Annotated in this window: 49 protein-coding genes, 1 pseudogene and 1 riboswitch (2 of these 51 cut by a window edge); of the genes and pseudogenes, 18 read left to right on the top strand and 32 right to left on the bottom strand. The window is 73.4% G+C overall.

From position 1 onward, the window contains the following. Positions 1-186: the final stretch of a guanitoxin biosynthesis heme-dependent pre-guanitoxin N-hydroxylase GntA gene (gntA, locus tag ABZ370_RS09890; protein ID WP_358618680.1), read on the top strand. 558 nt of this gene lie to the left of the window's left edge; 186 of the gene's 744 nt are visible here — the last part of the coding sequence; the start codon falls outside the window, past its left edge; the stop codon is at positions 184-186. A 78-nt stretch (positions 187-264) separates the two neighbouring features. Here the strand turns inward: gntA and ABZ370_RS09895 are convergent, their stop codons facing one another. Next, entirely contained in the window at positions 265-1281 is a 1017-nt protein-coding gene (locus ABZ370_RS09895) for a cation diffusion facilitator family transporter (protein WP_358618682.1), read from the bottom strand. 293 nt (positions 1282-1574) lie between these two features. On the opposite strand from ABZ370_RS09895, the gene ABZ370_RS09900 reads away from it, so the two are divergent. Next, complete coding sequence (locus ABZ370_RS09900; protein WP_358618683.1) at positions 1575-1829, top strand: hypothetical protein; 255 nt, start codon at positions 1575-1577, stop codon at positions 1827-1829. 52 nt (positions 1830-1881) lie between these two features. On the opposite strand, the gene cobN is transcribed toward ABZ370_RS09900, so the two are convergent. Further along, entirely contained in the window at positions 1882-5511 is a 3630-nt protein-coding gene (gene cobN, locus ABZ370_RS09905; protein WP_358618685.1) for a cobaltochelatase subunit CobN, read from the bottom strand. A 32-nt stretch (positions 5512-5543) separates the two neighbouring features. After that, positions 5544-5695, bottom strand: a riboswitch (cobalamin riboswitch). Positions 5696-5754: 59 nt separating this feature from the next. On the opposite strand from cobN, the gene cobG reads away from it, so the two are divergent. Genes cobG through ABZ370_RS09920 form a run of 3 tightly spaced genes read left to right on the top strand, consistent with a single transcriptional unit; the run spans position 5755 to position 9385 of the window. Then, positions 5755-7176 (top strand): precorrin-3B synthase, encoded by a 1422-nt coding sequence (gene cobG / locus ABZ370_RS09910; protein ID WP_358618686.1) that lies wholly within the window; start codon positions 5755-5757, stop codon positions 7174-7176. Beyond that, positions 7173-7826 (top strand): precorrin-8X methylmutase, encoded by a 654-nt coding sequence (locus tag ABZ370_RS09915; protein ID WP_358618688.1) that lies wholly within the window; start codon positions 7173-7175, stop codon positions 7824-7826. Before cobG ends, ABZ370_RS09915 begins: the two co-directional genes overlap by 4 nt. Continuing rightward, positions 7823-9385 (top strand): precorrin-2 C(20)-methyltransferase, encoded by a 1563-nt coding sequence (locus ABZ370_RS09920; protein ID WP_358618690.1) that lies wholly within the window; start codon positions 7823-7825, stop codon positions 9383-9385. Before ABZ370_RS09915 ends, ABZ370_RS09920 begins: the two co-directional genes overlap by 4 nt. Position 9386: 1 nt before the next feature. Here the strand turns inward: ABZ370_RS09920 and ABZ370_RS09925 are convergent, their stop codons facing one another. Further along, positions 9387-10148: a cobalt-precorrin-6A reductase gene (locus ABZ370_RS09925; RefSeq protein ID WP_358618691.1), complete on the bottom strand. Its 762-nt coding sequence runs from the start codon at positions 10146-10148 to the stop codon at positions 9387-9389. A gap of 53 nt (positions 10149-10201) precedes the next feature. On the opposite strand from ABZ370_RS09925, the gene ABZ370_RS09930 reads away from it, so the two are divergent. After that, the gene (locus tag ABZ370_RS09930) at positions 10202-11344 is read left to right on the top strand and encodes a cobalt-precorrin-5B (C(1))-methyltransferase (RefSeq protein ID WP_358618693.1); all 1143 of its coding nucleotides are present in this window, start codon (positions 10202-10204) and stop codon (positions 11342-11344) included. Positions 11345-12268: 924 nt separating this feature from the next. On the opposite strand, the gene cobM is transcribed toward ABZ370_RS09930, so the two are convergent. The 17 genes and pseudogenes from cobM to ABZ370_RS10015 all read right to left on the bottom strand — a co-directional run bounded on the left by cobM (position 12269) and on the right by ABZ370_RS10015 (position 32592). Next, entirely contained in the window at positions 12269-13018 is a 750-nt protein-coding gene (gene cobM / locus ABZ370_RS09935) for a precorrin-4 C(11)-methyltransferase (RefSeq protein WP_358618695.1), read from the bottom strand. Further along, the gene (cbiE, locus tag ABZ370_RS09940; protein ID WP_358618697.1) at positions 13015-14247 is read right to left on the bottom strand and encodes a precorrin-6y C5,15-methyltransferase (decarboxylating) subunit CbiE; all 1233 of its coding nucleotides are present in this window, start codon (positions 14245-14247) and stop codon (positions 13015-13017) included. Before cbiE ends, cobM begins: the two co-directional genes overlap by 4 nt. Positions 14248-14308: 61 nt before the next feature. Beyond that, a complete protein-coding gene (locus ABZ370_RS09945) occupies positions 14309-15070 on the bottom strand; it encodes an acyltransferase (RefSeq protein WP_358618699.1) in 762 nt (253 codons plus the stop codon). Between the two features lie 59 nt (positions 15071-15129). Further along, a complete protein-coding gene (locus ABZ370_RS09950; protein WP_358618701.1) occupies positions 15130-15870 on the bottom strand; it encodes a (2Fe-2S)-binding protein in 741 nt (246 codons plus the stop codon). After that, the gene (gene meaB / locus ABZ370_RS09955) at positions 15871-16866 is read right to left on the bottom strand and encodes a methylmalonyl Co-A mutase-associated GTPase MeaB (RefSeq protein WP_358618703.1); all 996 of its coding nucleotides are present in this window, start codon (positions 16864-16866) and stop codon (positions 15871-15873) included. Continuing rightward, entirely contained in the window at positions 16866-19109 is a 2244-nt protein-coding gene (scpA, locus tag ABZ370_RS09960; RefSeq protein WP_358618704.1) for a methylmalonyl-CoA mutase, read from the bottom strand. Before scpA ends, meaB begins: the two co-directional genes overlap by 1 nt. After that, complete coding sequence (locus tag ABZ370_RS09965; protein ID WP_358618706.1) at positions 19109-21013, bottom strand: methylmalonyl-CoA mutase family protein; 1905 nt, start codon at positions 21011-21013, stop codon at positions 19109-19111. The genes scpA and ABZ370_RS09965 overlap by 1 nt, the downstream gene beginning before the upstream one ends. Before the next feature lie 287 nt (positions 21014-21300). Further along, a pseudogene (locus ABZ370_RS09970) lies at positions 21301-21606 on the bottom strand (cytochrome P450); the annotation flags it as partial. Between the two features lie 470 nt (positions 21607-22076). Then, complete coding sequence (locus ABZ370_RS09975) at positions 22077-22931, bottom strand: endo alpha-1,4 polygalactosaminidase (RefSeq protein WP_358618708.1); 855 nt, start codon at positions 22929-22931, stop codon at positions 22077-22079. Beyond that, positions 22928-23602, bottom strand: a complete 675-nt coding sequence (locus ABZ370_RS09980) for a spherulation-specific family 4 protein (protein ID WP_358618710.1) — start codon at positions 23600-23602, stop codon at positions 22928-22930. Before ABZ370_RS09980 ends, ABZ370_RS09975 begins: the two co-directional genes overlap by 4 nt. After that, positions 23599-24615, bottom strand: coding sequence for an NAD(P)-dependent oxidoreductase (locus tag ABZ370_RS09985; RefSeq protein ID WP_358618801.1), 1017 nt, complete (start codon positions 24613-24615; stop codon positions 23599-23601). Before ABZ370_RS09985 ends, ABZ370_RS09980 begins: the two co-directional genes overlap by 4 nt. A gap of 8 nt (positions 24616-24623) precedes the next feature. Further along, entirely contained in the window at positions 24624-25337 is a 714-nt protein-coding gene (locus ABZ370_RS09990) for a sugar phosphate nucleotidyltransferase (protein ID WP_358618712.1), read from the bottom strand. Positions 25338-25376: 39 nt separating this feature from the next. After that, positions 25377-26423 (bottom strand): GDP-mannose 4,6-dehydratase, encoded by a 1047-nt coding sequence (locus ABZ370_RS09995; protein WP_358618714.1) that lies wholly within the window; start codon positions 26421-26423, stop codon positions 25377-25379. A 62-nt stretch (positions 26424-26485) separates the two neighbouring features. Beyond that, positions 26486-28081, bottom strand: a complete 1596-nt coding sequence (locus tag ABZ370_RS10000) for a hypothetical protein (protein WP_358618716.1) — start codon at positions 28079-28081, stop codon at positions 26486-26488. Further along, on the bottom strand, positions 28078-29577 hold the full coding sequence (pelF, locus tag ABZ370_RS10005; RefSeq protein ID WP_358618718.1) for a GT4 family glycosyltransferase PelF: 1500 nt from the start codon (positions 29575-29577) through the stop codon (positions 28078-28080). Before pelF ends, ABZ370_RS10000 begins: the two co-directional genes overlap by 4 nt. A gap of 131 nt (positions 29578-29708) precedes the next feature. Beyond that, on the bottom strand, positions 29709-31868 hold the full coding sequence (locus tag ABZ370_RS10010; RefSeq protein ID WP_358618719.1) for a hypothetical protein: 2160 nt from the start codon (positions 31866-31868) through the stop codon (positions 29709-29711). Positions 31869-32421: 553 nt separating this feature from the next. Beyond that, positions 32422-32592, bottom strand: coding sequence for a hypothetical protein (locus tag ABZ370_RS10015; protein WP_358618721.1), 171 nt, complete (start codon positions 32590-32592; stop codon positions 32422-32424). A 288-nt stretch (positions 32593-32880) separates the two neighbouring features. Between ABZ370_RS10015 and ABZ370_RS10020 the strand changes: the two genes are divergently transcribed. Next, entirely contained in the window at positions 32881-33783 is a 903-nt protein-coding gene (locus ABZ370_RS10020; protein WP_358618803.1) for a DUF3048 domain-containing protein, read from the top strand. A 6-nt stretch (positions 33784-33789) separates the two neighbouring features. On the opposite strand, the gene ABZ370_RS10025 is transcribed toward ABZ370_RS10020, so the two are convergent. Next, entirely contained in the window at positions 33790-35259 is a 1470-nt protein-coding gene (locus ABZ370_RS10025) for an FAD-dependent monooxygenase (RefSeq protein ID WP_358618723.1), read from the bottom strand. Between the two features lie 95 nt (positions 35260-35354). Here ABZ370_RS10025 and ABZ370_RS10030 point away from each other — a divergent pair, with 95 nt between their 5' ends. From ABZ370_RS10030 to ABZ370_RS10045, 4 genes are all read left to right on the top strand, one after another. Continuing rightward, positions 35355-35951, top strand: a complete 597-nt coding sequence (locus ABZ370_RS10030; protein WP_358618724.1) for a TetR/AcrR family transcriptional regulator C-terminal domain-containing protein — start codon at positions 35355-35357, stop codon at positions 35949-35951. A gap of 318 nt (positions 35952-36269) precedes the next feature. Then, on the top strand, positions 36270-38426 hold the full coding sequence (locus ABZ370_RS10035; RefSeq protein ID WP_358618805.1) for a glycoside hydrolase family 95-like protein: 2157 nt from the start codon (positions 36270-36272) through the stop codon (positions 38424-38426). An 80-nt stretch (positions 38427-38506) separates the two neighbouring features. Next, positions 38507-40072 carry a phosphatase PAP2 family protein gene (locus tag ABZ370_RS10040; RefSeq protein WP_358618726.1) on the top strand — a complete coding sequence of 522 codons (1566 nt, stop codon included), beginning with the start codon at positions 38507-38509 and terminating at the stop codon, positions 40070-40072. A gap of 97 nt (positions 40073-40169) precedes the next feature. Further along, positions 40170-41168 carry a DMT family transporter gene (locus ABZ370_RS10045; protein ID WP_358618728.1) on the top strand — a complete coding sequence of 333 codons (999 nt, stop codon included), beginning with the start codon at positions 40170-40172 and terminating at the stop codon, positions 41166-41168. Positions 41169-41195: 27 nt separating this feature from the next. Here ABZ370_RS10045 and ABZ370_RS10050 read toward each other — a convergent pair whose 3' ends face one another. Beyond that, the gene (locus ABZ370_RS10050) at positions 41196-42038 is read right to left on the bottom strand and encodes a family 16 glycosylhydrolase (RefSeq protein ID WP_358618730.1); all 843 of its coding nucleotides are present in this window, start codon (positions 42036-42038) and stop codon (positions 41196-41198) included. 252 nt (positions 42039-42290) lie between these two features. Between ABZ370_RS10050 and ABZ370_RS10055 the strand changes: the two genes are divergently transcribed. From ABZ370_RS10055 to ABZ370_RS10065, 3 genes are read left to right on the top strand one after another with little or no spacing between them, the layout of a single operon-like run. Continuing rightward, a complete protein-coding gene (locus tag ABZ370_RS10055) occupies positions 42291-43631 on the top strand; it encodes an MFS transporter (RefSeq protein ID WP_358618732.1) in 1341 nt (446 codons plus the stop codon). 30 nt (positions 43632-43661) lie between these two features. Then, positions 43662-44333 carry a response regulator transcription factor gene (locus ABZ370_RS10060; protein WP_358618733.1) on the top strand — a complete coding sequence of 224 codons (672 nt, stop codon included), beginning with the start codon at positions 43662-43664 and terminating at the stop codon, positions 44331-44333. Further along, entirely contained in the window at positions 44324-45664 is a 1341-nt protein-coding gene (locus ABZ370_RS10065) for a HAMP domain-containing sensor histidine kinase (protein WP_358618735.1), read from the top strand. Before ABZ370_RS10060 ends, ABZ370_RS10065 begins: the two co-directional genes overlap by 10 nt. Positions 45665-45832: 168 nt before the next feature. Here the strand turns inward: ABZ370_RS10065 and ABZ370_RS10070 are convergent, their stop codons facing one another. Beyond that, positions 45833-46768, bottom strand: coding sequence for a TAXI family TRAP transporter solute-binding subunit (locus tag ABZ370_RS10070; RefSeq protein ID WP_358618737.1), 936 nt, complete (start codon positions 46766-46768; stop codon positions 45833-45835). Between the two features lie 47 nt (positions 46769-46815). Next, positions 46816-47280, bottom strand: a complete 465-nt coding sequence (locus ABZ370_RS10075; RefSeq protein WP_358618739.1) for an ATP-binding protein — start codon at positions 47278-47280, stop codon at positions 46816-46818. A 225-nt stretch (positions 47281-47505) separates the two neighbouring features. Here ABZ370_RS10075 and ABZ370_RS10080 point away from each other — a divergent pair, with 225 nt between their 5' ends. Genes ABZ370_RS10080 through ABZ370_RS10090 form a run of 3 tightly spaced genes read left to right on the top strand, consistent with a single transcriptional unit; the run spans position 47506 to position 49483 of the window. Continuing rightward, a complete protein-coding gene (locus ABZ370_RS10080; RefSeq protein WP_358618741.1) occupies positions 47506-48363 on the top strand; it encodes a helix-turn-helix transcriptional regulator in 858 nt (285 codons plus the stop codon). A 2-nt stretch (positions 48364-48365) separates the two neighbouring features. Beyond that, positions 48366-48665: a DUF397 domain-containing protein gene (locus ABZ370_RS10085; protein WP_358618743.1), complete on the top strand. Its 300-nt coding sequence runs from the start codon at positions 48366-48368 to the stop codon at positions 48663-48665. Then, on the top strand, positions 48662-49483 hold the full coding sequence (locus tag ABZ370_RS10090) for an SAM-dependent methyltransferase (protein ID WP_358618744.1): 822 nt from the start codon (positions 48662-48664) through the stop codon (positions 49481-49483). The genes ABZ370_RS10085 and ABZ370_RS10090 overlap by 4 nt, the downstream gene beginning before the upstream one ends. 100 nt (positions 49484-49583) lie before the next feature. Here the strand turns inward: ABZ370_RS10090 and ABZ370_RS10095 are convergent, their stop codons facing one another. Continuing rightward, the gene (locus tag ABZ370_RS10095) at positions 49584-50984 is read right to left on the bottom strand and encodes a HAMP domain-containing sensor histidine kinase (RefSeq protein WP_358618745.1); all 1401 of its coding nucleotides are present in this window, start codon (positions 50982-50984) and stop codon (positions 49584-49586) included. A gap of 3 nt (positions 50985-50987) precedes the next feature. Further along, positions 50988-51713, bottom strand: coding sequence for a response regulator transcription factor (locus tag ABZ370_RS10100; protein WP_358618747.1), 726 nt, complete (start codon positions 51711-51713; stop codon positions 50988-50990). 172 nt (positions 51714-51885) lie between these two features. Here ABZ370_RS10100 and ABZ370_RS10105 point away from each other — a divergent pair, with 172 nt between their 5' ends. Further along, the gene (locus tag ABZ370_RS10105) at positions 51886-53151 is read left to right on the top strand and encodes a glycosyltransferase family 4 protein (protein ID WP_358618749.1); all 1266 of its coding nucleotides are present in this window, start codon (positions 51886-51888) and stop codon (positions 53149-53151) included. Positions 53152-53187: 36 nt separating this feature from the next. Here ABZ370_RS10105 and ABZ370_RS10110 read toward each other — a convergent pair whose 3' ends face one another. From ABZ370_RS10110 to ABZ370_RS10135, 6 genes are all read right to left on the bottom strand, one after another. After that, positions 53188-54660, bottom strand: a complete 1473-nt coding sequence (locus ABZ370_RS10110) for an SDR family NAD(P)-dependent oxidoreductase (RefSeq protein ID WP_358618750.1) — start codon at positions 54658-54660, stop codon at positions 53188-53190. An 87-nt stretch (positions 54661-54747) separates the two neighbouring features. After that, positions 54748-55887 (bottom strand): pyrroloquinoline quinone biosynthesis protein PqqE, encoded by a 1140-nt coding sequence (gene pqqE / locus ABZ370_RS10115; protein WP_358618806.1) that lies wholly within the window; start codon positions 55885-55887, stop codon positions 54748-54750. 23 nt (positions 55888-55910) lie between these two features. Next, positions 55911-56177: a pyrroloquinoline quinone biosynthesis peptide chaperone PqqD gene (gene pqqD / locus ABZ370_RS10120; RefSeq protein WP_358618752.1), complete on the bottom strand. Its 267-nt coding sequence runs from the start codon at positions 56175-56177 to the stop codon at positions 55911-55913. Then, on the bottom strand, positions 56174-56872 hold the full coding sequence (gene pqqC / locus ABZ370_RS10125; RefSeq protein ID WP_358618754.1) for a pyrroloquinoline-quinone synthase PqqC: 699 nt from the start codon (positions 56870-56872) through the stop codon (positions 56174-56176). The genes pqqD and pqqC overlap by 4 nt, the downstream gene beginning before the upstream one ends. A gap of 95 nt (positions 56873-56967) precedes the next feature. Further along, positions 56968-57108, bottom strand: coding sequence for a pyrroloquinoline quinone precursor peptide PqqA (gene pqqA / locus ABZ370_RS10130; protein WP_358618756.1), 141 nt, complete (start codon positions 57106-57108; stop codon positions 56968-56970). A gap of 49 nt (positions 57109-57157) precedes the next feature. Further along, positions 57158-57443, bottom strand: partial view of a glycosyl hydrolase family 28 protein gene (locus ABZ370_RS10135; protein ID WP_358618758.1) — the final stretch only. 1232 nt of this gene lie beyond the right edge of the window; only the last 286 of its 1518 coding nucleotides appear in the window; its start codon lies off the right edge, out of view — the gene reads right to left on this strand; the stop codon is at positions 57158-57160.

Raw genomic sequence — 57443 nt, forward strand, 5'->3', positions numbered from 1 at the left:
CAGGGGGACATCAACCCCAACCTGTACGAGTACGAGGAGCTGTCCGAGACCCGCCGGTACTCGGGGCGGCCCAAGCCTGCCGACTGGCAGTGCCCCTTCGCCGCCCGGGCGGCCGAGCGGGAGCACGCGGAGCGGGAGCTGACCGTCTCGGCGGCGGCCGCGTCCGTCACCGGCAGCGGCGGCTGAGGTTCCGCGGGCGGCGATGACGCCACTGGGCCCGGGTGCGGCATCCGCACCCGGGCCCCTCGCGTGGCGGCGCCCCGATCAGTGCTCGTGCGCGGCCGCCCGGTGGACCGGCCCGTGGGCGGTCAGACAGTGCTCGACCAGCGGTTCGTCCGCGCGGCGGTGCTCGTCCCCGTCCGCCCGGGGCCGGGGCGGCAGGTCGCCGAGGTGGTCCACCTGGAGCGTGGTGTGGGTGATGCCGTACTTCTCGCGCAGCACCGCCTCCAGCCCCTCCCGGACCGCGTGGCAGTCGCCCTTCTCGGCGACCAGGACATGGGCGGACAGCGAGACCTCGCCCGAGGTGATCTGCCAGACATGCAGATCGTGCACCTCGGCCACCTCGGCGTGGGAGGCCAGCAGGCTGCCGATCTCGTCGGGCTCGACCCCGGCGGGCGCCGCCTCCAGCAGGACGCGCCCGGAGGCCCGCAGCAGTTCCACACCCGCCTTGATCATGAGGGCGACCACGACGAGACCGGCGATCGCATCGGCCCGGGCGAAGCCGGTGGTCACCACGACCAGTCCGGCGATCGCGGTGGCGATGAAGGCGTAGAGGTCGTTCAGCACATGCTGGAAGGCGCCTTCGATGTTCAGCGAGGCGCGGTTCGCCTTCGACATGCACCACGCCGCCGCGATGTTCACCACGATCCCGGCGAGCGCGACGGTCAGCACCAGACCACCGGTCACCTCGGGCGGGTCGAACAGCCGCGCCACCGATTCAAAGCCGAGGTATGCGCCGAGCAGCAGCAGAGAAAGCCCATTGGCCTGCGCGGAAAGGATTTCCGACCGCTTGAGCCCATAGGTATAGCCGCCGCGGGCGGGCCGGGCCGAAAGCCGGATCGCGATGAGCGCGAGGACGATCGAGGCGGCGTCGGTGAGCATGTGTGCCGCGTCGGAAAGCAGCGCCACCGAACGCGCGATCACCCCGACCACGACCTCCACCAGCATAAAACCGGTGATCAGCGCAAGAGCGATGGACAGCCATCGGCGGTCGGCATTCTCCGCCACCCCGTGCGCGTGCCCGCCATGACCCCCGTCATGTCCGTGCGTATGGGCTCCCACCCGTTCCTCCTCGCATCGCCTGAGGGACAGCGGTAATTGAACAGCACTTCGGGAAATTCTCCAAAGGCTGCAATGGACACGGTTATCAAGTGGCATTGCCTTATGAATTCGGCAACGCTTTTCATTGCCAGGCCGGGGGAAAATGCGCAGCGCACCGGGCTCCGGGGCGGGCGTCACCCGGGCGGGCGCTCACGGGTCGCTGATGCGTACGAGGCAACACCGGTGCGGGTGAGGTCGGCGCGGAGAAGGTGACCCCGCGGGGCGCGGCGCGTTGGCCGAACATGACGACGACGATGCGACGCCGTTCTCTCTCGCAGCCGAGCAGAGCGCTGGACCGGAGCACCGAAGGCGGCGGAACGGTTCACCAGACGCTTCACCAGTCGAGCTGCGTACCGATCTACGCGGCGCTGGTCGAGCGCTGGTCGTCCGCGGGGCGGGCGGTACCCGGTGCGTACGACCGTGAGTGGACCGAACTGGTCAACTGTCCGCCCTGGCCGGACCGTATCCGGGCGGCGGCCCGGCCGGCGGCACAGCCCTCCACGGGCTGAGCCGCCGCCCGGCCGATCATCCGGGGAATCGCTCGGGGGATCAGCCAGGGGATCAGTCGTCCCCGCCCTCCAGGCCGCCCTCGGTCTCCAGGAACAGCTCCCGGACCCGCTCCAGCACCTCCTGGTCCGGCTCCTCCCACAGACCGCGGCTCTCCGCCTCCAGCAGCCGCTCGGCCATGCCGTGCAGCGCCCAGGGGTTGGCCTCCTCCAGGAACGCGCGGTTCTCCGGGTCGAGCAGATACGTCTGGGCCAGCTTGTCGTACATCCAGTCGGCGACCACGCCCGTGGTGGCGTCGTAGCCGAACAGGTAGTCGACGGTGGCGGCGAGTTCGAAGGCGCCCTTGTAGCCGTGGCGGCGCATCGCCTCGATCCAGCGCGGGTTGACCACCCGGGCCCGGAAGACCCGCGAGGTCTCCTCGTGCAGCGTGCGGGTGCGCACCGTCTCGGGGCGGGTGGAGTCGCCGATGTACGCGGCCGGGGCGGTGCCCTTCAGCGCGCGCACGGTGGCGACCATTCCGCCGTGGTACTGGTAGTAGTCGTCCGAGTCGGCGATGTCGTGCTCGCGCGTGTCGGTGTTCTTCGCCGCGACCGCGATCCTGCGGTACGCGGTCTCCATCTCCTCGCGCGCCGGGCGGCCCTCCAGACCGCGACCGTAGGCGTAGCCGCCCCACACCGAGTAGACCTCGGCGAGGTCGGCGTCGGTGCGCCAGTCGCGGCTGTCGATGAGCTGGAGCAGCCCCGCGCCGTACGTTCCCGGGCGGGAGCCGAAGATACGGGTGGTGGCGCGGCGCTCGTCGCCGTGCTCGGCGAGGTCGGCGCGGGTGTGGGCCCGTACGTAGTTGACGTCGTCGGCCTCCTCCAGGGAGGCGGCGAGCCGTACGGCGTCGTCCAGCAGCCCGACGACATGCGGGAAGGCGTCGCGGAAGAAGCCGCTGATGCGCAGGGTGACATCGACGCGCGGGCGGCCGAGCTGGTCCTGAGTAACGGGTTCAAGTCCCGTTACGCGCCGCGAGGCGTCGTCCCACACCGGGCGGATGCCCATCAGCGCCAGCGCCTCGGCCACATCGTCGCCGGAGGTGCGCATCGCGCTCGTCCCCCACAGCGACAGGCCGACCGACCGCGGGTAATCGCCGTCGTTGTCGGCGCGGTAGCGCTCCAGCAGCGAGTCGGCGAGCGCCTGGCCGGTCTCCCAGGCCAGGCGGCTGGGCACGGCCTTGGGGTCGACGGAGTAGAAGTTACGGCCGGTCGGCAAGACGTTGACCAGGCCCCGCAGCGGCGATCCGGACGGCCCGGCCGGGACGAAGCCGCCGTTCAGGGCGTGGACGGCGTGGTCGATCTCGTCGGTCGTGGCGGCGAGGCGCGGCACGACCTCGCGGGCGGCGAACTCCAGGATCGCGGTGACGCCGGGCCGCTGCTCCTCGGGCACGTCCAGGGCGGCCTTCGCGGCGGCCTCCAGGGCCCAGTCCGCGTCCTCCATCGCCTGGACGAGGGTACGGGCGCGCTCCTCTGCCTCGTCCGCGCCGGTGCGGGTGGCGGCCGACTCGTCCAGGCCCAGCGCCTCGCGCAGCCCGGGGAGCGCGGAAGTGCCGCCCCAGATCTGGCGGGCGCGCAGGATGGCCAGGACGAGGTTGACGCGCTCGGGGCCGGTGGGCGCGCCGCCGAGGACATGCAGACCGTCGCGGATCTGGGCGTCCTTGACCTCGCACAGCCAGCCGTCGACGTGCAGCAGGAAGTCGTCGAAGCCCGCGTCGTCGGGCCGCTCCTCCAGACCGAGGTCGTGGTCGAGCCGGGCGGCCTGGATCAGGGTCCAGATCTGGGCGCGGATGGCGGGGAGCTTGGCCGGGTCCATCGCGGAGATGGCGGCGTACTCGTCCAGCAGCTGTTCCAGCCGCGCGATGTCGCCGTAGGAGTCGGCGCGGGCCATCGGCGGTACGAGGTGGTCGACCAGGGTGGCGTGGACGCGGCGCTTGGCCTGGGTTCCCTCGCCGGGGTCGTTGACCAGGAACGGGTAGATCAGCGGCAGGTCGCCGAGCGCGGCGTCGGGTCCGCAGGCCGGGGACAGGGCCGCGTTCTTGCCCGGCAGCCACTCCAGGTTGCCGTGCTTGCCCAGGTGCACCATGGCGTCGGCGCCGAAGCCGCCGTCGGCCTGCGGGGACGCCATCCAGCGGTAGGCGGCCAGGTAGTGGTGTGAGGGCGGCAGATCGGGGTCGTGGTAGATGGCGATGGGGTTCTCGCCGAAGCCGCGCGGCGGCTGGATGACGACCAGGAGATTGCCGTGGCGCAGCGCGGCGAGGACGATCTCGCCCTCGGGGTCGCGGCTGGTGTCCACGAACATCTCGCCGGGCGGCGGGCCCCAGTGCTCCTCGACCGCGTCGCGCAGCGCCTGCGGCAGCGTGGCGAACCAGCGGCGGTAGTCGGCGGCGGGGACCCGGACCGGGTTCTTGGCCAGCTGCTCCTCGGTGAGCCAGTCCTGGTCGTGGCCGCCCGCCTCGATGAGGGCGTAGATCAGCTCGTCGCCCTCGCCGGAGACCAGGCCGGGGAGCGACCCGGGGCCCTCCTCGGGGCCGAAGTCGTACCCTTCGGCGCGCAGTCGGCGCAGCAGGGAGACGGCGCTGGCGGGGGTGTCGAGGCCGACCGCGTTGCCGATCCGGGAGTGCTTGGTGGGGTAGGCGGACAGGACGAGCGCGAGGCGCTTGTCGGCCGCCGGTATGTGCCGGAGCCGGGCGTGTCGTACCGCGATTCCGGCGACACGCGCGGCGCGCTCGGGGTCGGCGGCGTAGACCGGCAGCCCGTCCTCGTCGACCTCCTTGAAGGAGAACGGCACGGTGATGAGCCGTCCGTCGAACTCCGGGACGGCGACCTGGGTCGCGGCGTCCAGCGGCGACAGGCCCTCGTCGTTCTCCTCCCACGCGCTGCGCGAGGAGGTCAGGCACAGCGCCTGGAGCACGGGGACGTCGAGTCCGGCGAGCGCGCCCGCGTCCCACGCCTCGTCGTCGCCGCCCGCCGACGCCTCGGCGGGGCGGGTGCCGCCCGCGGCGAGCACGGTGGTGACGACGGCGTCGGCCGCGCCGAGCGCCTCGATCAGCTCGGCTTCGGGGGACCTCAGGGAGGCGACGTACAGCGGCAGCGGGCGCGCTCCGGCGTCCTCCACGGCCCGGCACAGCGCCTCCACGAAGGCGGTGTTGCCGCTCATGTGGTGGGCCCGGTAGTAGAGCACCGCGATCACCGGGCCGGTGACGTCCTCGCGCGCGGTGCGCTCCAGCGGCCCCCAGGTGGGGGCGGGGGCGGGCGGCTCGAAGCCGTGGCCGGTGAGCAGCACGGTGTCGGAGAGGAACCGGGCCAGCTGCTCCAGGTTGGCGGGTCCGCCGTGGGCGAGGTAGGCGTGCGCCTCGGCGGCGATCCCGACCGGGACCGTGGACGCCTCCATGAGCTGGGCGTCAGGGGCCTGTTCACCGGTGAGGACGACGACGGGGCGGTCGCCCGCGAGCAGGGTTTCGAGGCCTTCCTCCCAGGCGCGGATGCCACCGAGCAGCCGCACGACGACGAGTTCGACCCCGTCGAGGAGTCCGGGCAGGTCGTCGAGCGCGAGGCGCGCCGGGTTGGCGAGGCGGTACGGCACCGGGCCCGTGGCCGCGCGGGCACTGAGCAGGTCGGTGTCGGACGTCGACAGCAGAAGGATCATGGCTCGGCGCCTTCCTCGGGGTCCGCGCCCCGGGCGGGTTGAAAGACGGCGGGAGTTCCTGGCTCGCACGGCGGGCTGCCGTGCTCACAGTGGCGGGACCGCACCGGATTCGCACCGGTTTCCTCCCCTTGACGCCATCTTGTGCGTCCGGCGGGCCAGACGGCCCGCCGCACGAGCATAGTAGGCGTTGCTGACCTGGCACGGGACGGTGAGGGCCGACCGATCGTCGGTATGCTCGCCGCCATGCCCATCCCCCCGACAACCGTCCCACCTGCGGATGAAGCGCCCTCCGAAGCGGCCTCTCGGCGGGCGCGCGGACGCGATGACGCCTGCCCCGGCGCGCTGCGGCTGCACCCGGCGGACGACGGCTCCCTGGCGCGCGTCCGGACCCCGGGCGGCCTGCTGACGGTCCATCAGGCGCGGGCACTGGCACGGGTCAGCGAGGTGCTGGGGGACGGCAGGCTGGACCTCACCTCGCGCGGCAATCTCCAGCTCCGCGGCCTGGACGCGGCCTGCGGCGGCGAGCTGGCGGCCGGGCTGCGGGAGGCCGGGCTGCTCCCCTCCGAACGGTACGACCGAGTCCGCAACATCGTGGCGTCCCCGCTGAGCGGGCTCGACGGCGCCGGATGCGGCGATGCCACGGCGTGGGCACGGGAGTTGGACGCCACGCTGTGCGCCGGTGCGTGGGGCGAGTTGTCCGGCTTGTCGGGGCGTTTCCTGTTCGCGATGGACGACGGCCGGGGCGATGTGGCCGCGCTGGGCGCGGATGTGACATTGATCGCAACGCGGGACGGCGGAGCCGTGCTTCGGATGGGCTCCGGGACTGACGGGGCTGCGCTGGAGGTGCGGGCGCGGGATGTGCCGCGCGCCGCCGCGCTGGCCGCCGTGGAGTTCCTGACCAGGGCCGGGGAGAGCGGTACGCGGGCGTGGCGGGTGCGGGAACTGCCCGGGCAACACGCCGTGACCGCCGACGGCTTGGCGGCGCGACTCGCGGACGAGGGTGTCGAAGCCGTACGAATCGGGCACGGGAAGCCGGGCGACGCGCCCGGCACACCGCCCGCGCCGGGCGTCGTGTCCGGGCCGGACGGGCGCCACGCCGTGTCCGTCCTCGTTCCTCTGGGCCGGGTACGCGCCGCGCAGTGGCGGCTGCTCGCCGGGCTCGCCTCCCGGAGCGGGTCCGGTGAACTGCGTGTGACACCCTGGCGCGGCGTGGTGCTCCCGGGGTTCACCGCGGACGGCGCGGCGGCCGCGGCGCGGGAAGTGGCCGAGGCGGGGCTGGTGACCGCGCCGGATTCCCCGTGGGTCGGGGTCGGCGCGTGTACGGGACGGCCGGGCTGCGCCAAGTCCCTGGCCGATGTGCGCGCCCACGCGGCGCGCGCGGTGACGGAGTCGGTGGCGGACACGGTGGCGGGCGGTCCCCGCTCCCCCGACGCGCCGCCGGTGTACTTCTCCGGCTGCGAGCGGCGCTGCGGCCACCCCGGCGGCCGCTGGGTGGACGCGCTCGCCACGTCCGGGACGGACTACCGGCTCACCGTACGCGACACGCGCGAGCCGGACGGCGAGACCGACGGGGGCACCGGCGGCGGGGAGACCGGCGGCGGCGTGACAGATGTGGCAGCGGATCAATTGGCCGCCGCCGTGGCGGCGGCCCGCGGAACAGCATGATCAACGACACGATCGAGGACACAGTGTTCGACTACGAGAAGGACGGGGCGGCCATCTACCGCGCCTCCTTTGCCACCATCCGCGCCGAGGCGGACCTGAGCGGCCTCCCCGCCGATGTCAGCCAGGTCGTGGTGCGGATGATCCACGCGTGCGGCATGGTCGACCTGGTCAAGGACCTCGCGTACACCCCCGAGGTGGTCGCGCGGGCCCGGGAGGCGCTGCGCGCCGGGGCGCCGGTGCTGTGCGACGCGCAGATGGTCGCCAGCGGCGTCACCCGCAAGCGGCTGCCCGCCGACAACGACGTGGTGTGCACGCTCTCCGACCCGTCCGTACCGGAGTTGGCGCGGCGCATGGGGACGACGCGCAGCGCCGCCGCGCTGGAGCTGTGGCGGGACCGGCTGGAGGGTTCGGTCGTGGCGGTCGGCAACGCGCCCACCGCGCTGTTCCGGCTGCTGGAGATGATCGAACAGGGCGCGCCGCGCCCGGCCGCCGTCATCGGCGTACCGGTCGGGTTCATCGGTGCCGCCGAGTCCAAGGAGGCGCTGGCCGGACACCCGGCGGCGCCCCACCATCTGGTGGTGCGCGGCCGACGCGGCGGCAGCGCCATCGCCGCGGCCGCGATCAACGCGATAGCGAGCGAGGAAGAGTGAGCGAGCAGCAGCGACGGGCGACGCCCGCGGCGAAGGGCCGGCTGTACGGCGTGGGCCTCGGCCCCGGTGACCCTTCCCTGATGACGGTACGGGCGGTGGAGGTCATCGCCGGGGCCGATGTCGTGGCGTACCACAGCGCCCGGCACGGCCGCAGCATCGCCCGTTCCATCGCCGAGCGGCATCTGCGGCCCGACCACATCGAGGAGCGGCTGGTCTACCCGGTCACCACGGAGGGCACCGACCATCCGGGCGGCTACCGGGGCGCGATGGAGGAGTTCTACGCGGAGGCCGCGGCGCGGCTCGCCGCGCACCTGGACGCGGGGCGCACGGTCGCGGTGCTCGCCGAGGGCGATCCGCTCTTCTACGGCTCGTACATGCACATGCACAAGCGGCTCGCCGACCGCTACCCCACCGAGGTCATCCCCGGCGTCACCTCGGTCAGCGCGGCGGCCGCCCGGCTCGGCGCGCCGCTGGTGGAGGGCGAGGAGGTGCTGACCGTCCTCCCGGGCACGCTGCCCGAGGAGGAGCTGACGGCACGCCTCGCGACGACCGACGCGGCGGCGGTGATGAAGCTCGGCCGCACCTTCCCGACGGTGCGGCGCGCCCTGGAGCGTTCGGGGCGACTCGCCGACGCGCGGTACGTGGAGCGCGCCACGATGAGCGCGGAGCGCACCGGGGCGCTGGGCGAGATCGATCCGTCGTCCGTGCCGTACTTCTCGGTGGCGGTGCTGCCGAGCCGTATCGGCACACCGGACGCCCCTGACGCCCCGGAGGCCCCGGACACCCCGGACGCCTCCGTGTCCGGGCGTCCGGGTGAGGTCGTCGTGGTGGGCCTCGGCCCGGCCGGTCCGCTGTGGCTCACCCCCGAGGCGCGCGGTGAACTGGCCGCCGCCGAGGATCTGGTCGGCTACACCACCTACCTGGACCGGGTCCCCCTACGCCCCGGCCAGCGGCGCCACCCCTCCGACAACAAGGTCGAGGCCGAACGCGCCGAGTTCGCCCTCGACCTCGCCCGGCGCGGCCGGCGTGTCGCCGTCGTCTCCTCGGGCGACCCCGGCGTGTTCGCCATGGCCACCGCCGTCCTGGAGGCCGCGTCCGAGGACCCGTACCGCGACGTCCCGGTCCGGGTGCTGCCCGGCATGACCGCGGCGCACGCCGCCGCCGCCCGCGCGGGCGCGCCGCTCGGCCACGACTACGCCGTGGTCTCCCTGTCCGACCGGCTCAAGCCGTGGGAGGTCATCGCCGGACGCCTGCGCGCCGCGGCCGCCGCCGATCTGGTCCTCGCCCTGTACAACCCCGGCTCCCGCAGCCGTATCTGGCAGGTCGGCAAGGCCCGCGAACTCCTCCTGGAGCACCGCGCGCCGGACACCCCGGTCGTCCTGGGCCGCGACGTCGGCGGCCCCGAGGAGTCCGTCCGCATCATCCGCCTGGCCGACCTCGACCCGGAGGAGGTGGACATGCGCACGATCCTGCTGATCGGCTCCTCCCAGACCCGTACGGTCCGCCGTGGCGACGGCACCGACATCGTCTGGACCCCGCGCCGCTACCCCGAGGCGTGACTCAGGGCCGTGCGGTCGTACGGAGCCAGGCGACGGCCTCGGCGGGGGTCCGGACCACCGGGACGCCCTCCGGGGCCGGTGGACGCTGGACGACGACCACCGGGATTCCGGCCTCGCGGGCCGCGGTGAGCTTGGGGGCCGTGGCCCCGGCGCCGCTGTCCTTGGTGACCAGGACGTCGATGCGGTGGCGGCGCAGCAGGTCGGTTTCGCTGTCCAGGGTGAACGGACCCCGGTCGAGGATCATCTCCATGCGGGGCGGCAGCGGGGGCTGCGGGGCGTCGACCGAGCGGACCAGAAACCACGGTGTGGTGAGGTGGGCGAAGGTGGCCAGCCCCATGCGGCCCGTGGTGAGGAAGACCCGCTCCCCCAGGTCCGGCAGCAGCCGCGCGGCCTCCTCCAGCGAGGCGGCCGGATGCCAGCGGTCGCCCGGACCGGCCACCCAGCCGGGGCGGCGCAGGGCGAGCAGGGGAACATGGACGGCGGCGGCCGCTCGGGCCGCGTGGTGACTGATCGTGTCGGCGAAAGGATGGGTGGCGTCGATGAGCGCGTCCACCTGGTGCTCGCGGAGCCAGCGGGCCATACCCTCGGGGCCCCCGAACCCGCCGATCCGCACCTGCCCGGCGGGCAGCCGCGGTGCGGCGACCCGGCCCGCGAGGGAACTGGTGACACGCAGGGCGGGGTCGCCGTCCAGCTCCTCGGCGAGGCGGCGGGCCTCGGTGGTGCCGCCCAGGATGAGCACATGGCGCACCGGTGCGCTGTTCATCGGATGCCTTTCGTCGTCCGTGCGCCCGTCATCGTATGCGCGGCGGGTGGCCCATGGCTGACCCGGAGGCCGAGGTGAGCGGGGGGCGCGGGGCGCAGCTGGAGCGGACCGGGCTGCGGCACGGGTGGACCACCGGGGCATGCGCGACGGCCGCGACGACGGCCGCGTACACCGCGCTGCTCAGCGGCGACTTCCCCGACCCCGTGACCATCGCGCTGCCCAAGGGCCAGCGGCCCGCGTTCGCGCTGGCGGCCGAGGAGCTGTCGGCGGACCGGGCCATGGCCGCGGTCGTGAAGGATGCCGGGGACGACCCCGATGTGACGCACGGCGCGCTGGTGCGGGCGACGGTACGGGTTCTGCCGCCGGGCGGCGGCGTGGTGTTCCGGGCCGGGCCGGGCGTCGGCACCGTCACCCGGCCCGGCCTGCCGCTCGCGGTGGGCGAACCGGCGATCAACCCCGTGCCGCGCCAGATGATGAGCGAGCACATCGCCTCGGTCGCTGCCCGTCACGGCGGCAGCGGTGACGTCGAGATCGAGATCTCGGTCGACCACGGCGAGGAGATCGCCCGCAGCACGTGGAATCCCCGGCTGGGCATCCTCGGCGGGCTGTCCATCCTCGGCACGACCGGCATCGTGGTGCCGTACTCCTGCTCGGCCTGGATCGACAGCATCCGGCGCGGCGTGGACGTGGCCCGGGCGGCCGGGCGGCGGCATGTGGCGGGGTGTACGGGGTCGACCTCCGAGAAGGTGGCCGTGGCCGAGCACGGGCTGCCCGAGGACGCCCTGCTGGACATGGGCGACTTCGCGGGCGCCGTCCTCAAGTACCTGCGCCGCCACCCCGTGGACCGGCTGACGATCGCGGGCGGCTTCGCCAAGCTCTCCAAACTCGCCGCGGGCCACCTGGACCTGCACTCCTCCCGCTCCCAGGTCGACAAGGCCTTCCTCGCCGACCTGGCCCGCCGTGGCGGCGCGGACGAGGACCTGGCGACGGCGGTCGCGACGGCCAACACCGGCCTGGAGACGGTGCAGCTGTGCACGGCCCGAGGCGTCCCCCTCGGCGACCTGGTAGCAGCGGCGGCCCGCACCACGGCCCTCGACGTCCTGCGCGGCGCCCCGGTAGCGGTCGACGTGATCTGCATCGACAGAGCAGGCACGGTCGTGGGCCGCGCGGAGCCCCGCGGCCCACGGGACGTCTGACACTCCCGCGGGGGGGTACGTAGGTTGCGAGGCGCGGCGCCTGCCCGGCACGAAGTGGATTCCCCGACCGGCAGGGGACGCGGAACCGCCCGGCACGGCGTGGCGCCCGCAGGACACGGCATGGCACGCACGGCCAAGCCGTGGCGTACCCAAGGTGCAGGTGCACCCGGCACGGCGACGCCGCGCGACTGACACGCCGGAGCGCAGAGCCGTCTCGGCGCGAGGCGGGATACCGCGCCCGACACGAGCCACGGCGTCCGTGTACGGCTCCGGACACGGCGCCCAACCGACACGGAACGCGACGCCGCGCGGCACGAAGTGCACTGCCCAACCAGCGAGGGAAGCGGCACCGGCCCGGCACGGCGTGGCGCAGCGCGGCGCCCGCAGGACACCGGACCGGCACCCGCGCAGGACCCCACACTGCCCCGCACAGTGGCGGGACGCGGCCCCCGCGCGCAGCGCGGTGCCCCGCCGGAACCACACGCGGCGACCCGGCCCACGCGACGCGGTGCCCCGCCCGGCACGGGACGCAGTGCCCCGCGGCGCGCGGCGCGGCACACCCCCATGCGGGACGCGGCCCCCGCGAAAGGAGTCCTCCGCCAGGGGGCGCCCACGCCCGCACGAGACGCAGCCACGTCGCGCTACGCGGCGCCTGCGCTGGTGCGGCGCAACGTCCGCCCGGCACGGAGCGCAGTGCCCGTGCGGTGCGGCACGTACCCCACTCAGGACGCGGACTTCCGCGCGCGGCGCAACGTTCCACCGGCACCGAAACGCCACCCCGGCCCGTGGCACGACGGTCCCGCGCCCAACCCGACACGGCGTGACGCTACGCGGCGCCTGCGCGGGTGCGGCGCAGCGACCGCCCGGCGCGGAGCGCGAACGCACCCCGTCCGCGTCCGGCACGGCGGGGCAGGCCGCACAACCTCACCCGGCGGGGCGGGGGCGGTCTGTTGAGTAGAGGTGGCTGTCGCGAAACTGTTCGGCGGCCAGGGCGCGGCCCACCATGATGACGGCCGTGCGCACCACACCGGCCGCCTTCACCTGGTCCGCGATGTCCGCCAGGGTGCCGCGGAGGACCAGTTCGTCGGGGCGGCTGGCCATGGCGACCACGGCGGCCGGGCAGTCGGGGCCGTAGTGCGGGAGGAGTTCGCCGACGACGCGGTCCACGTAGCGGGCGGCGAGGTGGAGGACGAGCAGGGCGCGGCTGCGGCCGAGGGTGGCGAGATCCTCGCCGTCGGGCATGGGGGTGGCCTGCTGGGCGACGCGGGTGAGGATGACGGTCTGGCCGACGGTCGGGACCGTCAGCTCACGCTTCAGCGCGGCGGCCGCGGCGGCGAAGGCGGGGACGCCGGGGACGACCTCGTACGGGATTCCGGCCGCGTCGAGGCGCCGCATCTGCTCGGCGACGGCGCTGAAGACCGACGGGTCGCCGGAGTGGAGGCGGGCCACGTCGTGGCCCGCCTCGTGGGCGGCCGCGAACTCGGCGGTGATCTGGTCGAGGTCGAGCCCGGCGGTGTCGACCAGCCGGGCGTCCGGCGGGCATTCGGCGAGCAGTTCGCGCGGTACGAGGCTGCCCGCGTAGAGGCACACCCGGCAGCGGGCGAGGGTCCGTGCGCCGCGCAGGGTGATCAGGTCGGCGGCGCCGGGGCCCGCGCCGATGAAGTACACCGTCATCGTGTTTCTCCGCGTTTGGTGGTGGACCACTGGGTGACCGGCATCGCCTGGCGCCATCCCGTGAAGCCGCCCACGGGGGTGGCGTGGGAGACGGCGAGGCGGATGAGGTCGCCGCCGTGGCGGGTGTACCAGGTGGTGAGCAGGGCTTCGGATTCAAGGGTCACGGTGTTGACCACGAGGCGGCCGCCCGTGGGGAGGGCGGCCCAGCAGGCCTCCAGGAGGCCGGGGGTGGTGGCGCCGCCGCCGACGAAGACGGCGTCGGGGGCGGGCAGATCGGTGAGGGCGGCCGGGGCGGCGCCGGTGACGACGCGCAGGGCGGGGACGCCGAGGGCGGTGGCGTTCCGGGCGATGCGTGCCGCGCGTACCGGATCGCGTTCGACGGAGACCGCGCGGCAGGCAGGGTGTGCGCGCGTCCATTCCACGGCGATGGAGCCGGAGCCGCCGCCGACGTCCCACAGCAGTTCGCCCGGGGCGGGGGCGAGGGCGGCGAGGGTGGCGGCGCGGACGTGGCGTTTGGTCAGCTGGCCGTCGTGTTCGTACGCGGGGTCCGGCAGCCCGGGGACGGCGGACAGCCGGAGGGTGTCCGCGGCCTGGGCGCAGTCCAGGGCGATGACGTTGAGGGGGTCGCCGGGCGGGTGGGGCCACGCCTCGGCGGTGCCCTCGACGGCGTGTTCGCGGGCGCCGCCCAGCTGTTCCAGGACCCGCATCCGGGTCGGGCCGAAGCCGCGCTCCCGCAGCAGCCCGGCGACCTCGGCCGGGGTCCCGGCGCCCGCGCTGAGGACGAGCAGCCTGCGGCCCGGGTACAGGGCGCGGGAGACGGCGGCGAGGGGGCGGCCGACGAGACTGATCACCTCGGTGTCCTCCTGAGCCCAGCCGAGCCGAGCGCAGGCGTAGGAGACGGACGAGGGGTGCGGCAGCACCCGCAGCGCGCCGGGGCCCAGCAGCTCGGTGAGGGTGCGGCCGATGCCGAAGAACATGGGGTCGCCGCTCGCCAGCACACAGACGCGGCGCCCGGCGTGCGCGGCGAGCAGCCCGGGGACGGCGGGGCGCAGCGGGGACGGCCAGGGCACCCGCTCGGCGGCGCATTCCGGTGGCAGCAGGTCGAGTTGGCGCGGTCCGCCGATGACAGCCTGGGCCGTGCGCAGCGCCTCGCGTCCGGCCGGGGCGAGCCCGTCCCATCCGTCGGCGCCGATGCCGACGACGGTCAGGGGGGTGGGTGGCGGGCTCACAGGGGTACCTCGTGGTTCGGAAGCAGGTCAGGGGCAGTCCCCCCGGCACTTTACTGACCTGCTACGACGGTCCCGCCTCCGGCTCCGCCTCGGCGAGCGCGAGCAGCTGCTCGGCGGTCATGCCGGCCGGTATCGGCTCGGGCGGGGGCGTCCGCAGCGGCGGCTGCCAGCCGTCCTCGGGGGCCCAGCGCCGGATGACGCGGGCGGGCGCCCCGGCGACCACGGCGTGGTCGGGCACCTCGCCCCGGACGACCGCTCCGGCCGCGACGACGACATTGCGGCCCAGCCGCGCCCCGGGCAGGATCACCGCGCCCGCGCCCAGCCAGCTTCCGGAGCCGATCTCGACGGGGGCGGAGCGCGGCCACTGCCTGCCGATGGGCTGGTCGGGGTCGTCGTACGAATGGTTGTCGCTGGTCACGTAGATGTACGGGCCGCAGAACACATCGTCGCCGAACACCACGTCCCGGGAGGCGATGACATGGCTGCCGCGGCCGAGGACCACGCCGTTGCCGAATCGCAGGATGGGGCCGGGGCCGAGGTCGAGGCCGGGCATCATGCCGACGGTGAGCGTGACCTGTTCGCCGATGACGCAGTGGTCGCCGAGTTCGATCCACGGCTCGCCGAAGACGGTGCCCTGGGGGAACGCCAGCCGGGTGCCGATGCCGATGTGGCCGAAGCGGTACGGGCCGGGCCGGTCGGCGGTCACCGCTCCGGCACGCTGGACGGCGCGCCATCCGCGGTGCACCATCCGGGACGTGATCCGGGAGGTGGCGCGGCGGCGCCACGCCCGCCAGGATGAGAACACGTTCTCGTTCTTCGGCATGTACACACCGTATCCGGCCGCCGCCCGCCGCGGTACGCGATCACCACCGCGGTACGCGGTCACCGCCGCAGGACACAGTCACCGCACAGGCCACCGCCCGGCACCCGGTAGTACAGGCAGCAGGTGCGGCGACGGAAGGCGAGGGGCGCGGTGGTCAACTCCCCCGCGTCGCACAGCGGCGGGTACCCGAACTGGGCGCGGGCCACGGCCACCGCCCGCTCCCCCGCCTCGTCCAGGCCCCGCGCCCGGCACCAGTCGTGCAGCACCCGCAGCGAACCCACCAGCGCCGACGCGGCGTTGCCCCACAGCAGCCGGTCCGAGACCCGGTACGCGCGGCCGACGGCGCGGTGCAGCGGCGTCAGATGCGCGTACGCGGCGTCGGCCAGCTGCCCGGCGAGCCCGCCCGGTTCGCCCATCACCCGTGGCGGGCCGGGCCACCACAGGTCGTCGGGGGCGGTACGGGCGGGGTTCCACCACAGCTGGTCGGGGCGGAGGTCGAACACCGCCCCGGAGAGGGCCGCGGGGCCGAGCGCGAGCGACCATACGCGGGCGGCGAGCCCCTGGAAGGCGAGGGAGGCCGCGACCCTCGGCTCGTCGGTGCCCAGACTCGCGGCGACCGCCTCCACCCGCCCGCGCAGCAGTGGCGCGGCAGCGCCCTCGCCTCCGACAGCGCTCTCGCCCGTCAGCCGGTAGGCCTCGCCGATCCGCGCGTACCCCTGCTCGCCCGGATCGCCCGAGGCGGGGCCGGTGCGCAGGGCGAAGAACGGCCCCACCTCTGCGGCCCACGCCACGCCCGCCACTCAGTCGTCGGCCGGGGTACGGAACGCCGCCAGCAGCCGGTCCGCCGCCAGCGTCGCCGTCAGCGTGCCGTCGCGGACGTCCTGTTCGAGACCGGGCGCGAGGCGGCGCACCCCGGGGTGGGCGTGCAGCCGCGCGAGCAGCTGGTCACGGACCATGGACCAGGTCCAGCCGACCTGCTGGTCGCGGCGCTTGGCCTCCAGCGCACCGGTGGCCTCCAGCACCCGGCGGTGCTGCTCCAGCCGCTCCCACACCACATCGAGCCCGGTGTTCTCGCGCGCCGAGCAGGTGAGCACCGGCGGGTTCCACGGGGCCTCCGGGGGCTGCAACAGCCGCAGCGCACCCGCGAGTTCACGGGCCGCGGACTTGGCGTCCCGGGCGTGCGAACCGTCCGCCTTGTTGATGGTGACGACGTCGGCCAGCTCCAGGACGCCCTTCTTGATGCCCTGCAGCTGATCACCGGTACGGGCCAGGGAGAGCAGCAGAAAGCTGTCGACCATGCCCGCCACGGCGGTCTCGGACTGGCCCACCCCGACGGTCTCCACGAGCACCACGTCGTAGCCCGCGGCCTCCATCACCACCATGGACTCGCGGGTGGCGCGGGCGACCCCGCCGAGCGTCCCGGCGCTCGGCGAGGGCCGTACGAAGGCGTGTCGGTCGACGGCCAGCCGCTCCATCCGGGTCTTGTCGCCCAGGATGGAGCCGCCGGTACGGCTGGAGGACGGATCGACGGCGAGCACCGCCACCTTGTGGCCGAGCCCGGTGAGCATGGTGCCCAGGGCGTCGATGAAGGTCGACTTGCCCACCCCCGGCACCCCGCTGATGCCGACCCGCCGCGCCCCGCCGGTGTGCGGCAGCAGCTCGACCAGCAGCCGCTGGGCCAGGTCGCGGTGGTCGGCCCGGGTCGACTCGACGAGGGTGATGGCACGGGCGATGTACGCGCGCTTGCCGTCGAGCACGCCCTTGGCGTACTCCTCGATGTCGATCGTCCGCGGCATTACAGCTCGTGGCCGAGATCGGCGGCCAGCTTCCGTACCAGGTCGTGGGCGGCGTCCGGGATGACCGTGCCCGGCAGGAAGACGGCGGCGGCACCGGCCTCGTGCAGGGTCTGGACGTCCTGCGGGGGGATGACGCCCCCGACGACGACGGTGATGTCCTCGCGCCCCGCCTCGGCCAGCTGCTCGCGCAGCGCGGGCACCAGCGTGAGGTGTCCGGCGGCCAGCGACGAGACGCCGACGATGTGCACATCGGCCTCCACCGCCTGCCGGGCGACCTCCTCCGGCGTCTGGAACAGCGGGCCGACGTCGACGTCGAAGCCCAGGTCGGCGAAGGCGGTCGCGATCACCTTCTGGCCGCGGTCGTGCCCGTCCTGGCCCATCTTGGCGACCAGGATGCGGGGGCGGCGGCCCTCGGCGCTCTCGAACTTCTCCACCAGCGCACGGGTGCGGTCCACACCGGACGACGGTCCGGCCTCGTCTCGATACACACCGGAGATCGTACGGATCTGGCCGGAGTGGCGGCCATAGACCTTCTCCAGCGCGTCGGAGATCTCCCCGACGGTGGCCTTGGCGCGGGCGGCGTCCACGGCGAGCGCCAGGAGGTTGCCTTCCAGCCCCGTGCCCGGGCCGGACTCGGCGGCGGCGGTGAGCGCGCGCAGCGCGTCCTGGCAGACGGTCTCGTCGCGCTCGGCACGCAGCCGCCGCAGCTTCTCCAGCTGCTCGGCGCGCACCGAGGAGTTGTCGACCGCTCGGACCTCGATCTGCTCGTCGCTGCCGCTTTCGGGCCGATACTTGTTGACCCCGATCACCGGCTGACGGCCGGAGTCGATCCGCGCCTGGGTGCGGGCCGCGGCCTCCTCGACGCGCAGCTTGGGGATGCCCGCGTCGATGGCCTTGGCCATGCCACCGGCCGCCTCGACCTCCTCGATGTGCTGCCAGGCCCGCCGCGCCAGGTCGTGCGTCAGCTTCTCGACGTACGCGCTGCCGCCCCACGGGTCGATCGACCGCGTGGTGCCCGACTCCTGCTGGATCAGCAGCTGGGTGTTGCGGGCGATACGGGCGGAGAAGTCGGTGGGCAGGGCGAGGGCCTCGTCCAGGGCGTTGGTGTGCAGCGACTGGGTGTGGCCCTGGGTGGCGGCCATGGCCTCGACACACGTACGGGTCACGTTGTTGAAGACGTCCTGCGCGGTCAGCGACCAGCCGGAGGTCTGCGAATGGGTGCGCAGCGACAGCGACTTGGGGTTCTTCGGGTCGAACTGCTTGACCAGCTTGGCCCACAGCAGCCGCGCCGCCCGCAGCTTGGCGATCTCCATGAAGAAGTTCATGCCGATCGCCCAGAAGAACGACAGCCTCGGCGCGAACGCGTCGACGTCCATCCCGGCTTCGAGTCCGGCCCGCAGGTACTCCACCCCGTCCGCGAGGGTGTACGCCAGCTCCAGGTCGGCGGTGGCCCCGGCCTCCTGTATGTGGTAGCCGGAGATGGAGATGGAGTTGTAGCGCGGCATCCGCTGCGAGGTGAAGGCGAAGATGTCGGAGATGATCCGCATCGACGGCTGCGGCGGATAGATGTAGGTGTTGCGGACCATGAACTCCTTGAGGATGTCGTTCTGAATGGTCCCGGCCAGCTTCTCGGGCGGTACGCCCTGCTCCTCGGCGGCCACGATGTAGAGCGCGAGGATGGGCAGCACCGCGCCGTTCATCGTCATCGACACCGACATCCGGTCCAGCGGGATGCCGTCGAAGAGCTGCCGCATGTCGTAGATCGAGTCGATGGCCACGCCCGCCATGCCGACGTCCCCGGTGACCCGGGGGTGGTCGCTGTCGTAGCCGCGGTGGGTGGGCAGGTCGAAGGCGACCGACAGGCCCTTCTGACCGGCCGCCAGGTTGCGGCGGTAGAACGCGTTGGACTCCTCCGCGGTGGAGAAGCCCGCGTACTGCCGGATCGTCCAGGGCTGGTTGACGTACATCGTCGGGTACGGGCCGCGCAGATACGGCGCCACGCCCGGGTAGGTGCCCAGGAAATCCAGGCCGTCCAGGTCCTCCGCGGTGTACAGCGGTTTGACGCCGATGCCCTCGGGGGTGTCCCACACCAGGTCCTCGACGCCCTTGCCGACGCTGTCCTGCACCGCGGCGGCCCAGGCGGCGGAACCGCCACCGCCGGACGCCGCCTCGTCGGCCGGACCGTCGAACTCGACGGCCGAGAAATCCGGGATCGTGCCCGCTTCCTCCGGACTGCCGCCCATCACCGCACCCCCATGATGTCCAGAGCCGAGGACAGCACCTCGACCGCGTCGCAGCCGGCGAAGACGTATCCGTCCACCCCGGCCCGCTCGTACTCGTCCTGAAGTGTCCCAGGCCGCCCGGCCAGCAGGACCCGGGCCGCCCCGGCGGCCTTCAGCCGCTCGGCGACGGCCGCCGCCTGCTCCGCGTACACCTTGTCGCCGGAGCACAGGCAGGCCACCGCCGCGCCGCTCGCGGCGAACGCCTCCGCCACCGACTCCGCGTCGACCGTGGCCGGTTCCTGCACGGCCTCGATGCCGCCCGCCTGGAAGAGGTTGACGGCGAAGGAGGCCCGGGCGGTGTGCACGGCCGCCGGTCCCAGCGCGGCCAGGAATACCCGGGGCCGGGCGCCCGTGGCGGCCAGTTGCGCGTCCGAGCGGGCGCGCAGCGCCTCGTACGCCTCGTCGCGGCGCACCCTCGGCAGGCCGCCGCCGGGGCGCTCGGGCGCGGCGGCACGCTCGACCGGCGGCTCGGCCAGGTTGGGGAACTCGCTCACGCCGGTGATCGGTTCCTTGCGGCGGGCCAGGTCGCGCGAGCGGCGCTCCCAGGTGGCGGCCAGCCGGTCGCGCACCAGGCCGGAGGCGAGGGCGGCGGCCAGTCCCCCGGCCCGCTCGATCTCCTGGAACCAGGCCCACGCGGCGCGGCAGATCTCGTCGGTCAGCGACTCGACGTACCAGGAGCCACCGGCCGGGTCGATCACCCGGGCCAGCCCCGACTCCTCCAGCAGGATCGTGGAGGTGTTGCGGGCGATACGGCGGGCGAAGTCGTCCGGCAGGCCGATCGCGCTGTCGAACGGCAGCACCGTGACCGCGTCGGCGCCGCCGACCCCGGCGGCCAGGCTCGCCACGGTGGTGCGGAGCATGTTCACCCAGGGGTCGCGCCGGGTCATCATCACCGGCGACGTGACGGCGTGCTGGCGCTGGGCGCACGACGGTGCGGCCGCCGCCACCCCGCTCGCCTCCGCCACCCGCGCCCACAGCCGCCTGGCGGCGCGCAGCTTGGCGATGGTGGTGAACTGGTCGGCGGTGGCCGCGTAACGGAACTCCAGCTCGGCGCAGGCCGCCCCGACCGTCATCCCGGCCCCGGTCAGCGCGCGCAGATACGCCACTCCGGCGGCCAGCGAGCAGCCCAGCTCCTGGGCCACCCCGCCACCGGCCTCGTGGTACGGCAGCGCGTCCACGGTGAGGGCCCGTACGCCCTGGTGGTCGCGGTAGCAGGCGACCGCCAGGTCGGCGGCGGCGGCCAGATGGGCGGGCAGGTCCGCGTCCCGGCCGGTGCGGGCCACCAGGCCCAGCGGGTCGGCGCCCAGGTTGCCGAGCGCCGCGTGCGGCGGCACCTGGCGGTCGGCGTACAGCCGCAGCAGGGCGCGCCCGGCGGCCTCGAAGTCGGCGCCCGCGTCGAGGACGACGGGCGCGAGGTCGAGGTAGACACCGGCCAGGGCCTCGGGCAGCGCGTCGACGGCCACCCCGCCCTCGCCGACGGCCAGCCACACCGACCCGGCGCCGTTCTCCAGGTCCGCGAGCACCGCCCGGTTGGTGGCGCCCGCGTCCGGGTGGGCGTGCCGCTGGCGTACGTCCCAGCCGGTGACCGCGGACCCGGCGGCGCGCGCGCCGCGCAGATACGGGGCGAAGCCGGGGTAACCGGTGTGGCCGTGCCCGGGGCCTTGGGGGGCGTCCTCGGAGGTGTAGAGCGGGCGGACGGTGATGCCGTCCTCGACCTCGGTCGCGAGGGCCGCTTCGGCTGCGGCGCCCGTGGCATCCGACGCGCCGGTTTTACGCAGCACGCCTTCCACGAGGCGATGCCACTCGTCTCGTGTCACATCCGGGAATTCATCGGCTAGGGGAAGCCCGTCGGGCAGGACCGTCATGAAGGTGAGGCTAATGGCCTGGGCTAAAGCCGCAGCGGAGGGGAGGGTGTGAGCTTACTCTCGGACCTGGATGCCCGGTTCCGCCCGATTACCCGTCGGTAAGTCCGGGGTTTATGGGGGCCGTAGGGGTTGCCGTGCCACCGCGGCGGATGCGCTCAGCGCAAAAGCGGGTGCGTGCAACACAAAGGCCCGCCCGGTGCGACGGGGGATGCACACCGGGCGGGCTCGATGACCTTTTTACCGCATCCGCCGGGGGTTATGCATCAAAAATCTGTTCGCTTCCCCGTTCACCAGGCCACGGGGAGCGAGATCAGGCCATGTGCGCGCATCGAGGGACGCCACCGCAGCCGCTCCCTCGGCACGTCCAGCCGCAGCCCCGGAAAACGGGACAACAGCGTGGCCAGAGCGATATCGGTCTCCAGCCGGGCCAGCGGTGCGCCGAGGCAGTAGTGGATGCCGTGACCGAGCGCAAGGTGCCCGGATCGGCCAATATGTGGATTGAGCGCGTCCGGGGCCTCGAAATGGGCCAGCTCGTCGAAGGCGGCCGGGACGCGCGTGGGGTCCTCGCGCAGCTCCTTGAGGAGTACGGGGTGCAGGCGGGGCGGCCGTCGGTACCGGCGATCCGGTGGACCGGGCCCGCCTCCCGCAGCGCGGCCAGGGCCGGATACAGATCTTCGATCAGCACGGCGGTCTCGGCGGCGCCGGTGACGTTGGTGGCGCCGGTCGTGTCGGCGGCGGTCGTGTCGGCAGTCTCGACGGTCTCGGCGGTGTTCGGCATGGCTCCAGACCTTAGGGCCGTCGTCCGATGCGGTGGCCGGGAGGCGGCGCCGGGGCTGAATCTCCCCGACGCCGCCTGCGCCACGGGTGGCCCCGACCCCCGTCCAGGGCCACCTCGTCCTTGGTTCCCCTCCCCCGTTCTCCCGTTCTCGGCCGCAGGCCGTGTCTGTCTGCTTGAATCAGCAAACCGCGTCAGAGCGCCGCCGCTTCCCCTTCGGCAGCAAGTTGCCAATCCCCGCACCGGGCGGCTTGGGCCTTGACACGCGCGATCTCGGGGACGCGGCGGTCAGCAGGGGCGACGCCAGGGGTCCAGGTCCAGCCGCTTCTGCATCGAGCTGAGCCCCAGCCGCTTCGCGGTCCGGCAGAAGGCCCCCGGCTTCAGGGCGTATTCGGCGTGGAAGACAGCCTTTTCCCGCCGGATGAACGGGGTGAGCTTGTCGCACTCGTCGTACTGGGCGCATTCCTCGTTGACCGCGAAGTCGAAGTCCCCCACCAGCTGGTGGATCTGGCCCAGGTCGTTCTTGAGGCCGATGGCCAGGCCCCGGTCATGGGCCAGCCGCGCCATCGCGCGGTTGTAGGCGAGCTGATGGGCGGCGGTGAGCGGGAAGCCGGTGCGGTTGCGGTACCCCTCGGTCAGATCGGGCTCCACCGCGTCGAAGCCCTTCTCCCGGCACATGTCCATCCGCTCGGCCATGAGCGGGCGCAGGACGGACAGCCGCCGGATGTCCAGCCAGCGTTCGCCCCGCCAGCCGTTGCCCCGGCCCAGCAGGGAGCGGGGGAAGGCGGCGTGGTCGGGGCGGAAGTTCTCCCAGGCGCCGACGTTGATGTAGCAGATCACCTTGCGGCCCCGGGCGTGCAGCCGGGCGACGGTCCGGGCGGAGTTCTCGAAGCCGTCGATGTCGTAGACGGGCACGTCGACCGACTCGTCGATCCGGCCCGCCAGCTGCCACTGCCAGGCGGTGCCGGGGCGGGGCTGCCAGCGCGGGGGCCGCGACGGCCGGTCGCCGCCGGGGTCCGGCGAACCGCCGCCCGAGCATCCGGTCAGGATCAGCAGCAGGACGGCGATCAGCGCCGCCGTCACGCGCCGCGCCCTCCCCCTTGCCCGTGCCGTCTGCACTGCCCCTACCGTCCGTGCCGTCATCGGGGCGCCTCCTGCAGCTCGTCGGGCGCCGACCGCCAGGGGTTGGCGCCCGCTCCGGGCACCGCGCAGTGCACGGCGGCGCCGCGCGCCCGGGCGGTACGGCCCACCTGCCCGGCCCGCCCGCCGGGCACGTCGTACACCAGATGGCAGAAACGTCCCGGCGGATGGGTGGCGGTCCAGCCCGGCACCTCGGCCTGCCGGTAGGTGTCCCACCGGCCTTCGAAGGTGACCAGCAGGTCGGCCAGGGCGGCGTAGCGCGGATCGGGGTGGGTGCCGGGGTTGAACACGACCGTACGGGCGCCCAGCACCCGGGACGCCAGCGCCAGCCGCCGGTAGCGGGGCAGCGTCGCGGCGTCCGCCGCGGTCCGGTCGAGGAACACGCCGTCCACGCCGTACCAGCGGCGATACCGCCGGATGTCGGTGAGCACGGCGCCCACCCGGCGGCGGCCGTACGCGGTGTCGACGTACCCGAGCAACGGCGCCCCCGCGGCGCGCAGCCGCCCGGCGGCCTCGGCGAACACCGGGTCGGGGCGGCTGCCCGGCCCGTCCGCCAGGTTGAGGATGACGCCGTACAGCCGCCCGGCGGCCTTCTCCAGCACCCGCCAGGGGTGCGGATCGACCGCCGGGTGGACGTACAGGGGTACGAGCAGACGGCGCTGATGGACCGTCACCGGGCGGGCGTTTCGGCCGGGTCCTTGCTCGCCGCCCACAGACCGGTCAGCGCGTCGGCGAAGGAGTACCGGGGCTGCCAGCCGAGCAGCCGCCCGGCGGCCCCGATGTCCGCTTGCTGCCAGGAAACGGCGGCCGAGCGGGCGGAGCCGCCGCCCCTCTCCTCGATGCGGCCGAGGAAGCCGCTCTCCCTCACCAGCCCCTCGGCCACCTCTCGCACCGGACGGGCCATGCCGCCGCCGATGTTGAGGAGGCGCGGGAGTTCGCCGGGCTCGGTGGCGGCGAGCCCGGCGGCCCGGGCGACGTCGCGCACGTCCACGAAGTCGCGGTGGGCCGACAGATCCCCGACGCGGACGGTCGCGTCCGGCCCGTCGGCACCGTCAGCGGCGTCCCGCATCGCGAGCCGCAGCTCGGCGGCGAGCCGGCCGGGCAGGCTCGCGGCCGGTGAGCCGGGGCCGAGCGGGTTGAAGACCCTCAAGACCACGGCGTCCAGACCCGAGTCGAGGACGGCGAGGGTACCGGCCAGCTTGGTCGCGCCGTACATGCCGAGCGGCCGGGCGGGCGCGGCCTCGCCGAGGGGGCGGCCGGGCTCGCCCGCCCCGTACTCGGCCGCCGAGCCGAGGTGGACGAGGCGGGCCCCGGGGGCGGCGGCCGCCAGCGCGTCGCACAGGACGGCCGGGCCGCGGGCGTTGGTCCCGGCGAGCGCCACCGCGCCGCCGCCGACCGCGCCCGCGCAGTTGATCACGGCGTCGGGGGCGAGGGCCCGCAGGGCGTCGGCCAGTTCGGCCGGGTCGGCGGTGGCCAGGTCGACGGTCAGATCGGGGGCCGGGCCGGGGACCACGCCAGGGGTCGGGCCGGGGACCGGGCCAGGGGTCGGATCGGGCCGCAGCGCGGGGTTCGGCGCGGCGCCGGACGGGCGGGCGCCGACCAGCACCCGCACGCCGGACAGGGCGCGCAGATGCCGGACGGTGTGCCCGCCGAGGAAACCGGTGGCGCCCAGTACGAGGATGCGCACGGGCCTGCTCACGCTCCCTTGATCAGCATGCCGCGGCGGGCGTCGAACTCGGCGTTGGCCCGGTCGTAGTCGTCGGGCCGCCCGATGTCCAGCCAGTAGCCGTCGAACTCGTACGCCTGCGGCGGGGTCCCGGCCTCCAGCAGGTCCAGCACCAGTTCGTCGAAGCCCAGCGGCAGGCCCGGGGTGTAGCGGGCGAGGGCGTCGCGGGAGACGCCGTAGACGCCCATGGAGACGCGGTAGTCCATGCTCGGCTTCTCGGAGAAGCCGACCACCCGGCCCTGGTCGGTGTTGAGCACCCCGAAGTCGATCTTCACCTGACGAGCGTAGGTCGCGATCGTCAGCGGGGCGTCGGCTTCCTGCTGTTTGCGCAGCACGTCGCCGAAGTCGAGGTCGGTGAGGATGTCCCCGTTCATCGCGAGGAAGTGCTCGGGCAGCCGGTCGAGCATGGTGAGCAGCGGGCCCATGGTGCCCAGCGGGCTGTCCTCGGTGGCGTATCCGACGCGCAGCCCCCACTGGGAGCCGTTGCCGACGTAGGCCCGGATGATGTGGCCCAGGTGGCCGATGGCCAGCGTGCAGCTGGTGAAACCGGCGGCCGAGAGCTGGCGCATCACGATCTCCAGGATCGCGTGCTGCTCGCCGATCGGGACGAGCGGCTTGGGCAGGGCGGTGGTGTACGGCCGCAGCCGGACGCCTTTGCCTCCGGCCAGGATGACTGCGTGCATGGGGTGGGGTTCCTCTCCGGTGATGAAGGTGGAAGTGGTTCAGACGTTGTAGATGTCGGTCTTGTAGCGGGCGAGGTTCGCCGGGTCGCGGAAGAAGGCGATGGTGTGCTCAAGGCCGTCTTCGAGGCTGTGGGCCGGGGCCCAGCCGGTCGCGGCGCGCAGCCGGGTGGCGTCGCACACCAGCCGCATCACCTCGGAGTCGGCGGGGCGTACGCGCTGGGCGTCCTCGCGGACGTCGAGGTCGGTGTCCATCAGCTTGCCGACGAGGGTCACCAGGTCGCCGACCGAGATCTCCCCGCCGGTGCCCGCGTTGAAGGTGCGGCCGACCACGTCCGCGGCGGGCGCGGTGCCGACGGCGAGGAAGGCGGCCGCGGTGTCCTTGACGAAGGTGAAGTCGCGGGTGGGGCGCAGATCCCCGAGGGTGACGGTGCGCTGTCCGGCGGCCACCTGGCCGATCACGGTCGGGATGACGGCGCGCATGGACTGGCGCGGGCCGAAGGTGTTGAACGGCCGCAGGGTGACCACGGGGGTGCCGAAACTCGCGTGGTAGCTGTCGGCCAGCCGGTCGCCGCCCGCCTTCGAAGCGGCGTACGGGGACTGGGTGTTGATGGGGTGGTCCTCGGTGATCGGGACGGTCTGCGCGGTGCCGTACGTCTCGCTGGTGGAGGTGTGGACCAGACGCGGGATCTCCAGATGGCGCACGGCCTCCAGCACGTTGAGGGTGCCGGTGACGTTGGTGTCGACGTACGAGTGCGGGGCGCGGTACGAGTACGGGATCGCGATGAGCGCGGCGAGGTGGTAGACCGCCTCGGCGCCCTTGACCAGGCCGGTGACGGACCCGGGGTCGCGGACGTCGCCGAGGACGACGTCGACCTCGGACAGCACGTCCTTGGGCAGGGTCTCCAGCCAGCCGAAGTCGGAGAAGGAGTTGTACTGCACCATCGCGCGCACCCGGTGGCCGGTGGCGACCAGCGCCTCGACCAGGTGCGAGCCGATGAACCCCTCCGCGCCGGTGACGGCGACAGGGGTGGCGGCGGCCGGACTCTGGGTGTCTTCGGACCTGTTTCCGGACCTGTTCTCGGACATGCGGGAACTCCACTTCTGTTGCGGGGTGTTGTGGTGGTGCTCGGAGAGAGGTGAAAGGTGGCTCAGCGGTGCGTGGTGATCCGGCCGAGCAGTGCGGTGGCGAAGGCCAGCAGAACGGCCGACGCCGCGCCGCAGACCGCGAGTTGGACGATCGCCGGAGCGGAGATCTTCAGCGCGAGTGCCGCGGTTTCGGCCCCGGCCGCGGCCAGGCACACCACGGCGGAGGGCCAGGCGCTGCCGAACGCCTGGAGCAGCAGCCCGGTCCACAGCACCGCCCCGAGGGCCAGGACGGCGAGCAGCCGGGCGCCTCCCAGCGCCGAGGACGCGGCGGGCCACAGCGCGTGGGTGGTGAGCACGAGCGCGGTCAGGGCGGCGAGGTATCCGCCCAGGCAGAGCCCGAGCACCCGGGCGGCGCGCAGCCGCAGACCGGCCGGGCCGGTGCTCCGGGCGAGCGCGGCGAGCGCGAGCCCCCGGCAGCGGTGGAGCAGCCATTCGGCGGCGCCCATGCTGAGGGTCAGCGCGATCACCACGGCACCGGCCAGCGCGGCCCCGGCGCCGTACCGCACCATGTCGCCGAGCGCGGCCACGGTGGTGAGCACGGCGCACCCGAGCCCGAACAGCCCGTAGGGCAGCGAGGCGGCCCGCGGCGGGGCCGCGTCGTTCACCGGGTCGGTCCCGATGGCCCGTACGGTCGCGCGGGTGGCGGCCGTCAGCACCGCGCCGACGGTGGCGAGCAGCGCCAACACCCGTACCCAGGGCGGCAGTTCGACAGCGAGCGTAAGGCCCGCGCCCACCGCCGTCGGCAGCAGCGCGAGTGGCAGCAGCCGTTCCTTGCCGAGGACGAGCAGTGCCGTGGCCGCCGCCAGATAGGCCGACTGCCCCGCCGCGAAGGCCAGCGCCGCACCGGGGGCGGGAAGCAGCAGCGCGGCCAGCCACGCGAGCACCGCGCCCAGCGGCGCGCCGAGGCGCAGGCACCGCCCGGCCGCCGCACGGCCACCCGACGCCAGCCGGGTGTACGCACGGTGGGCGAGCGCCTGGTTCCACGCCCAGCCGACCAGCGCGGAGGCCGTGAGCGCACCGCTTCCGGCGGGCAGCCCGAGAACATCGGGCGGGCCGCTGAGAAACGGCGAGCCCAGGGCGTAGCCGAGCCCGGGCAGGGCGAACACCAGCCCGCGGAACAGGAACCGGCCGGGGTGGGCGGCCCAGGGGTCGGTGCGCGGCGGCGGTTCGGGGTGGCGGCGCGGTACGCGTGCGTACAGCTCGGCGGCCAGCTCGAAGGTGTCCCGGCGCCCGAAGCGCTCCCGCACCTGCTCCCCGGTCAGCCCGTCGGCCTCCAGTACGGCGGCGATCTCGTCGGGGTGGACGGCTTCGGCGATCAACTCACCCCGGTCGGCGATGAGTTCGTCGACCGGGTCGTGGGCCCAGCGCGGCCGCGCGGGGCCGCCGACGCGGGACGTGGGGCGCACGCTCGCGGGAGGCGCGCCCGCAGGACGCGGCGCGGGATCGGCGGTGTGCACCGGCGCGGGCCGCCGCAGCACGAGGGTGTCGTCGTGGCCGTCCTCGGCCCAGCGGGGCCGTCTGCGCGGGCGCGCCCCGGGGCGCGGCGACGGTGCGGAAGCGGCCGGGCCGGGCGGTACGAGCCGCAGCGGGCCACTCATGCCGTACCTCCCGCGACCAGCGCCATCTCCGGAGCGGCGGTGCCCCGGGACGTCGCGTCCAGCTCCTGGTAGATCTCGCGGAAGGCGCTGATGGTCTGGCGCAGGGTGAACTGTTCGATCACCCGCAGCCGGGCCGCCTCCCCCATCCCGGACCGCAGGGCCGGGTCGCCGAGCAGCGTGAGCGCCGCCCGCGCCATGCGCTCCGGGTCGCGGGGCGGGACGACGAGACCGCTGTCGCCGACCGCCTCTCGTACGCCGCCCACGTCGGTCGAGACGGTGGCGCGGCCGCAGGACATGGCCTCGATGAGGGTGAAGGGGAAGCCTTCGCTGATGCTGGAGAGCATCACCACGTTGCCCGCCGCGTAGGCGTCCCGGATGTCCTCCACCCGCCCCTCGAAGGTGACGGCGTCGGACACGCCCAGCTCCACGGCGAGCGACTGGCATCCGTCGCGGTAGCCCTCCGCGCCGCGCGGTGTGCCGCCGAAGAGGCGCAGCCGCGCGTCGGGCAACTCCTTGCGCACCAAGGCGAAGGCGCGGATCAGCGTCTCCAGGTCCTTGATCGGGTCGACGCGGCCCGCCCAGCTCAGAGTGGGGACGCCGGGTTCGGGTCCGGCGGGCGGGAAGGCGGCCGGGTCCACGCCGTTGTACACGGTGCGGATGCGCTCCGGCGGGGTGCCGCCGTGCTCCTCCCAGCGCCGGTTGTAGCGGTTGCCGGGGGTGACGAGCGCGGCGCGCCGGTAGCTCTCGGCCGCCAGCAGCCGGAAGAAGCCGAGCAGCAGCGACTTGACCGGCCAGCTGTACGGTTCGGTGCGGAAGCCGAGGTAGCGCTCGCGCAGATAGACGCCGTGCTCGGTGAGCAGGAACGGGGTGCCGTACCGCTCCCGGGCCACCAGGCCCGGCAGCACCGCGAGTCCGCCGCTCACCGCGTGCGCGACACCCTCGGCCGGGGGCCGGGCGGCGAGCGGGCGCAGGGCGTGTTCCAGCAGGTCGGTCGCGGTCAGCGCGTCGTGCAGAGTGGGGCGGGCGGCCGCGGTGGGCAGGTGCGGCCGGGTCCATATTCGGGCCAGGGCGCGGGCCGCGGACTCCGAGGCCAGCGCCGCGGAGAGGGTGCCGCGTTCGGCGTACTCGGCGAGCCGGTACAGCTCCGGGGCGAAGGCGTGTTCCTGGGCCGGGTCGAGCAGGGCGAGCAGAAACCGCTCGTACCCGGCCAGGAACGTCCGCATCTCCCGCCCGCGCGGGGCGCGCGCCCGGACCGCCGGGGGCGGGCCCCACAGCGGCACGCAGTCCACGCCGCCCACCTGGGCGGGCAGCTGCCAGGCGAGCGGCTCCCGCCCGGTGCCGGTCACCGCGATGACCCGGAAGCCGATGTCCGGCATGCCGCGCACGAGTTGGTCGCACCACACGCTGACGCCGCCGTGGCCGTGCGGGTAGGTGCCCTCGGTGAGCAGGGTCACCGAGACAGTGCCGGCCGGGGGCTCGGCGAACGGTCCTCGCATGTCGGTTCGGTCTCTCCGGGGACGGCGCCGTACGGACGGCGGCGGGTGAGGGAAGGTGCTACGGACGGATGGACGGCGCGGGCCGTCAATCGCGGATGGCGCGAACCGTCAGTCGCGGACGGCGCGGGCCGTCAGTCGCGGCTGGTGTCGCCGGGTCCGTACGGCACCGGGTCGCGCACCCCGGCCGGGACGGGCAGCCGGTCGGCGGGCGCGGCGGCGCGCAGGGCGGGCGCCGCGCCGGAGGGGTCGGCCGGGACCGCGTCGCCGGGCAGGGTGAAGGTGATCCGGCCGAGGGCGGGCGTGGCCCAGCCAGAACGCAGCCCGGCGTAGGCGCTGCCGAAGGCGGTGGCGTTGCCGGTCTGGGTCGCTTGGGTACCGGCGGGCAGGGTGGCCGGGGCCTGGGTGCCGCTGGGCGCGGTGACGGTGATGGTGTCGCCGATGCGGTACGCGGTGACGCGCCCGGCGGACAGGGCGCTGTCCCAGGCGGCGCGCTTGTGCAGCTCCTCGCCGACGTCCTTCATCCGCAGGTTGACGAGCGGGGTGTTGTCGGCGAAGAGGCCCTCGTAGGCGCCCAGGGTCTTCTCCAGCACCGGGTAGACGATCCGCTCCTCGGCCAGGTTCGACTGGTGGACGTAGTGCGGACGCGGGTCGTTGGCCAGCACATGGCCGAGCGCGATCTTGGACTCCAGCGGCACGATGTACGAGCCGTAGCCGGTGGCGGTGTCCAGCGGGGCGTCCAGGCAGGTGGTGGCCGAGGAGCCCTCGCACGCCCCGCTGCCCCCGTCGGCCTTCTTCGCGTAGATCCAGTTGTACTCGTCGGCCTGCTCGGCGGCGCGCCCGGCGTTGTAGAAGATGTTCATCGGGTGGCGCGGCACGGTGGTGGCGGAGCCGACGGTGCGCTGGTCCGTCTCCCGGGAGGCGTCGCTGCCCAGCGAGGTGACACCGGCGAGGCCGAGGGCGAGGGACAGGTTGGGGTTGTCGTTCGGCTGCTGCGGCAGGGTTTTGAGGCCCGAGTGCTCGCCGGTGACCAGTTCGGTCTTGTCGACGGCGAGGTTCTGGCGGCCCGCCCAGGTGAGGTTGTCGTTGATCTGCCCGGAGATGTCGGTCAGACCGACGTAGCGGGTGGTGCCGAGGAGGGTGGTGGCGCACTTCCACGGGACGACGGTGGTGTCCTGCACACAGCCCAGGAAGGGGTGGTTGTAGGTGTGGTTGATCCAGCGGAAGGAGCCCTGGTCGGCGACGAGTTGCTGGGCGAGCGGGTCGCTGCCGCCGTTCTCGTCCTTGTAGGCCTCGCTGCCGCCGCCGTTGAAGGCGAGGTCCAGGGTGAAGCCGTGGCTGGTGGACCACTGCTTGGCGTAACTCGCGTCGGCGGCGGTCGTCCGGATCGGGTCGTTCTCGACGCCGTTGCCCGCGGTGCCGCAGTCGATGTCGCCGGGGGTGCAGTTGAGTTCGGTGTCCCAGCGGTCGTCGGCGGCGAACACGTCGTCGACGTGGACGGCGAGGTAGTTGCGGTCGGCTCCCAGGTGGATGCCCTGGGTCAGCCACTCGACGATGCCGCGGGCCAGCAGCCGGAACTGGCTCTGGTACTGGTTGTAGACGAAGGTGACGACCAGCTCGCGGCGCCCGTCGTGGGCGTACTCGCCGACCAGCGAGCCTCGCGCCGAGCTGCCGGGGATGGGCGCGTCCACATAGCTGGTGTAGGTGGCGCCGTCGGCCTGCCGCTCCAGCGGGACGGACAGATAGCCGTAACTCTCGGTCACCTTGGGGTCGTTGTCCTCGAACGGGATGGTGCCGTCGAGGTAGCCGAACGGGCCCGAGGCGCCGGACGGGGTCACCTTCGCGGTGCGTCCGTCCAGCGATCCGGCGTACCCGGGGTCCTGCGGGTAGTTGAGGCCGACGGCCGGGCGGGCGTAGGCGTACGCGTCCACCTGGCGGATGCCGAACTTCTTCTCGTACGCGGTGAGCGCGGCCATTTCCGCCGAACCGTCCCCGAACGGATTGTCGTTGGGGACCACGACCGCCTGGAATTTGGCGCGCGGCCGTCCGTCGACGGTGTCGCTGAGGAACGCGGCGTCGATTCGCGAGCGCCCGGAGGCGGTGAGATCGACCGTGGTGTACGGGGTGCCGGAGCCGTCGAGTTCGGCAGTGATGGCGGCGGTCGCGGGGCCGTGGTCGTCCAGGACCAGGACCCGCAGGTCGATTCTCGGCGTCGTGGCGGCGCTCGCGGTGAGCGCCGGAGCGAATGCCGTCAGCAGGACCGCAGCGGCGCATGCCGCGGCGGGCCGGGTCATCCGACCCATGGTGAACTCCCCCCAGGGGCAGCCGCGCAGGGCGCGGCGCCGACCGGTGAATGACGCGCGTCGACACGCCGGATGGCGGCGTGCCGAGGCGGAATGAGCGATGAGTGATCCTCAGATGAACGGCTTCACGCGGCCGGGGCTCCCCTCCCCGGCGGCTGATGTCTCTCCCCCTGTCGCCGCCTCACTGACGTCGTCGTCCGGAGCGGCTGCGCGGCCGAAGCCGAGGCCGCGCAGTCCATATCTTGCGCCATCCCGACGTAGATCGACTCCACGAACGCCACACAACACGCCATCGACGGGCCTGCGGTGGCCGGTTTTCATCGCTCGTGGGCGCAGCCCCTCGACCCCTGCTTCACACATGTGAAGGAGGCGTGAGGATCGGACACCCCTTGTGGCGCCTGATCGGATTTTCAGCCTTGGCCAAAGCCTTCGAATGTCTGTTCCTGCTGCACAGCGGGGGTATCACCCCTCCTGGGCCGCGCCGAAATCGGCTGAATGACGGCCGTCCGAATTGTTCGGCATTGAAGCGAATCGGCGGTGCCGCTCAGTCCACACTCTGGAGGATATGTGGCTCGGCCAGGTCGTCCTCGTAACCGGCGAGACGGATCGGGGCGGAGCGTGCCCACACCTCCAGACTGCCCACCTCCGACGGCTCCGCCCGCCGCCTGCCGCTCTCCGCGCGTGACTCGTCGCTCATCGTCTGCTCGGGGGTCACCGCACACTCCTTCGTGGTCGGCTGAACCAGATCTGTCGTCAGGTTAACGAGCACTTGAAGGCTCCGCGCGTCGATTCCCAAGGACTGGACGATGCCTGACAAGAAACGAACACCCCGGCCGAATGCTCCGTGCCAAGTGGCCGCAGGTCTTCATCCATGGTGAGCTGGGACGGGAGGGGGTGCGCCGATGTCAGTCGAACGTCCGCCGAACGGGTGACGGGGTCACGGACCGCCGCCCGCGCCGCGACCCCGCTGCTCGCGGCGCTCCTCGTGCTCGCCGTGCTCGCCGTGCTGAGCGGCTGCCAGGGCGGCCGGAAGGGCCCGGACCGGACCGTGGAGCGCGGCCGCTCCCCGTTCACCGGGCAACCCGCCAGGCCCGCGCCCGTCCTCGCCGTGAAGATCGACAACGCGAGCCAGGCCCGCCCCCACACCGGCCTCGGCGCGGCCGACATCATCTACGTCGAGCAGGTGGAGGGCGGGCTGAGCCGCATGCTCGCGGTCTTCTCCAGCCGGTTGCCCGCCACCGTGGGGCCGGTGCGCAGCGCCCGCGAGAGCGACCTCGACCTGCTGCGCCAGTTCGGGCGCCCGGCGCTCGCGTACTCGGGCGTCCAGTCGGCGCTGCGGTCCGCCGTGGACGCCGCGCCGCTGTATCCGCTGCCGCCCGGTGCGGCGCCCAGCGCATACTTCCGCGGTACCGAACACCCCGCGCCGCACAATCTCTATGTGCGCCCCAAGGCCGCGCTGCGCGCGGCCCCGCACGCCTCGGACGCCTCGGACATCGGCTTCCGCTTCGGCGCCGCGCCGCCGGGCGGCCAGCCGAGGGCCCGGCAAACGGTGCGCTACCCGTCCGCGGGCTTCACCTTCACCTGGTCCGCCGCGGACAAGCGGTGGCTGGTGGCGATGGACGGCGCCCCGGCCCGCACCACCGACGGCGGACGGCTGGGCGCCGCCACGGTCGTCGTGCAGTACACGACGGTCCGCCCGTCGCGTTTCCACGATGTGCTCGGCAGCGTCACGCCCTTCACCAAGACGGTCGGGTCGGGCACCGCGCTGGTGCTGCGCGGCGGCAAGGCGTACGAGACCCGCTGGTCACGGCCGGGTGCGGGAGGCGGCACCACCTTCACGACCACGGACGGCGACCGGATGACGTTCGCGCCGGGCCCGGTGTGGGTGGTGTTCGCGGCCCGTTGATCCGTCTCACCTGGTGGACAGGGCGGGGGTCGAGGGGATCGCGGCGGCAGTCCAGGCGATATGGCCGTCCGGCCGCACCAGAACGGTCCGCAAGTCCTCCCAGCCCCGGTGCCCGGTGGCCCGGCGGGCGGTGACCACCCGGACCCCGTCCGCTCCCCCGGCGGCCCGCTCGGCGAGGGCCATCACCTCGGCGGCGGCGCCCTCGCCGCCGAGGTCCAGCAGGACGAACCGCCCGTCGCCCAGCAGCGGGTACAGGCTCGGCGCGGCCGCGCCCTCCAACCCCACGTCGGGGGCGCGGAGGCCCGCCAGGGGGGCGGCTCCGGCCGGGGCCGGGTAGGCCACGTCCAGCGCGGAGATCTGCCCGGCGAGCTGCCGGTTCACCGCCGGATGCGTGGCGAGGATGTCGCTGAAGACGGCGCGCAGGGCGCGCGTGTCCTCGGTGTAGACGGCGCCCATGGCGGTCTGCGCCTGGGTGTTCTCCAGGAGCGCGGCGCCCACCGGATACCGCTCGGCGTGGTAGCTGTCCAGCAGCCCGGCGGGGGCGCTGCCCCGGCATTGCGCGGCCAGCTTCCAGCCGAGGTTGAAGGCGTCCTGGAGCCCGACGTTCAGCCCCTGGCCGCCCATCGGCATGTGCATATGCGCCGCGTCCCCCGCGAGCAGGACCCGGCCCTCGCGGTAATGGGCCGCCTGCCGGGCGGCGTTGCCGAACCGGGAGAGCCAACGGGGCGCCCGCATCCCGAAGTCCGTGCCCGCGATGGCGCGCACGGCCGCGCGCAGCTCGTCGAGGGTGAAGGATTCGGAGGCGGGCCGGGTGGCGGACTCCCGGCCGGAGCCCGCGATGCGGTGATGGCCGTCGCCCAGCGGGACGATCAGGATGCCGCCGTGCTCGTTGGTCACCGACGGGACGTTCGGCGGCTCGTCCAGCACCACATCGCCGAGGAAGCCGGTCGTGGTGGCCGGAGTGCCGGGGAAGCCGATGCCGCTCGCGGTCCGTACGGTGCTTCCGGCCCCGTCACAGCCCACCACCCACCCCGCGCGCAGGGTGTGGCGGCCGTCCGGGCCGTCCACGTCCACCTCGGCGCCGCCCTCGTCCTGCCGTACCGCCAGCGCCCGGTGCTCCCATCGGATCTCGCCGCCGAGCGCGCGCAACCGCTCCTCCAGCAGCTGCTCGGTGCGGAGTTGGGGCAGCACCAGGGTGTACGGGAAGCGGGTGTCCAGTACGGAGAAGTCCAGCCGGGCCGGGAGCCCCGCGTAGTGGCCGGTGGGCAGCGGCGTGCCCTCGCGGACGAACCGGTCGGCGAGCCCGCGCATCGCCAGCACCTCCAGGGTGCGCGGATGGAGCGTCAGAGCCTTGGAGTGCGGGCTGCGCTCGGCGGCGCGCTCGATGACGGTGACGGACACGCCCGCCAGCCGCAGTTCGGCGGCGAGCAGCAGCCCGACCGGTCCGGCCCCCACCACCACGACATCGTTCGGCACGGTAACCCTCCACGATTCTCTTGATCCTGGATCAATGCGGTGGCCCCAGTAGACTTGATCCAGGATCAAGACGCAAGCGAAGGGAGACGGCGGCAATGGCCCTGGACCGCACGGCCGTGGTGACGGCGGCGCTGGAACTGCTCGACGAGGCGGGGCTCGACAAGCTCACGATGCGCAAGGTGGCCGAGCGGCTGGGCGTCCAGCTCAACACCGTGTACTGGCACGCTTCCAGCAAGCCCCGGCTGCTGGAGCTGATGGCCGACGCGATGCTCGCCGACTGCGCGGGCGCCCCGCTCCCCGAGCCCTGGGACGAACGGGCGCACACCCTGGCCCACCGCTACCGCTCGGCCCTGCTCGCCCGGCGCGACGGCGCCCGGGTCATGGCCGGGACGCATGTCGCCGAGGACCACACACTGCGCTTCGCGGACGCCCTGATCGGCGCGTTCCTCGACGGCGGCCACACCCCCGCCGAGGCCGGGTGGCGGACCTGGTCGCTGGTCTACTTCACCCTCGGCCTCACCCAGGAGGAACAGGCCGCCCGGGCGCCCGGCGGCATGGACCGGCTGCTGCGCGCGGCCACCGCCGACCGCTATCCCTCGCTCGCCGCCGTCGTCGGACACTTCGGCGACTTCGAGGACCGCTTCCGGCATGGCCTCGGCCTCATCGTCAGCGGACGGGAGACCGAGGCGTAGCCAGAAGATCCGAGGTATGACCACTCCGGGAGGGCACCCGGCCCATTTCTCCGCACCAGCCCGGCCAGCCCATCCGATGTTTATGGTGCGCGAGGGGTTCCCGTTCCTCCGAAAGGGCTGCATCATGCCAGGGGTTCAGCCCGAGGAACTGGAGGCACGTACGTGACCGCACCCACCAGAAGGACCGTCGTCGGTGGTGCCATGGCCGCCGGCACGATCGGGCTCACCACTCCGGCCACGGCCGCCGTCGCGGCCCCGGACACCGTCCCCCGGACCTCCTCCCCCGACCCCTGGACCACCGTCCTCGACGACGCCGACATGGTCTGGCAGAAGCTGCCGCAGACCTGGTACGAGGGCCCCTACCTCGGCAACGCCCGCCTGGGCTCCGGCATCTACGCCGACCCGGACACGCCGGGGGCCGTCCGCTTCAACGTCCAGCACACCGAGGTACAGGACCACCGCCCCGAGTTCGGCTCCCTCTTCGGGCTCGCCCGGCTTCCGATCGGCCACTTCACCCTGGAGCCGGTCGGCACGATCAAGGCCGTCGACTGGCGGCTGCGCCTGCGCGACGCGGAGCTGACCGGCACGATCACCACCGACCAGGGCACGCTGACGCTGCGCGCCCTGGTCCACAACTCCCGCTCGGTCATGGCCATCGAGGTCACCCCCACCCGTGGCGAGACGGATTTCCGCTGGGTGTTCCATCCGGCCGAGGCCATCAGCCCGCGCGTCGCGTTCAAACCCATCCCCGACGGCTACACCGGCAATCCCCCGGCCACCGTCGAAAACCACCAGGGCGTCCGGGCCGCCGTACAGCCACTGCTCGCAGGCGGGCAGCATGTGACGGCCTGGCGCGAGCGCACCCGCTCCGGCCGCCGCACCCTCTATGTCACCGTCGCGCACTCCCACCCCCGCACCACCGCCCGCGACCGGGCGCTGAAGGCCGTCCGGTCCGCGTCGGCGCTGCCGTACGACGCGCTGGCGCACACCCACCGCACATGGTGGCGCGCGTACTACCGCAAGAGCTTCCTCTCGCTCCCCGACGCCCGCCTCCAGCGCTTCTACTGGATTCAGCTCTACAAGGTGGCCTCGGCGGCCCGCGCCGACGCGCCCGTGATGGCCACCAGCGGGCCGTGGCTGGAGTCCACACCGTGGCCCGCCACCTGGTGGAACCTCAATGTGCAGCTGGAGTACTGGCTGATCCACGGCTCCAACCACCTGGAGCTGGACGCCGTGACCCGCGCCCTCGGCGAGTTCCGCGACAACCTCTCCAACCAGCTCGACGCCCCGTACCGCAAGGACTCGGCGGGCATCCCGCGCACCACCGACATGCGGCTGGTCAACGGCGGCGCGGTGGCGAACGGCGGCTTCGCCGTCGGCATACCCGGCCAGGACCCGCCCACCCCCGAGGTCGGCAACCTCACCTGGGCGCTGCACAACGTGTGGCTCAGCTACCGCCACACCATGGACCTCTCGATCCTCCGGGACGTGGTCTTCCCCCTTCTGCGCAAGGCCGTGGCGTACTACCTCCACTTCCTCACCCCCGGCAGCGACGGCAAGCTGCATCTGCCCGCCACCTTCTCGCCCGAGTACGGGGTGAACGCCCCGGACTGCAACTACGACCTGATGCTGCTGCGCTGGGGCTGCGCCACGCTCCTCGACTCGGCGAAGATCCTCGGCGTCGACGACCCGTCGGCGCGGCGCTGGCGGGAGGTGCTCACCAAGCTCACCCCGTACCCGGTCGACGAGAACGGCTTCATGATCGGCGCGGGGGTTCCGTTCGCCAAGTCGCACCGCCACTACTCCCATATGCTCGCGGTCTATCCGCTGTACGAGGTGACGTGGGAGGACCCGGACCAGCGCGAGCTGATCGAGAAGTCCCTGAAGCACTGGGTCGGCTTCGAGGGCGCGCTGCAGGGCTACACCTTCACCGGCGCCGCCTCGATGTCCGCGCAGATGGGCCGCGGCGAGGACGCGCTGAAGTACCTGGGCGAGCTGATGACCCGCTTCATCCAGCCGAACACCCTCTACAAGGAGTCGGGCCCGGTCATCGAGACCCCGCTGTCGGCCGCCCAGTCGCTGCACGACATGGTGTGCCAGAGCTGGGGCGGGGTGATCCGGGTCTTCCCCGCGCTGCCCGCCGCCTGGCGCGCGCTCATGGTGCACGACTTCCGCACCCAGGGCGCGTTCCTGCTGAGCGCCGCGCGCGAGGGCGGGGTGACCCGCTGGGTGCGGCTGCGCAGCGAGGCGGGCGCGCCCTGCGTCGTACGGCATTCCCTGCCCGGCAGCATCGAGGTGCACGACGAGCGCGGGCGGCGGCTGTCATACGAGCACGTCGGCGCCGGAACGATCCGTATCGCGCTGGGCAGGGGGCACGAAGCGGTGATCACGGCGCGCGGCGATCACCCGGACATGACGGTCCGGCCGGTCGCGCCGAACGAGGCGGCGCCGCGCTGGGGGCTCCCCGCGTCCTGACGCCACGTCGGGGCGAGGGGGATGGATCACATCGCGCGCCGGTGAGGCGTGCCGCGGCCATTCCGGGTTACCCATGATGCATGGGACCGATCAGTGACATCGACCGGCAGCTGTTCGCGCGGGTCGCGGCCGGCCGGCTGCGCGGCGCTCATCCCCTGCTGCCCCGGCTGAGCCGGGCCGCCGATCACGGCAAGCTGTGGTTGGGCACGGCCGGGGTGCTCGCGACCGTGGGCGGGCGCACCGCGCGGCGGGCGGCGCTGCGGGGCGTCGGCTCGCTCGCGGCCGCCTCGCTGGCGTCGAACCTGGTGGTGAAGTGGACCGTGGAGCGCCGCCGTCCGGTGATGGACGGGGTGCCGCTGGTCCGGCGGCTCCGGCAGCAGCCCTGGACGAGTTCCTTCCCCTCCGGGCACTCCGCCTCCGCGGCCGCCTTCGCGACCGGGGTCGCCATCGAGTCGTCCCGGTACGGCACCCTGGTCGCCCCGCTCGCCGCCGCCGTCGCCGTCTCCCGGGTCTATGTGGGCGTCCACTACCCCAGCGATGTGGTGGCCGGGGTCGCCCTGGGGATCGGGGCGGCCGCGCTCACCCGCCGCTGGTGGCCCGCGCGCCCGGAGGTCCCGGCGCAGGCCCGGCCGCGGGTCTCGGCGCCCGCCATGCCCAAGGGCGAGGGGCTGTTCGTGGTCGTCAACCACAGTGCGGGCAACAGCCCGGTCGCGGGCGGGTTCACCGACGCCGAGCAGCTGCGACTGCTGCTGCCCGCGGCCGAGGTCCTGGAGTGCGGGCCCGAAGACGACTTCATGACGCTGCTCGGCCAGGCCGCCCGCCGGGCCACGGAACGGGCCGGGGCGCTGGGGATCTGCGGCGGGGACGGCAGCGTCAACGCGGCGGCCACGCTCGCCTGCGAGCGCGGGCTGCCGCTCGCCGTCTTCCCCGGCGGCACCCTCGACCACTTCGCGCTGGACATCGGCGTACCGAACTTCGAGGACACCGCGCACGCCGTGACCGAGGGCGACGCGGTCGCCGTGGACCTCGCCCGGGCCACCCCGCTGGCCGGAGGAGCCCCGGGAGAGGGGCCCAGTCACTTCGTCAACACCTTCAGCCTCGGCTTCTACCCCGAGCTGGTGCGGATTCGCGAAAGCCTGGAGGACCGGCTCGGCAAGTGGCCCGCGGCCGCCGTCGCGCTCGGCCGGACGCTGCGTACGGCCACCCCCATGGAGATCGAGGTCAACGGGCATCCGCGGCGGCTGTGGGTGCTGTTCATCGGCAACGGCGGCTACTCCCCCGAGGGGTTCGCGCCCGCGTACCGCCAGCAGCTGGACGACGGGCTGCTCGATGTCCGGGCCATCGACGGCGACCAGCCGCTGGCCCGGACCCGGCTGCTGTTCTCGGTGCTCACCGGCACGCTGGGGCGTTCGCGCGTCTATACGACCCGCCGGATGCGGCAGCTGCGCCTCTCCGGCCTGCACGCCCTGGACACCCGCGCCTACGACGGCGAGATCGCGGCGGAGCCCGCGCAGGCGCTGCTGATCGACAAGCGGCCCGCCGCGCTCACCGTCTACCGGCCCGCGCAGCCGCAGAACGAACTGCTGCAGCGGGCCCGCACAGCCGCCGCGAAGGCGAAGTGGTGGCGTGCCGTACTACGCAAGTAGTACGCGAAAGTCTGTGCTCAAGGACGACGACGGAGCGGGGTCCGACCGTCAAGGATGAGAGTATGGACGTTGACGGATCGGCCCAGGGGGCCTCGACGTGACCTCGCTCGCGCTCTCTGTGCTGCTGGCACTGGCCTCCTCGGTGTGTTACGCCGCCGGGGCCATCCTCCAGGAGCATGTCGCGGCGACGACGCCGCTGCACACCACCGGCCCGCTGCGGCGCGGGAGCTGGTGGACCGCGGTGAGCCTGAACGGGGCCGGGGCGGTCCTCCATGTGATCGCGCTGGCCTACGGGACGCTGAGCGTGGTGCAGCCGCTGGGCGCCCTCACCATCGTCTTCGCGCTGCCGATGGCGGCGATGTTCGTACGGCGCCCGGTCGGCGCGGCCGGGTGGCGGGGGGCGGTGCTGGCCACCGCGGGCCTGGCCGGGCTGCTCTCGCTGACCGGTTCGTCGCGGTCCCAGGCGCTGTCGGACGGGGAGCGGATCACGCTGGCCGTGGTCACGCTCTCCGCCATCGCGGCGCTGGCGCTGATCGCGCGGTGGCTGCGGCCGGGCGGGCTGCGCGCGGTGCTGCTGGCCACCGCCGCGGGGACCTCCTTCGGCGTCTCTTCGGTGTTCGTCAAGAACGTCGCCGTGGAGGGCAACTGGGGTTCCTGGGCCGACGTCCTGCCCAGCCTCGCCATGATCGGGCTGCTGGCCGGTGCCGGGGTGCTGCTGTCCCAGGCGTCGTACCACGGGGCCGGTCTGGCCTCGCCGCTCGCGACGGCCACGGTGGTCAACCCCGTGGTGGCGACGGCGGTCGGCGTCGCCGCGCTGGGCGAGCACTTCCAGCACGGCACGCCGGGCACCCTGCTGGCGGTGCTCGCGGCGCTGGTGGCGAGCACGGGGCTGGTGATGCTGACGGTGCACGGCGCGGAGACCGGGACGGATACGGTCCGGCCGCCCGAGAACGACGGTCCCGACGACCGGCCCCCCGGTCCCCCGGTCCCGGAGGCGGCCTTGCCCCGGCTGACCCGCCGGATTCCCCGGCCCCGTCACCCGGCCCGCAGGCGCACCCCCGACCGCGGCGAGGCGGTGCTCCAGAGCCACGGATAGCGCGTCACCGCGGCCGGCGGCGGATGGTCAGCGGGTGCGGTTCCGGCCCACGTACACGTTCCGGGCCCGGTAGGAGGTGTCGCCGCCCGGGCCGGAGGAGCCCGAGGAGCCCTCCATCTGGAGGTTGATGATGAGCCACAGCGGCTTGCCGACGAAACCGGCGCCGCGGTGGACGGCCTTCCAGGTGCCGTCCAGGTAGTAGTGGATGTCCACGTCGGTGGCGTTCACCTTGGTGATCCAGGCGCGGTAGGTGTGCCAGTTCCCGGGGCCCGAGACCCCGACGATCGTGCTGGACACGTCCGAGGAGCTGCGGAAGGTGTTGAACCAGTTGTTGGAGTTGCCCTTGAACTCCAGGATGTCGCTCTCCGGCGGCCAGCTGTTGACCCCGGTCAGCCAGAAGGCGGGCCAGGTCCCGGCCCCGCTCGGCGCCTGGAACTCGCCCCTGACCTCGTAGTCGGGGAACTGGTCGGTGACCACGATCTGGTCCTTCGCGTGCACCGCGCCCGAGTGGTAGCGGATCGGCAGATGCGGGGACGAGCCGCTGGTGCCCTCGTCCCAGGTGATGCGGGTGGCCTTCAGGGTGAGCACCCCGGAGGCGAGAGTGATGTGGTTGTGGTCGGTGGAGCTGCCGTACATCCGGGCGCTCCCGTTGTGGTCGGAGCCCCACGGGTAGAGGTAGTTCCACTCCGCCTCGAAGGCGCCGTAGCTCCCGAAGGAGCCGTTGATCACGTCTTCCCAGGTCGCCGCCGGGGCGGCGGCGACCGCCGGGCGGTCCCACCCGGCCAGGGCCGCGGCCCCGCCGAGGGCGGCTGCTCCGCCGAGGAATCTCCTGCGTCCGTACGACTCGCCCGGTGCTGACACGCCACGCATGGCCGCCTCCCGAAGTCCGAAACTTCGAACACAAGCAAACAGGAGCCACCACAATCCCGCGACCCCCAGAAGACGTCAACGGTTCGGGACGGAGCCCGGCGGGGAAAGGTCCGGCGCGGGACGGTGTGTTAACCGGACGTTAGCTCTTCGTCCGGAGTCTGTACGCCGCCCCCTGTCCGCACCGACGCTGCGTTGCGCGGCGACCGCCCCGCCCGGCGGACGGCCCGCCTACCGCACGTATCTGGAGGCCCAGTGAGCGACACCGGCTCAGCGCAACACCCCCGTACCCCCTGGCGAGCCGTGATCGGCGGCTCGATCGGCAATCTCGTCGAATGGTTCGACTGGTTCGTCTACGCCAGCTTCGCCACCTACTTCGCCGGTGCCTTCTTCCCCAAGGGCAATGACACCGCGCAACTCCTCAACACCGCGGGCATCTTCGCCGTCGGCTTCTTCATGCGCCCGATCGGAGGCTGGCTGCTGGGCCGGTACGCCGACCGGCGCGGGCGCAAGGCCGCCCTCACCCTCACCGTGACGCTGATGTCGGCCAGCGCGCTGCTCATCGCCATCGCTCCGACCTATGACCAGGTCGGCTACTTCGGCGCGTTCATCCTGCTGGTGGCCCGGCTGCTCCAGGGGCTGTCGGTCGGCGGCGAATACGCGGCCAGCGCCACCTATCTCACCGAGGCGTCCCAGCCCGGCCGCCGCGGCTTCGTCTCCAGCTTCCAGTACGTCTCCATGACCATGGGCCAGCTCATCGGCCTCGGCCTGCTGATCACGCTGCAGCGCACCATGACCGACGACTCGCTGCACTCCTACGGCTGGCGCATCCCGTTCATCGTGGGTGCCCTGGCCGCCGCGGTGGTCTTCTGGCTGCGGCGCAATCTGCTGGAGACCGAGGCGTACACCGAAGAGGAGGGCGCCCAGGACGGGTCGGCCGAGCGCGGGAGTCTTCGCCAACTGCTGCTTCACCGCAAGGAGGCGGCGCTGGTCATCGCGCTGACCATGGGCGGCACGGTCGCGTACTACACGTACACCACCTATCTCACCAAATACCTGTCGAACACCGCCGGGCTGAGCAAGTCCGACGCCTCGCTGGTCAGCTTCTGCGCCCTGTTCCTGTTCATGCTGCTCCAGCCCGCGGCCGGAGCGCTGTCGGACCGGATCGGGCGCCGCCCGCTGCTGATCACCTTCGGCTTCGGCTCGATGCTCGGCACCGTGCCGATCATGACCGCGCTCTCGCACACCGACACCTTCCTCGGCGCGCTGGTGCTCTCCCTGTCCGCACTGGTCATCATCACCGGCTACACCTCCATCAACGCGGTGGTGAAGGCCGAGCTGTTCCCCACCCATGTCCGGGCGCTCGGCGTCGCGTTGCCGTACGCCCTGGCCAACGCGGTGTTCGGGGGCACGGCGGAGTATGTGGCGCTGTGGTTCAAGGACGCCGGAGCGGAGTCCGGCTTCTACTGGTACGTCTCCGGCTGTGCAGCCGTCTCGCTCATCGTCTACCTCACGATGCGCGAGACCCGGGACGCCGCCCTCACCCGGGAGGCGGCCGGGGAGCGGGCCGAGGGCCTGCGGAAGACCGCTGTCTGAGCCGTCGGGCGGCCGCCTACCCTGAAGCCCATGCACGTTCTCCTGGTCGAAGACGACGACCGGCTGGCGGCCGCGCTGACCGCCGCGCTCGACCGGCTGGGGCACCAGGTCGTCCGGGCCGGGCGCGCGGACGACGCGCTCCGGCTCAAGGACGGCGCCGATTTCGTCCTGCTCGACCTGGGGCTGCCCGACATGGACGGGCTGGAGGCGCTGCGCAGACTGCGCCGCGCCTCCGCCGTCCCGGTCATCGTGGTCACCGCCCGGGCCGCCGAGCGGGACGTGCTCCGCGGTCTGCGCGGCGGCGCCGACGACTACCTGGTCAAGCCGTTCCGCACGGCCGAGCTGATCGCGCGCATGGAGGCCGTCGTACGGCGCGGAACCCGGCCGCTGACGGCCGCGGGCCCCGTGATCGCGGTCGGCGGCGTACGCATCGACCTGGCCACCCGGCAGCTGGAGGTGGACGGCCACCCCATCGCCCTCACCCGCCGGGAGTTCGACGTCCTGGCGCTGCTCGCCCGCGAACCCGGTGTCGTCCGCAGCCGCGAGGAGATCCTGGACGCGGTCTGGGGCGACCTGCTGCTCTCGGCGTCCCGCTCCCTGGATGTCCACATCGCCGGAATCCGTTCCAAGACCGGCCGTCCGGAGCTGGTGGAGACGCTGCGCGGCACCGGATACCGGCTGGGAACCGGCGGATGCACCTGAGAATCCTGACGGTCTACACCGTGCTCATCGCGTGCCTGGTGGCCGCGCTCGCCGTGCCCTTCGCCCGCGCGTACTCCTCCCACCGCACCGGTCAACTGCTGCTGGAGCGGCGCGCGGACGCGACCCGCCTCGCCGAGCTCGCCGATCAGGCCATCCGCGACGGCTACACCGCCGGGCTCGTCCAGGAGGTGTCCCGCTTCCACCAGCTGTACGGCACCGCGGTGGAGATCCGCGGCCGGGACGGCGAACGGGTGGCGGGCGGCGGCGCCTGGCAGCGCGGGCCCGCCGAGCGGGCGCTGTCCGGCCGTACCACCGGCAGCCTGCCCCTGGTCACCCCGTTCGGCCCGGCGTCGGTGGTGATCGCCGAGCCGGTCGGGCGGGACGCCCAGGTCTCCGGTGTGGTGCTCATGCGGGTGGCCACGGCCACCGCCCGGCGCGAGGTGACCCTCGTCTGGGCGGCCGTCGCGGGCGGCTCGCTCATCGCGGTGGCCTGCGCGCTGATCGCAGCGCGCCGGCTCGCCCGGTGGATTCTGCGGCCGGTCACCGAACTGGACCTCACCACCCGGGCCATCGCCGAGGGCCGCATGGACGCCCGGGTCCGCGACGGCGGCCGCGGACCCGCCGAGCTGCGGCTGCTGGAACGGCGGTTCAACGCCATGGCCGACGCGGTCTCCACCGCCCTGGACCGGCAGCGCGCCTTCGTCGCGGACGCCTCGCACGAGCTGCGCACCCCGCTGACCGTGCTGTCGCTGCGGCTGGAGAACCTGGAACCGCATCTGCGGGAGAGCGGGACCGGCGACTACGCCGAAGCGCTCGCGGAAATCGACCGGCTGGCCGAGCTGCTGGAAGATCTGCTGGAGCTGGCCCGGGTGGAGTCCGGGGCGGCCGCCCCCGAGCCGATCCCGCCCGCGGCGCTCGCCACGCGGCTCGCCACCTGGCGCGAGGTGCACGCGGCGCGCGGGCTGACCCTGGTGGTGGACGTCGGCCGGGCGGGCCCGGACGCCCCGCCGCTGCCCGCCCCGGCCGCCCGGATCGCGGACATCGCGCTGGACAACTCGGCCAAGTTCGTGCCGTCCGGCGGTACGGTCACCGTCTCGTACGACGCCGCCGGAGCGCTGCGGATCGCCGACGACGGCCCCGGGCTCACCCCCGAACAACTGGCCGCGGCCCCCGGCCGCTTCTGGCGCGCCCCGGACCACGGCAACGTCCCCGGCAGCGGCCTGGGCCTCGCCATCGCCGCCGAACTGGCCCGCTCCTGCGGCAGCGAACTGACCCTCCGCGCCGCCGAGCCGCAGGGCCTGGTCGTGGAGCTGCGGCTACCGGTGGTCTAGGGCGGGCCGCTCTCCCCCACCCCGCCCCTTCCCGAAACGGGGGACACCCCCGCCCCCGACGATGCGGGCAGCGCACCCACGCACACCGGAAGCCCACCACGCCCCAGCAGCGGCAGGCGAGACGGTCGAGCGCCCGGATGGCGAGCCGCCGCACTCTACGGCCGGTTGTCAGCCGTAGGTGGCTCGGTAGTGGGCGGCGGCGCCTGGGTGGAGGGGGACTGTGCCGGTGCCGATGGCGTAGCGCTCGTCCAGGCGGCTGCCCGGGGCGTCCGGCACCGGTAGCTGGTCGCGGCGTTCGAAGAGGACACCGGTGAGCGCGCGGGCCGTACCGTCCGCGAGTCCGGAGCGGCAGACGAGGTAGCTGGGCGTGCCCACGGTGGGGGTCGGTCCCCGCGTCCCGTACGCACCGGCCGGGATGGATGCCTCCTCGTAGACCGGGCCGTGGGCCCGGCGCAGCGCGCGGGCGAGGCCGCCAAGGGGGATCAGGCGGAGCGGGCGGCGGTGGGCGAGCTGGGTGACGGCCCAGGTGGGGGCGCCGCCGGACCAGAAGAAGGCGTCCACGTCGCCCCTGGTGAACGCGTCGGCGGAGGCGCCGAGCCCGAGGCGTACGGCGCGGACGTCGCGTACTCCGGCGGCGTCGAGCACCCGTCCGGCGGTCGTGGAGGTGCCGGACTCGGCGGCGCCGACGGAGACGGTGCGCCCGGCCAGCTGGGCGGGGCGTTCGATCGGGGAGTCGGCCGGTACGACCAGGTGGAGGTAGTTGAGGTACAGCCGGGCCAGGGCCGTGACCGGTATGCGGCGGGGGAAGGTGCCGCGCCCCGCGGCGGCGTCGGCGGCGCTGTCGGCGAGGGTGAGCGCGAGGTCGGCCCGGCCGTCGCCGAGCATGCGCAGGTTCTCCACGCTCGCCGCGGTGGTGAGCACCCGCACGGTGAGCCCGTGGTGGGCCCGGTGCGCCTCGGTGGCGAATCTGCTGCCGAAGGTGGCGTAGGGCCCGCCCCGCGGGCCGGTGGCCAGCCGCACCCGGGCGGAGGGCCCGGGGTCCGAACAACCGGCGAGCCCGCCCGCGGCGAGCGCGAGCAGCAGACGGCGTGGAACGGTGGGCACCCGCCGATGCTAACCGCCGGAATGAGGTGGCCAGGGGGACGTACCGGTCAGCGGGCCATCGCGCTGAGCTGGGCCCACACCACGCGGCCGCCCGCCGCGCCCGGCCGGTCCCCCCACGCCTCGGTCAGGGCGCGGACGAGGGCCAGGCCCCGGCCGCTCTCGTCCTCCACGCCCGCCTCCCGGGGCATGGGGCCGAGCGGGCCGCCGCCCTGGTCGGCGACCTCGACGTACAGCGAGCGCCGCTCCTGGGCGCGCAGTACGCAGAGGATCTGGTCGCTCGCGGTGTGCACGAGGGCGTTGGTGAACAGCTCGGACATCACCAGCTCCGCCGCGCCGCATACGTCCTCGTCGAAGCCCCAGCAGGGCACCCGGCTCCGGACGAGCCGTCGCGCCGCGGCGACCGAGGCACCCCGGGCGGGCAGTTGCAGGCTCTCCTGGCGGAGAGCCGTATCAACACCGGCGGAGGTCATGTGAGAGGCCATCGTCGAGCGCTGACGCAATGCCACAGCCATGTGCCTTCCGTCCGTCTACCTGTGGGGGCGTGAATGCCGTACGTGAATGCCGCAAGTGCGCGACAGGGCAGCCACGTTGGGGACCGGTCACGACGCCACTATCGTTCCTGCGAGCATCAGTTGGCAAGGCGCGTTCTGCAAAATGCAGAATGACCACGGCAGTCTGTCCCACTCACATCGGGCATGGCACACTGAGACGCACAACACCGTGCGAGGAGGTACGACGTGGGTGAAGCGCGGTCTGCCCCGACCGTCGGGCAGATGGTCCTCGGCATGCGGCTGCGGCACCTCCGCGAGCAGGCCGGGGTCGGCTATGACACGGCCGCGAAGGCACTGCACGTCAACCAGACCACGGTGCGCCGGATGGAGAAGGCCGAAGTCGGCCTGAAGCTCCCCTATGTGGAGAAGCTCCTCCACACCTACGGCGTCGGACAGGACGAGGTGGAGTCCTTCCTCGGACTCGTCGAGGAGGCCAACAAGCCCGGCTGGTGGCACCGGTTCCGCGATGTACTGCCGGACTGGTTCAGCCTCTATGTGAGCCTGGAGGGCGCCGCCAGCCGTATCCGCGCCTACGAACCGCACTTCATCCCCGGTCTGCTGCAGACGGAGGACTACGCCCGGGCGCTGCTGCGGATCGGCTTTCCGCAGGGCACCCAGGAGGAGATCGACCGCCGCGTGGCTCTGCGGATGGAGCGTCAGGAACTGCTCTCCAGACCGGACGGGCCACATCTGTGGGCCGTCATGGACGAGACGGTGCTCCGCCTGCACATCGGCGGACCGCAGATCATGCGCGCCCAGATCGACCGCCTCATCGAGTCCGTCCAGCTGCCGAACGTGACGCTGCAGGTGGTGCCGTTCGCCGCCGGGCCGCATCCGGGCATGGGCGGTCCCTTCCAGCTGTTCCGGTTCCAGATCCCGGAGCTGCCGGACATCGTCTACGCCGAGGGCCTGACCGCCGCCGGCTATCTCGACCAGCGCACCGACGTGGCCGCCTATCTGGAGGCACTGGACCGGATGGGGACCCGGGCCACACCGGCGCGCCGCACGGAGACCTTTCTCCGTGAGATTCGCAAGGAGCTGTGACTGTGGATCAGGAACACGTCTACAACGGCATGCCGGCCACCCGTCTGGCGACGGAAGGCTGGCGCAAGCCCTGGAGCGGCCCCAACGGCGGTGCGTGCGTGGAGGCCCTGCGGCTGCACGACGGGCGGATCGCCCTGCGTCAGTCGACGGACCCCGACGGCCCTGCCCTGATCTACACGCACCACGAAATGGAGAAGTTCATCCAGGGCGCCAAGGCCGGTGCCGCGGACTTCCTTCTCACCCGACCCGACCCCAACCTGACCACCTCGGCGGGTACCGCACCGGAACGGAGGGCGGCGTGACCGACTACGGACTCGCCCCGGACCAGCAGATCGACACCACCAAGCCGCACCCGGCTCGGATGTACGATTTCTATCTCAACGGCAAGGACCACTACGAGGTCGACGCGGAGGCCGCCGGAAAGGTCCTGTCGGTCTACCCGACGGTCCGGCTCAACGCCACCGTCAACCGCGGCTTCATCCACCGGGCGACGCGCTGGCTGGCGGCCGAGGCGGGCATCCGGCAGTTCCTGGACATCGGGACCGGCATCCCCACCGAACCGAATCTGCACCAGGTCGCCCAGAGCGTTGCCCCCGAGGCCCGGGTCGTCTACACCGACTACGACCCCATCGTGCTCGCCTACGCCCAGGCCCTGCTGCGCGGCACCCCCGAGGGGCGCACCGCGTACGTCCAGGCCGATGTGCGCGAACCGCGGCGGATCATGGCGGCGGAGGAGCTGCACGAGACGCTCGACCTGAGCAAGCCGGTCGCGCTGTCGGTGAACGCGCTCTTCCACTTCATTCCGGAGGAGGAGAAGCCGTACGACATCGTCCGTGAGCTGATGGGCGCCCTCGCCCCGGGCAGCTATCTGATGCTGACGCACTCCACGTCCGACTTCCACGCGGAGACATGGCAGAAGGTGATCGCCGTGTACAAGGAGAGCGGCATATCCTTCACGACCCGCGGCCAGAGCGAGGTCGCGGGGTTCTTCGACGGTCTGGAGCTCGTCGAGCCGGGCGTCTCGGAGCCGCACGACTGGAAGCCGGACCCCGGCGACCGCCCGGACGAGATCCGCAGCGCGGACATCAACATGTGGGCCGGGGTGGCCCGTAAGCCGTAGCCCCGGCCCGGGCCCCGTGGTTCCGTTACGGCTCCCCGGGGCCGATCGTTACGGCTCCCCGGGGCCCGTTACGGCTCTTACGCCTCTTGAGGGCCGACCGTTACGGCTCCTCGGGGCCGTCGACCGTGAAGCCCAGTACCGCGCCGCCGCCGGGGCGGGGGCGGGCGAAGACCGTGCCGCCGTGCGCGAGGGCGACCTCGTGCACGATGGCCAGCCCCAGCCCGGAGCCGGGCAGGCTGCGCGCGCCGGGGGCGCGGTAGAAGCGGTCGAAGAGCCGCGTCCGGTCCTCCTCCGCGATGCCGGGCCCCCGGTCGCGTACTTCGACCCGGTGCCCGGACACCACGACCTCGACGGGCCCGGTGCCGTCCCGGTCGAACTTGGCGGCGTTCTCCACCAGGTTGGAGACCGCGCGCAGCAGGGCGGCCGGGTGGCCCTCGACGAGGGTGTCGCCCTTGACGCGCACCGTGATCTCCCGGCCGGTGCGGCGGCGGGCGAGGGTCGCGGCCTTGGCGGCGACCTCGTCCAGGGACACCTCGGTGCGCGGTTCGTCGTCCCGCTGCCCGGCCGCCAGGTCCACCAGTTCGTTGACGAGGTCGGTCAGCTCCCGGGTCTCCCCCGCCAGATCGGCGAGCAGTTCCTCGCGCGCGGCGGGCGGCAGCTTCTCGAAGCGGCTCAGCAGCGAGATGTTGGTGCGCAGCGAGGTGAGCGGGGTGCGCAGTTCGTGTCCGGCGTCCTGGACGAGGCGCCGCTGGTCGTCCTTGGAGCGGGCGAGACGGCCGAGCATGCCGTCGAACGCCCGGCCCAGCCGCCCCACCTCGTCGTCTCCGGCGACCGGGACCGCCACCTCCATCCGGCCGGTGGCCGCCACGCTCTCGGCGACCCGGGTGAGCCGTACCAGCCGCCGGGTGATGCGTCCGGCGAGCCACCAGCCCGCCACCCCGGCGGCCCCGATGATCGCGACGACGAACAGCGCGGTGCGCTTCTGGAGTTCGCGCAGCAGATCCTCGGTGTCGCTGATCTGCTGGGCCACTTGTACGGCGCCGCGGTGGTCGCCGAGCGCGACGGTCGCCATCCGGTACTGGTCCTCGCCGATGGAGATGCTGCGCTGCACGATGGTGCCCGCGGTGACGGCCGCGGCCATCTCCTGGTCCTCTTCGCCGACCGGCAGCGCGGGCTTGCCCTCGTCGTAGACGGCGCCCCGGCCGCCCAGCACCTGGACGTCCATGCGGCTGATCCGGCGCAGATCGTCGCGGAGCCCGTAGGGCACCGGGACCTCGGAGGGGTACTGCCGCAGGATCACCTTCTGGCCCCGGACCTGGGTGCGCAGATCGCGGATGACGTCGGTGAACGCGGACTTCTGGTCGACCCGTACGAGCCCGGCCGCGGCGTCGTAGCTGAGGAAGCCCACCAGGAGGGTCACCACGGCCGCCAGCGCCGCGAAGGAGAGCGCGAAGGTGGTGTGCAGGCTGGGCCGTGGGTTACGGCGGGGCCGAAGGCGCACCGTTCACTCCTCCCGCAGGGTGTAGCCGATGCCGCGCACCGTGTGGATGAGCGGGGTACGCCCGGCCTGGTCGACCTTGCGGCGCAGATAGCCGATGTAGACGGCGAGGTTCTTCGATCCGGGTCCGAAGTCGTAGCCCCAGATGCGAGAGTAGATCGTGGCATGGTCGAGGACGATCCCCGCGTTGCGGGCCAGCAGCTCCAGCAGGTCGAATTCGGTGCGGGTCAGCTCCAGCTCCGTACCGCCCCGCCACACCCTGCGCGCCGAGGGGTCGAGCCGCAGGTCGGCGACATCCAGGGTGGCGTCGTACGCGGCGTCCTTCGCGGCATCCTTCGTCGCAGGCGCCGCGGGCTCCGGTATGGGCGCGGCGCGGCGCAGCAGGGCGCGCAGCCGGGCGAAGACCTCGTCGACCTCGAAGGGCTTGGCCACGTAGTCGTCGGCGCCCGCGTCCAGCCCCTCGATCCGGTCGGCGGTCTCCACCCGCGCGGTGAGCATGAGGACCGGGGTGCGGTCGCCCTCGGCGCGCAGCACCCGGCACACCTGGATGCCGTCCACGCCCGGCATCATCACATCGAGCACGATCACATCGGGGTGCTCACGGTGGATGGCCGCCAGGGCCTCGACGCCGTCGGACACCGCGGTGACCCGGTATCCCTCCAGCGTCAGTGCGCGTTCCAGGGCATGGCGGATGGCACGGTCGTCCTCGGCGAGCAGCACGGTGTTGGTCACGGGACGAGTCTGCCAAGCCTCTCGGGAACGATCACCCGCATCCCCCGGGAGCTGCGGTTCTTACCCGGCTCTCACCGTATCCACGCGACCGGCTTACCGAGCCGGGACAGGGTACCCAGTACGTTCCGGGGGGATCGCGCCCCGGTGTTGCCACCGGCCGGAGAGACACCGCATGAAGATCGTATTCCTGCTGCACAACGCCTATGGGATCGGCGGAACGATACGCACCACGCTGAATCTCGCCACGGCGCTCGCCGAGCGCCACGAGGTGGAGATCGTCTCGATGATGCGCCACCGCGGGAAGGCGCGCTTCACCCTCGACCCGCGGGTGAAGCTGGTGCCGCTGGTCGACACCCGGCCGGGCGGCCTCGACGCGCGGGACCCGCTGTTCGCCGAGCCGACCCGGGACTTTCCGGTCCACGAGAAGCGGAACCACCAGTACAACCGGCTGATGGACGTGCGGGTCGCCCGGTATCTGGAGGGCTCCGACGCCGATGTGATCGTCGGCACCCGGCCGGGCATCAATGTCTACCTCGCCCGCTTCGGCCCGAGGAAGGCCCTGCGCATCGCGCAGGAGCATCTGCGGTACGAGGCGCACAGCAAGAAGCTGCGGGCCGAGCTGGCGCCGTTCTACCGCATGCTGGACGCCGTCGTGACCACGACGGAGGCGGACGCGGCGGTGTACCGGGCGAAGATGCCGCTGCCGGGGGCGCGGACCCTCGCGATACCCAACAGTGTCCCCGAACCGGAGGCCGAGCCCTCCGAGGGCACCGCGCCGGTGATCGCGGCGGCCGGGCGGCTGGTCCACGGCAAGCGCTTCGACCTGCTGATCGACGCCTTCGCGGAGGTCGTGCCGAAGCATCCGGACTGGCGGCTGCGGATCTACGGCGGCGGCGCCCGGAAGGACCGGCTCCAGGAGCGCGTCGAGGAGCTGGGGCTGACCGGGAGCGCCGAGCTGATGGGGCCGTATTCGCCGATCGAGGAGGAGTTCGCGAAGGCGTCGATCGTCGCGGTCGCCTCGGACGCGGAGTCGTTCGGGATGACGATCGTGGAGGCGATGCGCTGCGGGGTGCCGGTGGTGAGCACGGACTGCCCGCTCGGCCCCGCCGAGATCATCGAGGACGGGGTCACCGGACGGCTCGTACCCGTGGGCGACAAGCAGGCGATGGCGCAGGCGCTGCGGGATCTGATCGACGACGAGCCGGGCCGCCGCGCGATGGCCGCGGCGGCGCTGGAGCGCGCGCGGATGTACGACCCGGAGCCGATCGCGGAGCGCTACGAGCGGCTCTTCGAGGAGCTGGCGTCGAGCCGGTTCGCGCGCTCCTGGGAGCGCACCCGGGTCAAGCTGCGGGCCCGCTACCGCCGTACGGTGCGCCGCTGGAAGCGGGCCGTCCGCCGCCGTCTGCCCGCGGCGGGCGGGACGAGCGCGAAGGCCTGACGGCGATGGCGAGGCCGGGCGGCCTCGCCATCGGGCCTACCAGGTGGTCGGCGCGTAGTCCTTGAGGAAGCAGCCGAACAGGTCCTCGCCCTGCTCGCCGCGGACGATCGGGTCGTAGACCCGGGCCGCGCCGTCCACCAGGTCGAGCGGGGCGTGGAAGCCGTCGGCCGCGAGCCGCATCTTGTCCGGGTGCGGCCGCTCGTCGGTGATCCATCCGGTGTCGACGGCCGTCATGAGGATGGCGTCGGACTCGAACATCTCACGGGCGCTGGTGCGGGTGAGCATGTTGAGCGCGGCCTTGGCCATATTGGTGTGCGGATGGCCCGCGCCCTTGTAGCCGCGGCCGAACTTGCCCTCCATCGCGGAGACGTTGACCACGTACTTCCGCCGGGCGGGTGCGGCGGCCATCGCCGGGCGCAACCTGCTGACCAGGATGAAGGGCGCCGTCTCGTTGCACAGCTGCACCTCCAGCATCTCGACCGGGTCCACCTCGTGGACCCGCTGAATCCAGGTGTTGGTGGGGTCCAGGTCCGGGACGAGGCCGCCCGCGTCGATCGCGGTGCCCGCCTCGATCCGGGCGGGCGAGGCGGAGCCGCTGGTGAGGGCGAGGGCGGTGAGGTCGTGGGCGGTCAGCGCGCCGTCCCGCGCCGTGCGCGGCCCGGGCAGCGCCGTCTGGGAGCCGCTGCCGAAGGCGCCGAGGACGACGGCCTCGGGCAGCTCCCCGGCGGTCAGCGGCGCCGACTCACCCGCTATCAGCTCCGCGTAGGCCTGCGGGGTGCGGCGCACGGTCTGCGCGGCGTTGTTGATCAGGATGTCCAGCGGTCCGGCGGCGCTCACCTCGTCGGCCAGCGCGATGACCTGGGCGGGGTCGCGCAGATCGATGCCGACGATCTTCAGCCGGTGCAGCCACTCGGCGCTGTCCGGCATCGCCGTGAAGCGGCGGATGGCGTCGTTCGGGAAGCGGGTGGTGACGGTGGTGTGGGCGCCGTCACGCAGCAGCCGCAGGGCGATGTACATGCCGATCTTGGCGCGGCCGCCGGTGAGCAGCGCCCGGCGTCCGGTGAGGTCGGCGCGGGCGTCGCGGCGGGCCCGGTTCTCGGCGGCGCAGTCGCGGCAGAGCTGGTGGTAGAACGCATCGACCTCGACATACCGGGCCTTGCACACGTAGCAGGAGCGCGGGCGGTCCAGGATGCCCGCGATCTCGGTGCTGACCGAGCGCGTAAGGGCGCGGCCCAGCGTCTCGTCGTCGATGCGGTCGGCGGCGCCGGTGGCGGTGGCCTCGGTCACGGCCTTGTCGTTGGCGGTCTTGGCGGCCCGCCGCTCCGAGCGCCTGCGCTGCTTCACGGTCCGGTAGATCCCGGCGGTGGCCCGGCGCACCGTGATGGCGTCGGGGTGGTCCACGGGCAGCCGGTCCAGCTCCTCGAGGACGCTCAGGCAGGTCGCCAGGCGCTCGGGGTCGATGCCGGGCGCCTCGGCCTGCTCGGCCCGGCCTTCGTCTGTCACCGTCATCGCCGCTGCCGCTTTCTGGTTCTGTTTTCCCTGGGTAACGGCCGAACTGTACGGAAGCGGGGACGGTTGCGCCAAACCCGGGCGGTCTCACCCCCTCCCGTACCCGCGGTAGATGTAGCCCTCGGGCGGGGGTTCCGCGGCCGGAGCGGGACCGGTCAGCGAACGGATCAGGCCATGATCGGGCGAGAGGGCGCAGGCCGGGTCGGTGCGGGCGGCGTCCCCGGTGAGCGCGTACGCCTGGCAGCGGCAGCCGCCGAAGTCCTCGGCGCGGCGGGAGCAGCTACGACAGGGTTCGGCCATCCACTCCTGGCCGCGGTAGCGGTTGAAGGCGGCGGAGTGGTCCCAGATCCACTCCAGCGCGTGGTCGCGGACGTTCGGCGGGTCGAGGCCGGGCAGGGCGGCCGCGGCGGGGCAGGGCAGGACGGTGCCGTCGGGCGCGACGGTGAGCGAGACCGCGCCCCAGCCGCCCATGCAGGGCTTGGCGACGCCCTCGAAGTAGTCCGGGAGGACCCACACCAGCTCGGTGCGGCGCCCGAGCTTCTCGCGCCATCGCGCGACGCTCTCCCGGGCCCGGGCGAGCTGGTCGCGGGTGGGCAGCAGGGCGGCGCGGTTGCGCAGGGCCCAGCCGTAGAACTGGGTGTTGGCGAGTTCGACGCGGTCGGCGCCCCAGGAGACGGCCAGTTCGATGAGGGCGTCGAGCGCGTCGAGGTTGTCGCGGTGCAGGACGACGTTGACGCCCAGCGGCAGCCCCGCCTCCCGCACCAGGGCGGCGGCCCGCTCCTTGGCGGCGAACGAGCGGTGTCCGGCGATCCGGTCGGAGGCCCCGGGGTCGGCGTGCTGGACGGAGAGCTGGACGCTGTGCAGCCCGGCCCCGGTCAGCGCCGTCAGCCGGGCCCCGTCAAGGCCCACGCCGCTGGTGACGAGCTGGGTGTAGAGCCCGGCGGACGCGGCGGAGGCGACGATCGGCTCCAGGTCCCGGCGCAGCAGCGGCTCGCCGCCGGACAGATGGGTGTGGACGACGCCCAGTTCGGCCGCCTGGCGCAGCACCCGGTCCCACTCCTGGCAGGTCAGTTCGCGGGAGCGGCGCACGAGTTGGAGGGGGTTGGAGCAGTAGGGGCAGTGCAGCGGGCAGCCGTGGGTCAGCTCGGCGAGCAGCGCCCAGGGGCGGGGGTGGGCGGTCGCCGCATCCGGTGGCTGGGCGGGCGCGGTATCCGGTGGCTGGGCGATCGCCGCATCCGGTTGCTCGGCCGTCACCGTAGCCAGCCCTCCTCGTGCATCCGGTCCAGGAACGCCGGGACTTCGGTGTCCACGGGGGCGCCGGGGAAGCGCTCGGCGAGTTCGGCCACGATGGTGCCCAGGTCGCGGTCGCCGTCGCACAGCCGCAGGACGGCTCCCGCGGTGCCGCGCAGGACCACGACGCGCTCGGGCAGCACCAGCAGATCCACTTCCCGCACCCGGTCGTGGCGCAGCCGCACGGCGGGCGCCAGGACCGGCCGCCAGGCTGCCGGAGCCGTCATGTCCCCTCCCCCGCGCTGTCCTTGGTGTCGGCGTGTTCCACCGCGTCCAGCAGGGACCACAGCACATCGCATTTGAAGGTCAGCGCCGCAACGGCCCGTTCCTCGTCCTCGGGGGTGCGGGCCCAGGTCAGGACGAGGTCGAGGGCTTCGGCGCTGTCCCGGCCGCCCTGGCTCACCCGGTCCCGGAAGTAGCGGAGCCCGGTGCGCTCGATCCACGGGTAGTGGCGTTCGAACGCCTCGATGCGGGTGCGCATGATGCCGGGGGCGGACAGTTCGGTCAGCGAGGCGGCGACGGCGTCCAGCGGGGTGCCCAGGCGGCAGAAGTTGACGTAGCCGTCGACCGCGAGCCGTACCCCCGGCAGCACTTCGGCACCGGTCAGCAGCCGTTCCCGGCCAATACCGGCGGCCTCGCCGAGCCGCAGCCATCGCTCGATGCCGCCCTCGCCGTCGGCCGCGCCGTCGTGGTCCTGGATGCGGCGCAGCCACATCCGGCGCAGCGCCGGGGTGTCCAGCTTGGCGGTGATGAGCGCGTCCTTGACGGGGATGTGGCGCTGGTAGTGGAAGCGGTTGAGAATCCAGCGGCGTAATTCGGCGGGGGTGAGTTCGCCCGCGTGCATGCGGAGGTTGAAGGGGTGCCGGTCGTGGTAGCGCTCCTGGGCGACCGCGCGCAGCCGCTCTTCGAGGCTCGGGGTCATCACTCGCTCACCTTCCCGTCGGCTCCGGGTGGGCGTGTGCCCCGGGGCAGCCGGGGCACACGCGGTTCCACTGGGGTGCGCCGCCGCGTCGTTCGTCAGCGGGCGTTCAGAAAGTAGGCGGTGACCTCCAGCGCGGTCTCGACGACCACGTAGTCGGGGGTCTGCCAGGCGGTCTGTTCCGGCGCGGGCGGGGTCCGGTCCGCCGTGGTGGGGGTCTGCCGCACGGTCTCGTTCATGGTGTTGACCTGCCTTCCGGTTTCCGATGGGTGTGCCGGTCAGTGGGCGTCAGGGGGTGGTTCTGACGCGCAGCGCCTCGCCGTCGGTGGTGGTGCTGTGCCGGACCACGGGGCCGCTGACCCCGCTGAAGCCCACGTCGTACGGGCTGGCGGCACCGCGCTGGGCGGTGACCCGGTCCAGGGTGATGGCCGCTCCGTCGTCCGCGATGAACGCGGGCCGGTCGTCGCCCGTGTCGGTCCGGACGGTGCTGTCGGTGAAGGTGATGTCCTTGGCGTGCCGTATCCACCAGCCGTAGGAGGGGCGCACACCATACGTCTTGGGGACGTAGTCGTCG

It is taken from the genome of Streptomyces sp. NPDC005962 (assembly GCF_040629205.1).
Taxonomy (GTDB): domain Bacteria; phylum Actinomycetota; class Actinomycetes; order Streptomycetales; family Streptomycetaceae; genus Streptomyces.

What these genes read in the sequence shown, in the direction of transcription:
- ABZ370_RS09900 (WP_358618683.1), top strand. Translation starts at nt 1,575, where the DNA reads ATGCGACGCCGTTCTCTCTCGCAGCCGAGCAGAGCGCTGGACCGGAGC.
- cobN (WP_358618685.1), bottom strand. Translation starts at nt 5,511, where the DNA reads ATGATCCTTCTGCTGTCGACGTCCGACACCGACCTGCTCAGTGCCCGC.
- cobG (WP_358618686.1), top strand. Translation starts at nt 5,755, where the DNA reads ATGCCCATCCCCCCGACAACCGTCCCACCTGCGGATGAAGCGCCCTCC.
- ABZ370_RS09915 (WP_358618688.1), top strand. Translation starts at nt 7,173, where the DNA reads ATGATCAACGACACGATCGAGGACACAGTGTTCGACTACGAGAAGGAC.
- ABZ370_RS09925 (WP_358618691.1), bottom strand. Translation starts at nt 10,148, where the DNA reads ATGAACAGCGCACCGGTGCGCCATGTGCTCATCCTGGGCGGCACCACC.
- ABZ370_RS09930 (WP_358618693.1), top strand. Translation starts at nt 10,202, where the DNA reads ATGGCTGACCCGGAGGCCGAGGTGAGCGGGGGGCGCGGGGCGCAGCTG.
- cobM (WP_358618695.1), bottom strand. Translation starts at nt 13,018, where the DNA reads ATGACGGTGTACTTCATCGGCGCGGGCCCCGGCGCCGCCGACCTGATC.
- ABZ370_RS09945 (WP_358618699.1), bottom strand. Translation starts at nt 15,070, where the DNA reads ATGCCGAAGAACGAGAACGTGTTCTCATCCTGGCGGGCGTGGCGCCGC.
- meaB (WP_358618703.1), bottom strand. Translation starts at nt 16,866, where the DNA reads ATGCCGCGGACGATCGACATCGAGGAGTACGCCAAGGGCGTGCTCGAC.
- scpA (WP_358618704.1), bottom strand. Translation starts at nt 19,109, where the DNA reads ATGGGCGGCAGTCCGGAGGAAGCGGGCACGATCCCGGATTTCTCGGCC.
- ABZ370_RS09965 (WP_358618706.1), bottom strand. Translation starts at nt 21,013, where the DNA reads ATGACGGTCCTGCCCGACGGGCTTCCCCTAGCCGATGAATTCCCGGAT.
- ABZ370_RS09975 (WP_358618708.1), bottom strand. Translation starts at nt 22,931, where the DNA reads ATGACGGCACGGACGGTAGGGGCAGTGCAGACGGCACGGGCAAGGGGG.
- ABZ370_RS09990 (WP_358618712.1), bottom strand. Translation starts at nt 25,337, where the DNA reads ATGCACGCAGTCATCCTGGCCGGAGGCAAAGGCGTCCGGCTGCGGCCG.
- ABZ370_RS09995 (WP_358618714.1), bottom strand. Translation starts at nt 26,423, where the DNA reads ATGTCCGAGAACAGGTCCGGAAACAGGTCCGAAGACACCCAGAGTCCG.
- ABZ370_RS10000 (WP_358618716.1), bottom strand. Translation starts at nt 28,081, where the DNA reads ATGAGTGGCCCGCTGCGGCTCGTACCGCCCGGCCCGGCCGCTTCCGCA.
- pelF (WP_358618718.1), bottom strand. Translation starts at nt 29,577, where the DNA reads ATGCGAGGACCGTTCGCCGAGCCCCCGGCCGGCACTGTCTCGGTGACC.
- ABZ370_RS10010 (WP_358618719.1), bottom strand. Translation starts at nt 31,868, where the DNA reads ATGACCCGGCCCGCCGCGGCATGCGCCGCTGCGGTCCTGCTGACGGCA.
- ABZ370_RS10030 (WP_358618724.1), top strand. Translation starts at nt 35,355, where the DNA reads ATGGCCCTGGACCGCACGGCCGTGGTGACGGCGGCGCTGGAACTGCTC.
- ABZ370_RS10035 (WP_358618805.1), top strand. Translation starts at nt 36,270, where the DNA reads ATGGTCTGGCAGAAGCTGCCGCAGACCTGGTACGAGGGCCCCTACCTC.
- ABZ370_RS10040 (WP_358618726.1), top strand. Translation starts at nt 38,507, where the DNA reads ATGGGACCGATCAGTGACATCGACCGGCAGCTGTTCGCGCGGGTCGCG.
- ABZ370_RS10050 (WP_358618730.1), bottom strand. Translation starts at nt 42,038, where the DNA reads ATGCGTGGCGTGTCAGCACCGGGCGAGTCGTACGGACGCAGGAGATTC.
- ABZ370_RS10060 (WP_358618733.1), top strand. Translation starts at nt 43,662, where the DNA reads ATGCACGTTCTCCTGGTCGAAGACGACGACCGGCTGGCGGCCGCGCTG.
- ABZ370_RS10065 (WP_358618735.1), top strand. Translation starts at nt 44,324, where the DNA reads ATGCACCTGAGAATCCTGACGGTCTACACCGTGCTCATCGCGTGCCTG.
- ABZ370_RS10075 (WP_358618739.1), bottom strand. Translation starts at nt 47,280, where the DNA reads ATGGCTGTGGCATTGCGTCAGCGCTCGACGATGGCCTCTCACATGACC.
- ABZ370_RS10105 (WP_358618749.1), top strand. Translation starts at nt 51,886, where the DNA reads ATGAAGATCGTATTCCTGCTGCACAACGCCTATGGGATCGGCGGAACG.
- ABZ370_RS10110 (WP_358618750.1), bottom strand. Translation starts at nt 54,660, where the DNA reads ATGACGGTGACAGACGAAGGCCGGGCCGAGCAGGCCGAGGCGCCCGGC.
- pqqD (WP_358618752.1), bottom strand. Translation starts at nt 56,177, where the DNA reads ATGACGGCTCCGGCAGCCTGGCGGCCGGTCCTGGCGCCCGCCGTGCGG.
- pqqC (WP_358618754.1), bottom strand. Translation starts at nt 56,872, where the DNA reads ATGACCCCGAGCCTCGAAGAGCGGCTGCGCGCGGTCGCCCAGGAGCGC.
- pqqA (WP_358618756.1), bottom strand. Translation starts at nt 57,108, where the DNA reads ATGAACGAGACCGTGCGGCAGACCCCCACCACGGCGGACCGGACCCCG.